This window comes from Achromobacter veterisilvae (assembly GCF_900496975.1).
Taxonomy (GTDB): domain Bacteria; phylum Pseudomonadota; class Gammaproteobacteria; order Burkholderiales; family Burkholderiaceae_B; genus Achromobacter; species Achromobacter veterisilvae.
This window is the reverse complement of sequence record NZ_UFQC01000029.1, coordinates 1-56,995: the sequence shown is the minus strand read 5'-3', so window position 1 is coordinate 56,995 and position 56,995 is coordinate 1. Positions and strand designations below refer to the sequence as shown.

The following is a 56,995-nucleotide window of genomic DNA, read 5'->3' as shown; positions in this document are numbered from 1 at the left end:
GTCCTGGCCGACTTCGCCGGCTACCGCGCCCTGCCTGCGCTGACCTCGGTGCTGCTGTGGGTGGCATACTGGGCGATCGTCTGGGCGCTGCTGCGCTGGGTGGGCGGCAAAGCCGCCCCGGCGGCGGCCGCGGCCCGCGGCGCGTCCTGATCCGCACTTTTGCCGGACTGAATATTTGAAGGTTTGACCATGGCTGCTGTACTCGGGAGGGCAACCTCCCGTATCGCCGACTTCCTCCGTGACCATGCCCCGCTGTTGCGCAAGCTGCAGTGGGGCATTGTCGCGATGTACGCGTTTCTTCTGATCGTGCCCGCGGTCCTGCCCCTGCCGGACAACGCGTCCTCGGTGTTCAACAACCTGACGATCGTCGCGCAGTTCGCGTTCTGGGGTGTGTGGTGGCCGTTCGTGCTGATTTCCATGCCGATCCTGGGCCGCGCCTGGTGCGGCTGGCTATGCCCCGAGGGCATGCTGACGGAATGGGCCAGCGAACGCGGCAAGGGGCTGGCGATCCCGAAATGGATGCGCTGGGGCGGCTGGCCTTTCGTGGCGTTCGCGCTGACGACCGTCTACGGGCAGCTCGTCAGCGTGTACCAGTACCCGCTGGCGGTGCTGGCGGTGCTGGGCGGGTCCACGGTGGCGGCCATGATCGTCGGCTGGCGCTATGGCCGCAGCAAGCGGGTGTGGTGCAAGTACCTGTGCCCGGTCAACGGCGTGTTCAACCTGCTGGCCAAGCTGGCGCCCTGGCACTTCAAGGTCGACGAAGAAAAGTGGCGCCATCCCGTCATCCGCATCGAACCCATCAACTGTGCGCCGCTGGTGCCGCTGCGCCACATGAAAGGCGCCGGCGATTGCCACGTCTGTGGACGCTGCAGCGGCTACCGCGGCGCGATCGCGCTGACGCCGCGTTCGCCCGAAGAGGAAATCGTCCGCGTCGCGCAGGGCGATCCCTGGCAGACGGCGCTGCTGTGCTTCGGCCTGATGGGCATCGCGATCGGCGCCTTCCTCTGGAGCGCCAGCCCCTGGTACGTGACCGCCAAGCAGTGGGCCGCGACGTGGCTGGTGGAGCACGACATCCTGTGGCCGCTGATGGACAACGCGCCCTGGTTCATCCTGACGCATTACCCGGAAGTGAACGACAGCTTTTCCTGGCTGGACGGCGCCGGCATCCTGATGTTCGTCGTCGGCGCCACGGTCTGCGTCGGGGGCGCGAGCTTCCTGTCGCTGTGGATCGCCGACCGCCTGGCGCCGGCCGCGGCCGTGCCGGGGACGGCCGCCGGACGCTGGGGCCGGCCGGGCCTGCACAAGCTGGCCCAGGCCCTGATCCCGTCCGCCGGCATCGGCGTGTTCCTGGGCCTCTCGGCCACCACGGTCAACCTGCTCAAGCACGAAGGCGTGCAGGCCGCGTGGGCCGCGCCCGTGCGCTTCACCCTGCTCAGTCTGGCGGTGCTGTGGACGCTGCGCCTGTATGCGCGCCTGCTGAAGCCGCGCGAAGCCAGCGCCCTGCGCAAAGGCCTGGCATGGCTGGTGCTGCTGGCGGGCCTGGCGCCGTTCTGTCTGGCCTGGGTGCTGTTCTTCGCGGTCTGGTAGCCCCATGGCCTCTTACGCGTTCCGCCTGCTCAACGTTTTCGCTTCCGGGCCCTTCAGCGGCAACCAGCTCTGCGTGTTCGAAGACGCGCGCGGCATGGACGACGCCACCATGCTGAATCTGGCGGTGCAATTCAATCTGTCCGAAACCACTTTCATCCTGCCTTCGGACCGGGCGGACGCGCGGGTGCGCATCTTCACGCCCGGCTACGAGATGAAGTTCGCGGGCCATCCCACCATCGGCACCGCGCAGGTCGTGCGCGACCTGCTCAAGTCCGGTGATGCGCTGGCGCTGGAATTCGCGGCCGGCATCGTGCCGGTCACGGCCCGGGGCGATGCCTGGACCTTCACCGCGCCCTGTCCGGACGGCGTGCGCACCGCGCAGCCCGCGCTGGGCCGGGCGGAGATCGCCAGCCTGGCGGGCCTGGACCCTGCTGACCTGCTGGACGATCCGGTGTGGGTGGACACGGGCGCCGACCAACTGCTGGTGCCGCTTGCCAGCGTGGACGCCGTGCGCCGCGCCGCGCCCGACGCGGCCCGGCTGGATCGTTGGCAGGCCAACAGCCTGGGCCGCAAGATCCTGTATGTCTTTGCGTTCGACGACGGCAGGACGCAGGACGGGCGGCAGGTCGCGGTGGCCCGGTACTTCTATGCCAAGGCGGGCGGCGGGGTGAACGAGGACGCCGGCACGGGGTCGGCCTGCGCCAACCTGGGCGGGTGGTTGCGGCACCGGGGCCACGCCTTGCCCGCCAGCATCCTGGTCGAGCAGGGCGACCTGATCGGCAGGCCATGCCGGCTGCTGCTGGACGTCCTGGCCGACGGGCGGATCCAGGTGGGCGGGCGGGCGCTGGAGATCGGCCGGGGCGCGGTGGACGTCTGAGGACGCGCGGCCTCTCCAGACAAAGCCCCGCAAAAAAAAAGACGGCGCCCGCGTATGCGGGCGCCGTTTCTGCTTCGGGGCCGGCCCGAAGCGGTACAAGCTTTATTGCTTGTTCTTGGCGGGGTCGACCTTGATGTTGTTCATCACCTGCTTCACGCCTTCGACGCCTCGCGTCACGGTAGCCGCATGATCGGCCTCGGCGGCGGTGCCCACGGTGCCGGTCAGCGTCGTGATGCCCTCATTGGTTTCCACGGCGATATCGAGGGCGCTCAGTTGCTTGTCGGCCACGAAGGCGGCCTTGACCTTGGTGGTCACGGTGGCGTCGGACGCGTATTCACCCACGGACTGTTTCGGCTTGCCGTCATCGGCGGCAAAGGCGATGGAAGTGAAGGCAGCGCCCGTGCCCAGTGCGGCGGCGGCGATCAGCTTGCGAAATTCCATAGTCATGCTCCTTGTTGGTGTGGTTCAGCGCGTTCGGGACGCAGCGGTTGTCGGGAGATCTTGGGGTACGGGTTCTATTTCTTGCGGAATGCGCCGCCCAGAATGGACAGCAGCGCCAGTACCAGGAAGACGAAGAACAGGATCTTGGCGATGCCCGCGGCGCCGGCGGCGATGCCGCCGAAACCCAGGACGGCCGCGATGATGGCAATGACGAAGAAAACTACGGCGTAGTGCAGCATGTCAGCTTCTCCTGGTGGTTGGCGGGGTCAGGGATTGCCGTCGAAGAAGTCGCGGACTTCTTTCTCCGCCTGTTCCCTGGTCTTGCCATAGCGCTCCTGGATCAGGCCCGCCAGGCGTTCGGCGTTGCCTTCCGTGCGGGTCAGCTCGTCGTCGGTGAGTTCGCCCCAGGCCGCCTTGGCCTTGCCTGCCAGTTGCTTCCATTTGCCAGCGATAACGTCGTTGTTCATGGTGACCTCTCCGTTTGCGTGCGGCGGTGGGTTCGTGGCCTGCGAACCTTGCCCCCGCGGTTTTGAGTGGGACACTGATCAGCCGGGCCTGCCTGCGTTGCGGCTGCTTTCGCGCCAGGCCCAGGTCTTCAACGTACGAGCCCCCGGCGAGGCCTGTCAAACCTTGCTGTGGGCAAATGTAACGGTGCTTCCCGGGCGGAAAAGCGCGTTTTCAGGCGGGCAGGGGTTGCAGGCGCACTAAGGGCGGACGTTACATTCCAGCAACGTCTTGTCCGCTTTTGCGGGGGGCTGGTAACGGGATCTGCGGGCGGGCGCGGGCAGGGCGCGCGCCGCGGCGGTATAGTCGTGGCGGAACCCGCAGGGCGGTTCGATCACCAGGAACGGGAGAGAGGCACGCATGACGCAACGACTTTGCAGCGCGATCTTGTTGACGCTGGCCGCGCTGGCGGCGGTGGGATGCACGCACGTGACGGACAGGTACCAGGCCGCGGCGCCCGCCGTGGCGGCCAGTAGCTGAGCCGGCGGACGCCGCGCAAACATGGAAACGGGGCGCCCAGGGGCGCCCCGTTTCCTATTGGGCCGCCGCCGGGGCGGCTCAGGCCTGCGCGATGCGGCTTGCGATGTGCGCCAGCGCTTCTTCCACCTGGTCCACCAGGATCAGGCACAGGTCGCCGGGAGCAAGCCGGGCCAGGGCGGTGTCGATCGCCAGGAACTCGCCGTGGATTTCCTCGACGTGCTTGCTGCGGGTGGCGTTGGCCAGGCCCAACTGAAGCAGCGCCAGCACCTCGCCGTCGGCGCGGCCGCGCTGGCACTGGTCCTGGTAGAGCACCACGTCGTCGAAGGCTTCGCCGAGAATCTCGGTCTGCATGCGGATGTCTTCGTCGCGCCGGTCGCCCGCGCCGCTGATGACGACGGAGCGGCGCCTGGCGGGCATGGCGTCCACCGCGCGGACCAGCGCGAGGATCGCGTCGGGATTGTGGCCGTAGTCCGCGATCACCGTGGCGCCGCGGTAATCGAACACGTTGAAGCGCCCGGGTGCGGTCTGCGCATCGTTGACGAAGGTGGCCAGGCCGCGGCGGATGACGTCCTGGTCCAGGCCCAGCGCCCAGGCCGCGGCGATCGAGGCCATGGCGTTCTCGACCTGGAAGGTGATCGCGCCGTCGCGGGTGAGGGGAATGCCGGCCAGCGGGTAGCGGATTTCTTCGGCGCCCTGCGCGGCCACGATCGCGTCGCCGTCGCGGTACACGGCGCGCAGGCCCTGGGCGCGATGCGTCGCCATCACGGGATGGTTGCGGTCCTCGGCGAAATACGTGATCGAGCCCGGGCAACTGGCGGCCATTTCGGCCACGATGGGATCGGCCGCGTTCAGGACCGCGGTGCCCGTGGGATGCACGTGCTGCACGATCACGCGCTTGACCACGGCCAGGTCTTCCACCGTGCTGATGTAGCCCAGGCCCAGGTGGTCGCCCATGCCGATGTTCGTGACGATGGCCACGTTGCAGCGGTCGAACGCCAGCCCTTCGCGCAGGATGCCGCCGCGCGCGGTCTCGAACACGGCCGCGTCCACGTCCGGATGCATGAGCACGCTGCGGGCGCTGCGCGGGCCGCTGCAGTCGCCCGTATCGATGCGCAGGCCGTTCACGTAGACGCCGTCGGAATTCGTCATGCCGACGCGGTTGCCGGCCGCGCCCAGCAGATGGGCGGTCAGCCGCACCGTGGTCGTCTTGCCGTTGGTGCCAGCCACCGCCACCACCGGAATGCGGCCGTCGTCGCCGTCGGCGTACATGTTGGCGATGATGGCCTCGCCCACCGGGCGGCCCTTGCCGAACGACGGGTTCAGGTGCATGCGCAGGCCGGGCGCGGCATTCACTTCCACCACGCCGCCATGCTGGTCCTCGAGCGGATACAGCACGCTTTCGGCCACCACGTCCACGCCGCAGATGTCCAGTCCGATCATGCGGGCCGCGGACACCGCGCGCGCCGCCATCTCGGGATGCACCTCGTCGGTCACGTCGGTGGCCGATCCGCCGGTGCTCAGGTTGGCGTTGTTGCGCAGGAAGATCAGCGTGCCGGCGGGCGGCACGGAGTCGGCGTCGAAGCCCTGCTTCTTGAGCGTGGCCAGGGCGATGTCGTCGAAGCGGATCTTGGTCAGCGAGGTCGCGTGGCCGTCGCCGCGCAGCGGGTCGGCGTTGACCTGCTCCACCAATTGGCGGATGGTCTGCTGCCCGTCGCCCGTGACCTGCGGCGGATCGCGGCGCGACGCCGCCACCAGCGCGCCGCCCACCACCAGCAGGCGGAAATCGTGGCCGGGGATATAGCGCTCAACGATGACTTCCGAGCTGATTTCCTCGGCGGCTTCGAAGGCCTGGATCACGCGTTCGCGCGTTTCGATGTTGACGGCGACGCCGCGCCCCTGGCTGCCGTCGCGCGGCTTGACGACCACCGGGCCGCCCAGTTCCTGGGCCGCGGCCCAGGCTTCCTCGGCGGTGGTGACCGAACGCCCCATCGGCACCGGCACGCCGGCGGCGTCCAGCAGCATTTTCGTCAGGTCCTTGTCCTGCGCGATGGACTCGGAGATGGCGCTGGTCAGGTCCGTTTCGGCGGCCTGGATGCGGCGCTGCCTGCTGCCCCAGCCGAACTGCACCATGCTGCCTTGCGTCAGGCGGCGGTAGGGGATGTTGCGCGCGACGGCGGCGTTCACGATGGAGCCGGTGCTGGGCCCCAGGCGCACGTCTTCGTCCAGGTCGCGCAGGCGCTTCAGCGCGTCGGCCAGGTCGAACGGCGCGTCGTCCAGCGCGGCGCGCACCAGCACCTGGGCCAGTTCCATCGCCAGCCTGCCGACCTCTTCCTCGCTGTATTCCACCACCACCTGGAACACGCCCGGCTCGATGGTGGAGGCGGTGCGGCCGAACGTGACGGGGCAGCCGGCGTGCGCCTGCATCGTCAGCGCGGCGATCTGCAGCACGTGCGCGATGGACACCGCGTCCTGGTGGCCTTCGGGGCGCAGCAGCCCGGTCTGCGGCAGCCGCGCGCGCAGGCGCGCTTCGAATTCCGGCAGGTTGTCGATGGAGCATTCGGCGTCGGCGCAAGAGACGATGGCCTCGATCGCCGTGTTCTTGCTCCACAGGTTGGGGCCGCGCAGTGCTCGGATACGGGAAACTTCCATGGCAGGTATTCCTGTCTAGCTCACGGCGCGCCCGCGCTCTGGCGGGGCGCGCGGATATTGTCAGTATTGCTGAATCCAGCGGCGGACCAGGTCGATGGTGGGGCCGGAGAACGCCTCGTCCGATTGCAGCAGGACGAAGTCGCCCGCCGCGATGCCGTTGAGCTGGCTTTCGATGGCCTTGCCGTGGTCGGGCTCTTCCTGGACTTCCTTCACGCGGGCGCCTTGCGCCAGGCCCTGGCGCAGCAGCGCGCGCGCCTGGCCCGCCGGGCGCTTGCTGCGCACGGTGAGGTCGTCGTAGAGCACGACGCGGTCGAACGCGTCGCCCAGCAGCTTGCCCTGCTCGATCAGGTCCTGGTCGCGCCGGTCGGCGCCGCCCGAATAGACGGCGGCGCGCAAGGTCGCCGGGAACTGGTCGATCGCGGCGATCAGCGGACGCAGCGCCGAGGCGTTGTGCACGTCGTCCACCACCACGGTGCTGCCGTTGCGTTCGAACAGCGTGAATTGCCACGGCGCGTCGGCCTGGTCGATATCGAAGGTTTCGATGCCGGCGCGGATCAGTTCGACCGGGATGTCCAGCGCCCAGGCCGCGCCCACCGCGGCCAGCACGTTCTCGACCTGGAAGGCCACGCGCCCGCCATGGGTCAGCGGAATGGCGGCCACGGCGGCGAGCCTTTCCTCGCGGGTTCCCTGCGCCAGCACGATGCCGCCGTCGCGCACGAACACCGCGCGGCCGTCCTGCAGCAGGTGTTCGGCGATGGCGGGCAGGGCGGGGTCGATGCCGAAGAAGATCACGGCGCCGTCGCACAGCTCGGCCATCTCCACCACGCGCGGATCGCGCGCGTTCAGCACGGCCGCGCCGGTCGGCAGCACCACGTCGACCTGGGTGCGGAACACATTGAACATGCGGTCCGTTTCGTTGATGTCGAAATCGCCCAGATGGTCGGCGTCGTCGATATTGGTGACCACGCCCACCTGGCAGCGGTCGTAGGACAGGCCCTGGCCCAGGATCACGCCGCTGTCGTTTTCGATGACGGCGGCGTCCAGGTTGCGGTTCATCAGCAGGCGCGTGCCCGAGTCGAAATCGGCGCGGTCGCCTTTCTGCACCAGGCGGCGGTCGAGGTAGAGGCCTTCGCTGCAAGCCAGGCCGGTGCGCTTGCCCGACAGGTACAGCAGGCGGGCCACCAGGCGCGCCACGACGGTCTTGCCGTTGGTGCCGGCCACGCCCACGATGGGGATGCGGCCGGTGTCGCCGTCGGGGAACAGGTGGTCGACGATGGCGCGGCCCACGGGGCGCGGCGCGCCGTCGGCCGGCTTCAAGTGCATCAGCAGGCCGGGGCCGGCATTGACCTCGACGATGGCGCCGCGCTGCTCGTCCAGCGGGCGGGAGATGTCCTCGGCCACCAGGTCCACGCCGGCGATGTCCAGGCCCACGATGCGCGCGGCCAGGGTCACGGTGGCCGCGACGCTGGGATGCACGCGGTCGGTCACGTCGAAGGCGACGTTGCCGCTGCGCTGCACCAGCACGCGCTGGCCCTCGGGCGGAATGCCGTCTTCGGACAGGCCCTGGCGCGCGATCTCCAGCCGGGCGGCCGAATCCAGGCGAACCGGGTTCAGCGGGTGGTTCTCGGTGCGGCCGCGTCGCGGATCGGTGTTGATCTGGCTGTCGATCAGTTCGATGATGGTGGACTTGCCGTCGCCCGTCACCCAGGCGGGCTCGCCGGCGGCGGCGGCCACCATGCGGTCGCCCACGACCAGCAGGCGGTGCTCGTTGCCCAGCACGAAGCGCTCGACGATCACGCCGCTGCCTTCGTCGACGGCCACGCGGTAGGCCGACACCACTTCCTCGCGGGTGGTCAGGTTGGTGAACACGCCGCGGCCGTGGTTGCCGTCATAGGGCTTCACGACCACGGGCAGGCCGATGTCCTCGGCCGCTTCCCAGGCGTCTTCCTCGCTCTCGACCAGGCGGCCTTCGGGCACGGGCACGCCGCAGGTCGACAGCAGTTCCTTGGTCAGGTCCTTGTCGCGCGAGATGCCCTCGGCGATGGCGCTGGTGCGGTCGGTTTCGGCGGTCCAGATGCGGCGCTGGGCCGACCCGTAGCCGAACTGCACGAGGTTGCCCTCGAACAGCCGGATATAGGGGATGTCGCGGTCGTCGGCCGCGTCCACGATGCAGGCGGTGCTGGGGCCCAGGCAGTGCCTGTCGATCAGGCCGCGCAGCTTCGAGACGGTGGCGGGGACGTCGAAAGGACGGTCTTCGATGGCGGCCATGACCAGGTCGCGGGCTTCGTTCAGGGCGGCGCGGGTGACCTGTTCCTGCCAGGCGCGCACGACGACCTTGTAGACGCCGCGGGTGGAGGTCTCGCGGGCCTTGCCGAAGCCGCCGCGCAGCCCGGCCAGGTTCTGCAGTTCCAGCGTGACGTGTTCGAGAATGTGGCCCGGCCAGGTGCCTTCCTTCACGCGGGACAGGAACCCGCCCCGCACCCCCGGACTGCAGCGGTGCTCGATCAGCGTGGGCAGCCATGCGGTCAGGCGTTCGTAGAAGCCCGGGATGGTGTTGGAGGGGTAGTCTTCCAGCTCACCGATATCCACCCATGCTTCCAGGACCGGGCGATACGTCCAAATGTTCGGGCCGCGCAAAGCCACGACATCGAGAAATTCAATGTCTTTCTTTTTCATGTTTTAATTTGCTGAAGAAGCAGGTTGGCACGCGCGGACGCCCCTATGCAAGACCGCGAATTTATTGGGGTTGCGACTTTAGAATAATGCCAACGAGTGGGGGATCCCAGATATTCCTAATTAGAAAAATCGGCTGATACTATACGACGCCTTCAAGGCGTGAACTCGTTGTGTTGTAAGGAAGGGACACGTTTCCCGCCTCCCGGTGGCGAACCGGTTGCCTAGTAGGGCAGAGTCCTGGCCCGGTATGCGTACCAATGAAAAAACCACACCTGCTTTCCGGCCTTGCCGAAGCCTTTCCTGCCCGCTGGCGGGATGAAATCCGCGCCGAACTGGCCGATGGCGAAACACTGCTGGCCTGGGTTGAAATAGACCTGGATCAGCGGTTGAAGTTCCAACCGGGCCTGGTCGCCGCCACCGACCGCCGCTTGCTCGCCCGCCGCCCCGACGATGCCGGCTGGGAATCCTGGGTATATGGCCCCCAATTAAAGCTCAGCCTGACCGACCACGCCGGCGCCGCGCTGCTGGAATTGCACGACGACGCCGCCCGCCTGGGCGTGTGGCGTTTCACCCTGGCCCGCAACCCGGCCGCGCTGCGCCTGCTGGCCCAGTTCGAAACCCAGCAGGCCATCCGCCTGTCCGGCCTGCGGGCCGAGGAACCGGCGGAACGCCACTGCACGATTTGCAATAACGTTATTCCGGCGGGCGCGGAAGAGTGCCCCGCCTGCAACCAGGAACAGGCGGCGCCCTCGACCACCTGGGCGCTGCTGCGCCTGTGGCGCTTCGCGCGGCCCTACCGCGGCCCCCTGCTGGCCGGGTTCCTGCTGACCCTGATGGGCACGGCGGCCACCCTGGTGCCGCCGTACCTGACCATGCCGCTGATGGACGACGTGCTGATCCCGTTCCAGAACGGCGCGCCCATCGACTACGACAAGGTCCGCCTCTACCTGGGCGGCCTGCTGGCGTCGGCGTTCCTGGCCTGGGGGCTGGGCTGGGCCCGGACCTACATCCTGGCCTGGGTCAGCGAGCGCATCGGCGCAGACCTGCGCACCACCACGTACGAACACTTGCAGCAGTTGTCGCTGGAGTATTTCGGCGGCAAGCGCACCGGCGACCTGATCTCGCGCATCGGCAGCGAAACCGACCGCATCTGCGTATTCCTGTCGCTGCACCTGCTGGATTTCGCCACCGACATCCTGATGATCGCGATGACGGCGATCATCCTGATATCCATCAACCCATGGCTGGCGCTGGTCACGCTGGTGCCGCTGCCCTTCATCATCTGGATGATCCACGCCGTGCGCGACCGGCTGCGCCACGGGTTCGAAAAGGTCGATCGCATCTGGTCCGAGATCACCAATGTGCTGGCCGACACGATTCCCGGCATCCGGGTGGTCAAGGCGTTCGCGCAGGAAAAGCGCGAGGTCGCGCGCTTTCGCGAGGCCAACAACCGCAACCTGGAAGTCAACGATCGCGTCAACACCACCTGGTCGCTGTTCTCGCCCACCGTCACGCTGCTGACCGAAGTCGGCCTGCTGGTGGTGTGGATCTTCGGCATCTGGCAGGTGTCGCAGAAGCAGATCACCGTCGGCGTGCTGGCCGCCTTCCTGGCCTATATCGGGCGCTTCTACATGCGCCTGGATTCGATGAGCCGCATCGTGTCGGTCACGCAAAAAGCGGCCGCCGGCGCCAAGCGCATCTTCGACATCCTCGACCACGTGTCCAGCGTGCCGGAGCCGCAGAATCCCGCCAGGCTGCCGCAAGTCAACGGCCGCATCGAACTGCGCGACGTGGGTTTCCGCTACGGCAACCGCCAGGTCATCCGCGGCCTGAACCTGAACATCGCCCCGGGCGAGATGATCGGCCTGGTGGGCCACAGCGGCTCGGGCAAGAGCACCCTGATTAACCTGATCTGCCGTTTCTACGACGTGTCCGAAGGCGCGGTGCTGGTGGACGGCGCCGACATCCGTTCGGTGCGCGTGGCCGACTACCGGCGCAACATCGGGCTGGTGCTGCAAGAGCCGTTCCTGTTCTTCGGCACCATTGCCGAGAACATCGCCTACGGCAAGCCCGAAGCCACGCGCGACGAGATCGTGGCGGCGGCGCGCGCCGCGCACGCCCACGAATTCATCCTGCGGCTGCCCCACGGCTACGACTCGCTGGTCGGCGAACGCGGCCAGGCGCTGTCCGGCGGCGAACGCCAGCGCATCTCGATCGCGCGCGCGCTGCTGATCGATCCGCGCATCCTGATCCTGGACGAGGCCACCTCGTCGGTGGACACCACGACCGAAAAGGAAATCCAGAAGGCGCTGGACAACCTGGTGCGCGGACGCACCACGATCGCCATCGCCCACCGCCTGAGTACGCTGCGCAAGGCGGACCGCCTAGTGGTGCTGGATCGCGGCCAGATCGTCGAGCAGGGGCCGCACGAAGCGCTCATGGCCCGGGAAGGCGCCTACTATCGGCTCTACCAGGCGCAGGCGCGCCAGGCCGAGGCCGACGCGCAAGCGTCGGGCAGCGAAGACATGGCCGCCGTGGCCTGACGCGGAACCCGGATTATCGTCATGACCTTGCCGTCCTTTCAGTTGCGCCGCAACGCCTTCGGGCGTCTGGAATTCCAATCCGCCGACGGCGATATTCACGAGGGGGTCATCCCCGTGCGCGCATTCCCGATCAGCGAGGCGGGCCGAGGCCTGTCGCTGGTGACCGGCGACGGGCGCGAACTGGCCTGGATCGAGCACCTGTCCGACGTGCCGGCGCCGCAGCGGGCGCTGATCGAGGAAGAGCTGGCGAGCCGGGAATTCATGCCCGAGATCCGCAGGCTGGCCAGCGTGTCCACGTTCGCCACGCCCAGCACCTGGAAGGTCGATACCGACCGGGGCCCCACGTCGTTCACGCTGCGCGGCGAAGAAGATATCCGCCGCCTCAGCCCGCAGACGCTGCTGATCGCGGACAGCCACGGCATTTTCTATCTGGTGCGCGACATCCAGTCGCTGGACAAGCACAGCCGCAGGCTGCTCGACCACTTTCTGTAGGCCTGCGCCGCTAGCCTTCGGCGGGCCGCTTGAACGGGGTGTGCGCCTCCAGTTCGTCCAGGTAGTCCGCCACCGCCGCCGTTTCCTCGTCCAGGAACGTCCGGATCGCGTCCGCGAATCCGGGGTGGGCGACCCAGTGCGCGGACCAGGTGGGCGTGGGCAGGAGCCCGCGCGCCATTTTGTGCTCGCCCTGGGCGCCGCCTTCGAAGCGCGCGATGCCGTGCGCGATGCAATAGGCGATGGCCTGCATGTAGCAGGTCTCGAAATGCAGCCCCGGCACGTATTCGGTCGCGCCCCAGTAGCGGCCGTAGAGCGCATCGCCTCCCGCCAGGTTCAGCGCCGCCGCCACCGGCCGGCCGTCGCGCTCGGCCAGGATCAGCACGAAGGCCTCGGCCTGTTCGCGGTGCGCCCGCTGGAAGAAATCGCGGCTCAGATAGGGCGGGTTGCCGTGGCTGAAATAGGTGCGGCAATAGCATTCATAGAAGAAACCGAGTTCGGCCTCGCCGATCTCCACGCCGCGCAGCCAGCGGTACGACAGCCCGGCCGCGGCGACCTTCTTGCGGTCCTGCCGGATCTTCTTGCGCTTGTCGTGGCTCATGGCGGCGAGAAAGGCGTCGAAGTCGGCGTAGCCCGGGTTGGTCCAGTGGAACTGCACGCTTTCCCGGATCATGAAGCCGGCCTCGCGCAGGGCGCGCATATCGGCATCCGCGGGAAACAGCAGGTGCAGCGACGACACCTGGATCTGTTCCGCGAAGGCGACCAGCCCGCGCACCAGCGTGTCGCGGTCTTCGTCGGTGCGCGCCAGAAGCCGGGGGCCGGTCACGGGGGTGAACGGGATGGCCGACAGCAGCTTGGGGTAATAGCGCAGCCCGTGGCGCTGGAAGGCGTCGGCCCAGGCGTAATCGAACACGTATTCGCCGCGCGAATGCGACTTCAGGTAGAGCGGGGCCGCGGCGGCCAGCGTCTCGTCCCGCCAGAGCGCCAGATAGTGCGGCGCCCATCCGGTTTCCGGCGTGGCGCAGCCGGTTTCGTGCAGCGCGCGCAGGAATGCATGGCGCAAGAAGGGCTGGTCGCCCGCCAGCGCGTCCCATTGCAGGGCGTCGATGCGGGACAGGTCGGTTTCTACGGTCAGGCTCAGGGAATCCATCCGCGAATGATAAAGTCTCCGTGATTGCGCGGCGCTGAAACCGCCGCGGTTTTTCCTCGGGGCGCGCCCCGGCACGGGATCGAGTATGGATATCAAGACGGTCCCGCCTGCGGGCGGGGATGGGCGGGATTGCCTGCGCGGACTGGCGCTGGCGGCGTTGGCCGCCACGGCGTGGCGGGACAAGCTGGCCGGGGTGCGGGCCATCACCGACGCCGCCGCGCTGGATTGCGGGCGGACCTTCACGCCGCCCCCCGGGCTGCCGGGCCGTCCGCCGCTGCCGGAACTGGTGGCGCCTTCCCAGGTCCCGCAGCGGTCCATGGCCACGCAGGAAGGGCGCGCGGCGCTGCTGCACGCGCTGGCCCATATCGAATTCAACGCGGTGAACCTGGCGCTGGACATCATGTGGCGCTTCGCGGGCATGCCCGAAGCCTTCTACCGCGACTGGCTGCGCGTCGCGCGCGAGGAAGCGCACCACTTCGACCTGCTGCGGCGGCGGCTGGAGGCCCTGGGCCACGCCTATGGCGACTTTCCCGCCCACAACGGCCTGTGGGAAATGGCCGAGCGGACGCAGGACGACCTGCTGGCGCGCCTGGCGCTGGTGCCCCGCACGCTGGAGGCGCGCGGCCTGGATGCCTCGCCCATGATCCGGAACAAGCTGGCGGGCGCCGCGGACAAGGAAAGCGCCGCCATCGTCGACATCATCCTGGCCGACGAGATCGGCCACGTCGCCATCGGCAACTTCTGGTACAAGCGCCTGTGCGGGCAGGCGGGCAAGGACCCCGTCGCCTGCTATGCGGAACTGGCGCGGCGCCACGGCGCGCCCCGCCTGCGCGGCCCGTTCAACCTGGAGGCGCGCCGCGCCGCCGGCTTCGACGACGCCGAACTCGCCGCGTTGCAGGAGGGGTGAGGACATGGCCATACGACTTCGCATCGACGCGCTGCTGGCCGGCGCCGCCCTGGCCTTGCTGGCGCCGGCGGCCCAGGCTGCCGAGCCGTTCGCCGCCTGCCTGGCGCAATTGCGCGGGCCGGGGCTGAAGGCGGGCGTATCGGGCGCCACGTTCGACACCCATACCGCGGGCCTGGCGCCGGACATGGCGGTGATCGGCCTGCTGGACGCGCAACCGGAATTCAAGACGCCCATCTGGGACTACATGGCCGGCCTGGTCGACGACGAACGGGTGGCCGACGGCCAGGCCGGCATGGCGCGCTGGCAGGCCGAACTGGACCGGGCCGCGTCGCGCTACGGCGTGGATCCGGCCACGGTCGCGGCCGTCTGGGGCGTGGAAAGCAACTATGGCCGCACGCTGGGCGGCAGGCCGCTGCTGACCTCGCTGTCGACCCTGTCCTGCTTCGGCCGCCGCCAGGCCTATTTCCGGGGCGAGTTCTACGCCACCCTGAAGATCATCCAGGACGAACACCTGGCGCCCGAACGCCTGACGGGATCCTGGGCCGGCGCGTTCGGCCAGACCCAGTTCATGCCGTCGACCTATCTGCGGCTGGCGGTGGATTTCGACGGCGACGGCCGCCGCGACCTGGTCGACAGCGTGCCGGACGCGCTCGCGTCGACCGCCAACTTCCTCAAGCGCGCGGGATGGAACGGCGCGCTGGACTGGGGCTACGAAGTCCGGCTGCCCGCCGGCCTGGACACGTCCGGGGCCGGCCGCAAGAACAAGCGCCCGATGTCGTCCTGGGCCAGGCAGGGAGTGGCGCGCGCCGACGGCCGGCCCCTGCCGGCGGGCGACACGCCCGCCGGCCTGCTGCTGCCCGCGGGCAGGGGCGGCCCCGCCTTCCTGGTCACGCGCAATTTCGACGCCCTGTATTCCTACAACGCGGCGGAAATCTATGCCCTGGCCATTGCCCACCTGTCGGACCGGCTGAGGGGCGCCGGGCCGCTGGTCCAGGCCTGGCCGACGGACGACCCGGGCCTGTCGCGGGCGCAGCGGCGCGAACTACAGCGCCTGCTGATTGCCCGGGGCTATGACGTGGGCGAACCCGATGGCATGATCGGCGCCCGCACCCGGACCGCCCTGCAGGCGGCGCAGCGCGAACTGGGCCTGCCGCCGGACGGCCGCGCCGGCCTGAAATCGCTGCGGGCGCTGCAGGCGGGCAGGGCGGACTGAACCGGTAGCGAAAGACAATCTTTGCAAAGCGCCGCCGCCGGGGCCGCCGGAGGGCGCGCGCGGCTCCGGACATGGGCCTATACTGGTTTTCCGACTTTTCAGGAGCACGATGATGAGCCTATTGGATACCTTGGCCTCGATGGCCGGCGGCGGTCAGCAAGGGGGTTCGGCGTCGCTGTTGCCCGCGCTGATCGAGCAATTGAACAAATATCCGGGCGGCCTTTCCGGCCTGATCGCCAGCTTCCAGAAGGGCGGCTTGAGCGAGATCGTGGCGTCGTGGGTGGGCACGGGCCAGAACCTGCCCGTCAGCGCCGACCAGCTCGGTTCCGTGCTGGACCCGGGCGTCGTGAGCGAGCTGGCCGCCAAGACCGGCCAGGACACGGATTCCGTGCTCGGCTCGCTGTCCTCGCTGCTGCCGCAGTTGGTGGACAAGGTCACGCCCGACGGCGCGGTCCCGGCCAACCCGCAGTTCAATCCGGCTGACCTGCTGGCTTCGTTGTCGGGCCTGTTCGGCAACCGCGCCGGGTAGCAAACCGCGTCGCGGCGGCGGCGCGCGCCTACGCGTCTTGCGCCGCCGGCCATTGGAATTGCTGCGGCGCCTTGTCCAGATAGCGGCGAGCCGCGATGCGATGGTAGTCGGTGGAGCGCGCCACGCCCTGGCCGGCGGCTTCCAGATCCAGCATTGTGTTCAGGTCGCTATTGAGCGATGCGTTCAGGCCGCGCTTGGTCAGCGATAGCGCGACGGCCGGAAGCTCGGCCATGGACAGCGCGAGTTGTCGCGCGCGCTCGTCGATCCGGTCCTGCGCCTGGATCTCGAACACGATGCCCATATCCTTTGCCTCCCGGGCCTGGAATTCCCGCGTGGAAAAGGCGAGCTCCTTGGCCCGCTGCACGCCCACGATGCGCGGCAGGGTGTAGAGGGTGGCGCAGTCGGGAATGGCGCCCAGCCGCAGGAACGACAGGCAGAACCGCGCCCGCGGCGACGCCAGGATCAGGTCGGCGGTCAAGGCCAGGCCCAACCCGGCGCCATAGGCCGGACCGTCGACCTTGGCGATCACCGGCCGATCCAGCGTGATCAGTTCCTCTATCGTCAGGAGGAGGGCGGCCATGCGCTCCCGCGCCGCTTCGGCCGAGGCGCCGGAATCCATTGTGGCGATGTCGCCGCCCGCGCAGAACGCGCCGCCGGCGCCGCCCAGGATCAGGACTTTCACGCCGCGGTCGCGCCGGATTGCGCCGACGGCCTGGGCCAGCTCTTCGCGCATTTCCATGTCGAGCGCGTTTTTCCGGGCAGGCCGGTTCAGGGTGAGGGTGGCGACGCCGCCTTCCACGGAATAGAGCAGGGTCTTGAACTCGCTTGGGCTGGATTGCATCGGATTCGTCTCCATGTCTTCGTTCCCATGATGACCCGGCCGCGGGACCCGAGGCCGGGCTGAAGCTGGCGCCATGGCCTCAGGCGATGGCGCCGCGTTCGCGCAAGGCCCGGATGTCGGCGTCCGCGAACCCCAGTTCGGCCAGCAGCGTTTCCGTGTGCTCGCCGGGCGCGGGAACCGGGCGGGCCTGTCCCGGCGTGCGCGAAAACCGCGGCGCGGGCGCCGGATGGACGACGCCGCCGGTTTCGATGAAGCCGCCGCGGGCCTGGTTGTGCGGATGCCGCGGCGCTTCCTCGAAGTCGAGCACGGGCGCGAAGCAGGCATCCGTGCCCTCCAGCAGCGCGCACCATTGGTCCCGGGTGCGGCTGGCGATGAGCCGCTCGAGCTTGCCGCGCAGCAGGGGCCACTGCGCGCGGTCCCATTGCCGCTCGAAGTCAGGGTCTTCGATACCGCACAGTTCCAGCAACTGGCGGTAGAACTGCGGCTCGATCGCGCCGATCGAGACGTACCTGCCGTCGGCGCAGGTGTAGCAGCCATAGAAATGGGCGCCGCCGTCCAGCATGTTGGACTGGCGCCGGTTGATCCAGTCGCCGCTGCGCAGCTTGCCGTGGTAGGCGCTGGCCAGGAGCGAGGCGCCGTCGCAGATCGCCGCGTCCACCACCTGTCCCTTGCCGGTGCGGCCGGCTTCGAGCAGGCCGCAAAGCACGCCGAAGGCCAGCATCATGGCGCCGCCGCCCATGTCGCCGACCAGGTGCAGGGGCGGCGCGGGCGGATGGCCGGCCTGCCCCATCGCATGCAGCGCGCCGGTGAGGGCGATGTAGTTCAGGTCGTGGCCGGCCGCCTGGGCCAGCGGGCCATCCTGGCCCCAGCCGGTCATGCGCCCGTACACCAGGCGCGGATTGCGCGCCAGGCAGGCCTCGGGCCCCAGGCCCAGCCTTTCCATCACGCCCGGCCGGAATCCCTCCAGCAGCGCATCGGCCTTGTCCAGCAACCGCAGCACGACGTCGGCTGCGCCGGGCTTCTTGATGTCCAGCGCGATCGTGCGGCGGCCGCGATCGATGATGGTGGCTCCGCCGCCAAGGAAACCGGGCGTGAGGCGGTCAATGCGGATCACGTCCGCGCCCATGTCCGCCAGCATCATGGCGCAGAATGGGCTGGGGCCTATCCCGGCCATTTCCACCACGGTAAATCCGTTCAAAGGGCCTGCCATGTCTGTCGCCGCTCCGTGTGCCGGGTTGCTCAGGAATCGAAGAATTCGGTCCGCGCGTCCAGGATGATCTGGATGTACTTCTCCATGTTGGCGTCCATGCGGTGGGTCGGGCCGACGATGGACAAGGCCGTCAACTGGGCCCCCACGCGGCCCGCGATACCGATGGCCGATACGCCTTCATTGCCTTCGTCGCGGCTGTGGAAGTATTTCTTTTCCAGTTGGGACTCGATCTGCGCGCGCAGGGCGGCGGGGTCGGTGATGCTGCTTGCCGTGACGTGCCCGAACGGAAGCGTGTCGATCACCGCGTCGCGTTCAGCCGCGTCCATCTCGCCCAGCAGCGCCTTGCCCAGCGCCGCGACCTGCAGGTCGAAGGTGGTGCCGGGCTGCACGACATAGCGCAGCGCGCGCGGGCTTTCCTGGCTGGCGTAGATCTTGACCTTGTTCCCGTCCAGCAGCCCGCACATCGAGGATTCTCCCGATTGGCGGGTCAGGATTTCGAGTGCCTCCGAGGCGAAGGCCTGCAGCGGATCGGCCGCCGAAATACCCTGCGCCACGTCGAGCAGCCTGCCGGTCGGATGAAAATAGCGCGACTTCGGCGTGCGCAGCAGGTATCCGGCCTGGCGCAGCGTGTACAGCAGGTCGGAGCAACTGCTGTCGGCCAGGTCCAGGAAGCGCGCCATTTCGGAATTCGTCAGGGGGCGGCGCTCCCGCGCGTAGACTTCGAAGACTTGCAGTACGCGCTGGGCGGTGGGGAGGATTTGCGGCATAGAGTGTCGGAGTGAGAAGTGATGAACCGGCCCGGATCTTCGCGTGGCCGGTCATTTCAACGCGGATATGCCTAAGACGCTTTGCGCCATGAGCAGGGCCTGAATCTGGTTGGTGCCTTCGGCGATGCTCAGGTGGCGGGCATCGCGGTAATGGCGTTCGACGGGGAACAGGCTGGTATAGCCGGCGCCGCCGTGCACCTGCATCGACATCTCCGCCACGCGCAGCACGGCGTCGGTGGCGTGGCGCTTGGCCATCGAACATAGCATCTGGCTGTCGGGGGCGCCACGATCCAGCGCATCGGCGGCGCGCCAGCACAGCAGGCGAGAGGTCTCGACCAGCGTCATCATGTCGGCGACCAACTGCTGCACGAGCTGGAATCCGCCTATCGGCCGGCCGAACTGAACTCGATCGCCCGCGTATTTTACCGCCGCCTCATAGGCCGCCTCGGCGATGCCCAGGGCGGAGAAGGCGACCACGCAGCGGCCGATGTTGAGGTATTTCTTGGCCAGCGCGAAGCCCTTTCCTTCGGTTCCGATCAGGTTGGCCGCCGGGATCTCGACGTCCTCGAACAGCAGCTCGCCCAGCGGGCAGCTCAGCATGCCCATCTTGGAGATGGGGCTGGACGAGAAGCCGGCCATGGCGCGTTCGAACAGCAGGCAGGACACGCCGCGCTCGCCGCTCTTGCGCTGGGTTTGCACGAATACCACGCCCAGTTCGCACACGGTTCCCAGGCTGATGTAAAGCTTGCGGCCGTTGACCCGCCAGCCCGTTTCCGTTTCGACCGCGCGGGTTTCGATATTCGCCGCGTCGGAGCCGATGTTGGGCTCGCTCAGCGCGAAGCTGGCGATCGCCTCGCCGGACAGCACGCGCGGCAGGTATTTTTCCTTCAGGTAGGGCGAGCCGCCGTCGCTGAGCACCGACGCCGCCAGGTTGCTGGTGCTGACGATGCTGCGCAGCGAAGGCCACACGCGCGCCAGTTCGGCGATCAGCATGCCGTACGTCATCATGGGCAGGCCATAGCCGCCGTCCTTTTCCTGCAGCATGCCGCCCAGCAGGCCGAAATCGCGCATGGCCTCGACCATTTCCTGCGGCACCATGCGGGCTTCGGCTTCGTAGCGGTTGACGATGGGCGCCACTTCCGCCGCCAGGTAGCGGCGCAGCGAGTCGCGCAGTTCGGTCTGGGTAGAGTCCAGTGAGAAATCCATGGCGTATCCTGGGTTGGGGCCTGTGCGAGGCTGCTTCGAGAGTTGACGGGCCCTAGCCGGCGTAGCCGATCAGCGCGTCCAGCGGCATTGCGCCCTGTCCCGCCGCGCCGACCCATACCGGGTTGAGTTCCATCTCGTGCAGGACTTCGCGATGTTGCCAGGCGAAGTCCGAGACCCGCACGATCAGGTCTTCCAGGGCGTCGAAATCGGCCGGCGCCTGCCCGCGCACGCCTTCCAGTATTTCGACGTATTCGATCTCCCGCACGAGCGCGCGGGCATCGTCCCGCGACAAGGGAATCATGCGGTGCGCCACGTCGCGGATGGTCTCGACGAAGATACCGCCCAGGCCGAACGTCAGCACGAGGCCGAACGCCGCGTCCCGGTGCACGCCGACCAGCACCTCGCGGCCTCCGGGCGGCAGCATGCGCTCGACCAGAATGCCGTCGACCTTCGCTTCGGGGCAGCGGCGCGCCACCGAGTCCAGGATCGCCGCGTGGGCCTCGCGGGCCGCGCCGGCGCTGGCGATGTTCAGCCTGACGCCACCGGCCTCGGTCTTGTGCGCGATCTGCGCGCTGACCACTTTCATTACCACGGGAAAGCCCAGGCGGGCGGCCTGCTCGGCCGCTTCTTCCGCGTTTGCGACCACCACGCCCTGCGGAACCGGCAGGCCGGCTTCGCGCAGCAGGGACTTGGCGGCCGCTTCGCTGAGCATGCGGCCTCCGCTGGCCGCTGCGGCCGCTGGAGGACTGGAGGGCGCGGGCTGGACCGCCGGCGTTTTCCAGGGGACGGCCTTGGCCAGGACCGCGATCGCGTCCGACAGCGCCAGGAAGGGCAGCAGGCCTTCCGTTTCCAGCAGTTGGAAGCCGCCGCCCAGGCGCCGGCTCATCCAGACCGGGACGATCAGCGTGTCGGTCTCGGCCGCCACGGTGGCGATGGCCTGGGCCATGCCGTCGGTGATGGCGCCGTAGTCCATCGGGATCGGGAACAGGACCGTGCCGACCCCCGGGTCGGCGCACAGGATCCGCAGGCATTCGACCGAGGCCTGTTGGTTGCGCAGGATATCGGCGGTGGTGTCGACCGGATTGTCGATGCTCGCGAAGTCCGGAAGCAGCTTGCGCAGGGCCGCCTTGGTGGCGGGGGCGAACGCCGCCATCGGCAGGCCGGCTCCGCCCGCGATATCGGCTGCAAGCGCGGCGGTTCCGCCCGAGAAGGTGTAGATGCACAACCCATTGCCGCTCTTGGGCGTGATCCGGGTCAGCAGGCGGGCCGTCGCCAGCAGTTGGTCCAGATCGTCCACCTCGATCGCGCCGAACTGGCGGAACACGGCGCTGTTGACGGCGGCCGAGCCGGCCACCGACGCGGTATGCGACTGGGCGGCGCGCACGCCGGCTTCCGAATGGCCGATCTTCAGCACGACCACCGGCTTGTTCCGCGCGCGGGCCAGTTCCAGCGCCGAGGTCAGGCGGCGGCCGTTCTTGACGCCTTCCATCAGCAGGGCGATCACGCGGATTTGCGGATCGTTGGCCATGTGCGCGATGAAATCGGGAATCTCCAGGTCGACCTCGTTGCCGGCGGAGAACCACAGCCCCACGCCCTGGCCATGGGACAGGCCCTGCAGCAGATTGCGCCCCAGCCCGCCGCCCTGCGTCGCCAGGCCGATGGCGCCCGCGTTCAAATCGTCTTTGAAGGCCGGCGAGAACGTCATGCCGAGCCGGTCGCGCACGTTGACGAAGCCGGGACAGTTCGGCCCGTAGACGTGCAGGCCGGTGGCGCGGCACAGCTCGGCGATTTCGCGTTCGAGGCGCTGGCCTTCCTCGCCTGCTTCGGAGAAGCCGGAAGTCATGACGACGGCGAACGGAATGCCGCGCGCCGCGCATTGCTTCAGGGCGTCGAGCACCAGCGAGGCGTTGATCATGATCAGGGCCACGTCGATGTCGGCCTCGGGCAGCGCGCTGATCGAAGGCCAGCAGGGCCGCCCGCCGATTTCCTCGTAGGCGGGGTTGACGGCGAAGACCTCGCCCGGCACGGCCGAGTGCAGAACCAGGTTGTCGTACAGGCGGCGTCCCTGGCTAGCCTCGCGGGCGGACGCCCCCACCACGGCCACGTTGCGCGGGTTGGTGAAGCGGGTCAAGTCTGCGAAGGGCTTCATGCGTTTGCCTCCATTGGCCGCATCAGCATTGCGAAGTTGGCCTGGACCACCACTTCGCCGCGTTGGTTGATGGCTTCGCGCCGGAACACCACCTTGTCCTTGCCGGGCCGGTATTGCGCGGTTTTATCCACCACGCTCACCCGGACGACGATGGTATCGCCGATGAACGTGGGCTTGGGGAACCGGCAATTGATGTCGATCAGCGCCAGCACATAGGGTTCCAGGCGGCGGTAGCCGTCGGACTGGGTGGTCAGGCCCGAAAGGATGGACAGGACCAGAAGGCCGTGCGCGATCCGCTGGCCGAACGGCGTGCCGCTGGCGTACTCCCGGTCGACGTGCAGGCGGTTGAAATCGCCCGACAGGCAGGCGAAGTTGACGATGTCGCTCTCGGTGACGGTGCGCCCGGCCGATAGGAAAGTGTGGCCGACTTCCAGCGCTTGCGGGGCGGAGCCGGCCGGAAGCGCTGGCGGGCCGGCGGAGGGAAGGCTTTGCATGATGGCGTATCGGATTCCGGGGAGGGGGGTTACGAAGCGTAGCGGCCGCCGGTCACGTGCAGCAGTTCGCCGGTAATGAAGGAGGCCCGGCCGGAAGCCAGGAACGCCACCGCGTCGGCGATGTCCTCGACCGCGCCCAGCCGTCCCACCGGCTGGCGCGCCAAGGCGTTGGCGCGCAGCGTTTCATACGTGGACAGGCCACGCACCAGGGGGGTCTCGATCAGGCCCGGCGCGATCGCATTGGCCGTGATGTTGAACTTGCCCTGCTCCAGCGCGAGCGAGCGCGTGAAGCCGATCAGGCCTGCCTTGGCGGCGGAATAGTTGGTCTGGCCGGGGTTGCCCCAATGCGCCCGCGAGGCGATGTTGATGACGCGGCCCCAGCGGTTTTCCATCATCGAGGGCAGGGCTGCCCGGGTGCAGTAGTACGCGCCCTTGAGAATGGTGTCCACCACCGAATCCCAGTCCTCGACGGGCATCTTGAGCAAGTACTTGTCGCGGGTGAATCCGGCGTTGTTGACCAGGATGTCGATGCTGCCGAATTCACGGACCGCCTGTTCGGCCATCGCCTGCACCTGCCCGGGATCGCAGACGTCGAGCACGGCGCCGATGGCGGCGTGGCCGGCCTCTTTCAGGCTGCCGACCGCCTGCTGCACCGATTCAGCGTTGATGTCGGTGATGACGATGCGCGCGCCTTCCCGGGCCAGGGCCAGCGCCGATGCATAGCCGATTCCGCGGCCGGAACCCGTGATGACGGCGACTTTGCCGGTGAGTTGCAGGTCCATGTCGATTCCCCTCCTGTAGCGAATGGTGTCCAGCGTGCCCGGGCCCGGAATCCGATCTTCCGAGCTACGGCGGTGCCGGAATAGTATGGAATTTATTCCGAGATTCCGAACAAATATACACACCACCGGAAAAATTGACAATTAATATCGACATGTCGTTATACTCTTCGGCATGTCGGAATAAGTTGGCCCGACATTCCCATCTCTCTATAAAAAATGAAGGAGACGACTCATGACTACGTTGAAGGGATTGTTGGCCGCCGTACTGAGCCTGGCCGTCGTCGGGACGGCCAGCGGCGCCGACGCCTATCCCGACAAGCCGGTGCGCCTGTACGTGGGCTTCGCGCCCGGCGGCGCCACCGACCTGCTCGCCCGCCTGTACGCCAGGAAACTCGGTGAACGGTTCAACCAGACGTTCATCGTGGAGAACCGTCCCGGCGCCGGCGGCAACATCGCGATCCAGGCTCTGACGCAGGCCCCGGCCGACGGCTACACGATCGCAATGGCCGCCAATTACGTGGCGGCCAACGCCGCCATGAAGCGCAACCCCTACGACTGGGAGCGCGACCTCATGCCGATCGGCATGGTGGCTTCCACCCCCAACATCCTGGTCGTGCCGCCGGGCTCCAGCCTCAACAGCGTCGACGACCTGATCCGGCAGGCCAAGCGGCCCGGCAACAAGCTGACCTTCAGCTCGGCCGGCATGGGATCGTCCATCCACCTGGCGGGCGAACTGTTCAAAGTCATGGCCGGCGTCGACATGACCCATGTTCCCTACAAGGGCGTGTCGCCCGCGGAAGTCGACCTGATGGCCGGCACGGTCGACATGATGTTCGGCAGCGTCTCCACGGCGATTCCGCTGGTGCAGACCAAGAAGCTCAAGGCGCTGGCCGTGACCGGCCGCGAGCGCATGAAGGCAATGCCGGACCTGCCGACCATCGAGGAAGCCGGCCTCAAGGGTTACGACGTGGAGGCGGTCTACTTCATGGCGGCGCCGGCCAGGATCCCGGCGCCCGTCCTCGAACGGCTGGCCGACGCGGTCGCCGATATCAACAAGCAGCCCGACGTGCAGGAATTCATGGACCGCATCTATGCCCGTCCGCTGACGGGCGGCCCGGAAGAGGCCAGGGCGTTCCTGAAAGCCGAAGTGCGGAAGTGGCAAGGCGTGGTCGACGCCACCGGCATGAAAGTGGATTGACACAGGAGACTCCCATGAAGACTCGCAGGCAAGTTGCGCTGGCGCTGCTGGCCGGCCTGACGGCATTTTTAGTCCCGACGCTGGCTTCCCACGCGGCCGAGGGCTACCCCAACAAACCGCTCCGGCTGATCGCGCCCAGTTCCCCGGGGGGAATCCTCGACATCACCAGCCGAGTGGTCGGGAAAAAACTGTCCGAGCGGCTCGGGCAGCCGGTCGTGGTCGAGAACGTACCCGGCGCGGCGGGCATCCTCGGCATGCAGGCCATGCTGCGAGCGGAGCCGGACGGCTACACCATGGTCATGGGCAGCAGCGGGCCGAACGCGGTGAACTACACCCTGTACAGCAAGCTGCCCTACGGCATGTCCGACTTCGCGCCGGTGGTCCGCATCATCACCATGCCGAACGCCCTGGTGGTCAACGCCGATTCGCCGCTCAAGACGCTGGCCGAGTTCCGCGCCTACGCCAGGAAAAAGCAGGGGAACCTGTCGATGGCGGTGTCCATGCTCGGGACGTCCGGGCACCTTGGCGGGGAACTGCTGAAGAACCGCCTGGATTTCACCGCCGTCACGGTGCCGTACAAGGGCGCGGCGCCCGCGACCAACGACCTGGTGGCGGGCCAGGTGGATTTCACGGTCGAAAACGTGATCACGGTCGCGCCCCTTGTAAAGGCAGGCCGGCTGCGGGCATTGGCGGTCACCACGCGGGAGCGCAGCCAGATCCTGCCGGACGTGCCGACGCTGGCCGAGCAAGGCTATCCGGACATCGACGTCGGCGCCTGGCTGGGCGTGCTCGTGTCGGCCCGCACGCCGCCGGCCATCGTCGCGCGGCTGAATGCCGAACTGAACGCGGTGCTGGGCGACGAGGAAGTGAAGAAACAGTTGGCCCAGCAGGGCGGAATCACGCTCGGCGGCACGCCGGCGGAATTCGACGGTTTTATCAGGTCCGAGAAGGATCGCTGGGAAAAAATCATCAAGGCCGCCGGCATCAAGGTGGAGTGACCAGAATGCCGGCGGCGCGCAGGCGCCGCCGGCACCCAAGGAGGCATGAGCGATGGCAATCGACTATCACAATCTGCGCAACTGGAAATTCGAGGATCGCGTCGACCGCTATACGGCGCGCGATTGCATGATCTACGCCCTGGGCCTGGGCTATGGCGGCGATCCGGCCGACGACGACGAATTTCGCTACGTGCATGAAGAGGGGACGGCAGTGGTGCCTACCTTCCTGGCCACCCTCGGCGCGCCCAACGGCTGGGCCGCGGACCCGGCCACCGGCATCGACTGGGTAAAGATCCTGCACGGCGAGCATCGCATGACTTTCCACGCCCCGCTGGCCGCGGCCGGCGCCGTGCGCAGCCAGACCCGGGTCACGCGCGTGGTGGACAAGGGCGCGGGCAAGGGCGCGCTGGTGGTGACGGTGCGGGACATTTCGGACGCCGGCAGCGGCAGGCCCCTGGCCACGGTGGAGCACGTGTCGTTCTGCCGGGCCGACGGCGGCTTCGGCCAGGGCGATGAGCCGCCGCAGGCCCTTCCGCCCGTTCCGGACCGCGAGCCCGACTGCGCGGTGCTTTTGCCGACGCTTGCCCAGCAAGCCTTGCTGTACCGGCTGAACGGCGACCTCAACCCGGTCCATGCCTTGCCGCACATGGCGCGCGCCGCCGGTTTCGACCGGCCCATCCTGCACGGCCTGTGCACCTATGGCATGGCGGCGCGCGCCTTGCTGCGGGCCTGCGCGCCGGCGGGGACCCAACGGCTCGCCGGCATCTCCGCCCGATTTTCCGCTCCGGTCTTTCCGGGCGAAACGCTGCGCGCGGAGATCTGGCGCGACGGCGCCCACCTGCAATTTCGCGTCCTGGCCCACGAGCGCAATACGGTGGTGCTGAGCAACGGGGTCGCCGGCCTGGCGCAGTAACCGACAACGAGGTCAACCATGTCACCACTCGAAGCCCATGCCCGGGAAATGCCGGAGCGCATTGCCTACCGCATGATCCCCTCCGGAAAGACCGTCACCTGGCGCGAACTGGAGTTGCGCAGCCGCAAGTGCGCGGCGGCCCTGCTGGAAGCCGGGCTGCAACCCGGCGACGTGATCGCGGTCTTCCTGGAAAACCATCCCTGCTATTTTGAACTGCTCTGGGCCGCCCATCGCATCGGCCTGTACTACACCACCATCAGCCGCCATCTGAAGCGCGAAGAGGCGGGCTACCTCATCGAGAACAGCGATGCGCGGGCGCTGTTCTATTCGGAATGCACCCGCGGCGAAACGGATGCGCGCGGCCTGGACGCGCGCGGCGTGCTGCGTATCTGCGTGGACGGCGCCGATGCCGGCGCGGTGGAATACGAAGCCTGGGCCGGCCGCCATGCCGACGACGTCCGCTTGCCGCAGACCCCTGAAGGCACGGATTTCCTGTATTCCTCGGGCACCACTGGCCTGCCCAAGGGAATCAAGCGGCCGCTATCGGTCGCGAACCGGTACTTCCGGGTCGGCGACGCGCCCAGCAGTGCCTGGAAGGCGTTCGACCGCAATACGGTCTATCTTTCCACCGCGCCGTTCTACCACGCGGCGCCGGTGCGCTGGAACATGGCCGCGCTGCGGGCCGGCGGCACTTGCGTCATGATGGAAAAATTCGACCCCGCCGGGGCGCTGGCGGCCATCGCCGCCCACGGCGTCACCCATTCCCAATGGGTGCCGACCATGTTCATCCGCCTGCTGCGCCTGCCCGAGGCGGAGCGCGCGCGCCACGATCTGTCTTCGCTGCGCTACGCGGTGCATGCCGCCGCGCCGTGCCCGGCCGAGGTCAAGGAGGCCATGATCGGATGGTGGGGCCCGATCCTGTACGAGTACTACAGCGGCACCGAACTGGTCGGCCGGACCTCGCTCGGTTCCGAGGAATGGCTTGCGCACCGCGGTTCGGTCGGCCGGCCGGAATTCGGCCAGGTGCACATCATGAGCGAGGACGGCCTGCGCGAATTGCCGCCGGGGCAGCCGGGAGTCATCTACTTTTCCGGCGGCGGCACCTTCGAATACCACAAGGATCCGGAAAAGACGCGCGGCGCCCACAACGCGCGCGGCTGGGCGACTTATGGCGACATCGGGCACCTGGACGCGGACGGCTACCTGTACCTGACCGACCGCCTGTCCAACATGATCGTGTCGGGCGGCGTCAACATCTATCCCCAGGAAGCGGAGAACCTGCTGTGCCTGCATCCGGCGGTGGCCGACGTCGCGGTGGTCGGCGTGCCGAACGACGAATTCGGCGAAGAGGTCAAGGCGGTGGTGCAGCTTCGCGATCCTGCCTCCGCCGGCCCGGACCTGGCGCAGCAGTTGATCGCCTATTGCCGCGAGCGGATCTCGCCCATCAAGTGCCCCAAGAGCGTGGATTTCTCCACCGACATGCCGCGCACCGAGACGGGCAAGCTGCTCAAGCGCCTGGTCAAGCAACGCTACTGGCCGTCCCCGAAGGGCGGCGCCCGATGACGCGCCAGGAGGCACGATGAATCCGCAACGAAAGTTCTTCTCGCCCGAGCATGACATGCTCCGCGATACGGCCGCGCGCTTCATCGCGGACGAAATCACACCCCACCACTATCGGTGGGAGCAGGAGGGAATGGTGCCGCGCGAGCTGTGGCGCAGCGCGGGCCGCGCGGGCATCCTGCTGCCCAGCACGCCGGAAGAGTACGGGGGCGGGGGCGGGGACTTCCTCCACACCATCATCGTGGTGGAGGAAATCGCCCGCGCGCTGGCCACAGGCGTCACGGGGTTCACGACCCACTCCGACATCGTCGCGCCGTACCTGCTCAATTTCGGGTCCGAGCGCCAGAAACTGCGCGACCTGCCCGCCATGGCGCGCGGCGACGTGGTCGCGTCCATCGCGATGACCGAGCCCGGCGCCGGCAGCGACGTCAAGGCGATCCGCACGGTGGCGGCCAGGGCGCAGGGCGGCTACGTCGTCAATGGCCAGAAGACCTTCATCACCAACGGGTTCCACGCCGACCGGGTGCTGGTGGTGGCCAAGACCGATCCCGGCGCGGGCGCGCGCGGCATCAGCCTGTTCTGGGTCGACGCGGCGACGCCGGGCTTCTCCCGGGGGCGCCTGCTGGACAAGGTCGGGCAGAAGGCGCAGGACACGGCCGAACTGTTTTTCCAGGACATGTTCGTCCCCGAGGAAGACCTGCTGGGGGAACCCGGCCAGGGCTTCGGCTACCTGATGAAGGAGCTGGTGCGTGAACGCCTGATGATCGCCGTGCGCTGCGCGACGGCGCTGGAAAGCGCGCTGCAATGGACGGTGGACTACACCAAGGAAAGGCGCGCTTTCGACAAGGCGCTGATCGACAACCAGTACATCCGCTTCAAGCTGGCCGACATCAAGACCCTGGCCGCCGCGACCCGCGCTTTCGTCGACGGCTGCGTGCGGCAATACCTGGATGGCGAACTGGACGCCGGCGGCGCGGCCATGGCCAAGCTGTGGGCGGCGGAGGCCACGCGCGCCATCGACGACCTGCTCCAGTTCCACGGGGGCTACGGCTACATGCGCGAATACCCGATCGGCCGCGCCTATACGGACGTGCGGCCGAACCGCATCTATGGCGGCGCCTCGGAGGTCATGCGCGAGCTGATCGCCAGGACGCTGTGAACCCGCTTTCTCAAGCTTCGACAGGAAACGATCCATCCATGACCAAACATCTTTCGAAATCGGTCGCCATCGTCGGCGCCGCCGAATCCGAGCTGGGGAAAGTCCCCGGCATGACCGCGCTGGACCTGCAGGCACAGGCGGCCGGACGGGCGTTGCGCGACGCCGGCCTGTCGCTGAAGGACGTCGACGGCGTATTTGCCCACGTGGACGACAGGTTTGCCGGCCTTCAACTGGCGGAATACCTGGGCATCCAGCCGCGCTACGTCGATTCGACCAGCGTCGGCGGCATGTCCAACGTCATGCATATCCGGCACGCGATGGCCGCCATCGAGGCCGGCATGTGCGAAGTGGCGCTGGTCGCTTACGGCAGCACCCAATTGTCGGACGGAACGCGCAAGGTCGGCGGCACCCCCGAGGACATGCGCATGCCGCGCGGGCAGTTCATCACCCCCTACGGGCAATTGAGCCCCATCGGCTACTACGCGATGGTGGCGCAACTGCACATGCACCGCTACGGCACGACGCCCAGGGACCTGGCAGAGGTGGCGGTGGCGGCGCGCAAGTGGGCGCAGCTCAATCCCAAGGCGTACCGGCGCGAAGAAACCTCGATCGAGGAAGTGATGGCATCCAGGATGATCGCCGATCCCCTGCGCCAGCGCGACTGCTGCCTGGTGACCGACGCGGGCGGCGCGTTCATCGTCACCACCGCCGCCCGGGCCCGCGCGCTGAAGCGGCCGCCGGTCTATGTGATGGGCATCGCCGAATCCTTCTCGCATCATTACACCCCCTTCGGCACCGCGGACTGGCTGGACACCAATGTGGCGCAGACGGCAGAGCAAGCGCTGGCGATGGCGGGCGTCACGCGCCAGGACATCGACGTGGTGCAGATCTACGACCATTTCACGATCGGCGTGATCCAGTCGCTGGAGGAACTGGGTTTCTGCAAGCGCGGCGAGGGCGGCGCTTTCGTGGCGGGGGGGCGGCTTGCTCCCGGCGGCGATTTTCCCATCAATACCTCGGGCGGCGGCCTCTCATACAACCACCCCGGCCAGTTCGGCATGCTGCTCCTGCTCGAAGCCGTGCATCAGTTGCGCAAAGAGTGCGGAGAGCGCCAACTGCCCAAGGCGGAACTGGCCCTGGTGCACGCGCCGGGCCTGGTCTTCTCGTGCAACACCACCCTGATTCTCGGAGTCTGACCATGGACCACATTCAACGCCCGCTGCCGCAACCCACCCTGATCACCCAGCCATACTGGGACGCGGCGAGAGCGCATCGACTGGTGATCCAGGAGTGCGCCCACTGCAAGACGCGGCAGTTCTATCCGCGCGAATTCTGCACCGCCTGCCTGTCCGAGGATATCGAGTGGATCGAATGCGGCGGCAAGGGCGCCGTCTACACTTACACCATCAACCGCCGCGCCAGCAACGCGGCGCTGAGCGACAAGGTTCCTTATGTGGTGGCCTCGATCGACCTGGACGAAGGTGTGCGGATGATGGCCAACATCGTCGGCTGCCCGCCCGAGGCGGTCCGGATCGGCAGCCGGGTGCGGGTCTGCTTCGAGCAAGTGTCCGACGAGATCACTTTGCCGCAGTTCACCCTGGAAGCCTGAACATGGCGCTGTTCAAAAGCTCACCGCCAGTCCGACCGAGAACCCCGAGACGTTGGTGCCGAAAACGTACCGTCCCACCACGCGGGTGCGCGTGATGAACACGTCGTAGGCACTCGAGTCCAGCTCCAGGCCCGCGCCGATGGAGGTCAGCCGGTCAAAGCCCAGGATGCCGCGCTGGTCGCCCAGGAACTCCGAATGGGTCAGTTCCAGCACGTAGCGCAGCGGCCGCTGCAGCAGGATCGCGCCCGTGGGCGCGCGGTAGCGGGCCCACAGGTTCGCGGACTGCGCGGTGGCGCGGCCGCGGACCGCCGCGGAACTGTCGAAACTCTGCAGGCGCATGTCGGAATAGCGCAGTTCCACGTCCACTTCATAGCCGGGCCGGTAGTGCTCGTAGTCCAGCATCAGCGAGCCGCCCAGCCCGTAGGCGTTGAGCGAGCCTTTGTCGAGGAAGTCGACGTCCGAGTCGGTCTTGCGCCCGACATACCAACTGGCCGCGCGCAGGTCGCTGGTGACGTTGCCCAGCGCGAAGTTGAAGATGGGGCGCAGCTTCAGTTCGTCGGTCAGCTTGAAGTCCCAGCCGATGCCGCCGGTGGCCGACAGGCTGTTCCACTTCGTGGGGATGCGGCGGGACTCCGCGCCCTGCGTGGCGATGAAGGTCGGATCGTAGCGGCTGGCCGCCAGCACGCCTTCCAGATAGATGGGCACGGAGTCGGAAATGGTGTCCCCGCCTCCCAGTTGCGTCATGAAGAACTCGGTCGAGCCGCTGGTCGATCCGCCGCCGCTGCCGATGTTCAGCGAACTGGTCGTGATGTCGGGCACGATGGAAAACGACATCAGGGCAAGCACGCCGTTGGCGCGCTTTTGCAGGTCGTCCTGGGTCAGCCGCAGGCCCTGCTGTGCCTGCGCCGCGCCGGCGCAGCAGGACAGCACGCCGAGCAGGCCGAAAAGACGCCGCTTCACCCTGCAAACGGAATCTCGCATGCGAATCTCCGAATGAACGCGTTGCCAATGCGATGCGGCCAGGCTTGCGGCCCGGACGGCCGGGGGCCCGCTTGGGCAGATTACACGGATGTCCGCAAGGGCTCAAGAATCGCGCGCGCTTCCGTGTGCGGTTCCCGCCCGCTCAGCCCAGCGAATCGAGCGCCTCGTCGTTCTCTTCGCCCAGGAAACCGCCGCTCTGGTGCCGCCACAGCCGCGCGTAGATGCCGTTCTTCGCCAGCAATTCGGCATGGGTTCCCTGTTCGACGATGCGTCCCTGGTCCATGACGATGAGCCGGTCCATGGCGGCGATGGTGGAGAGGCGGTGGGCGATCGCGATGACGGTCTTGTCTTCCATCATTTCGTCGAGGCTGTCCTGGATGGCGACCTCCACTTCCGAGTCGAGCGCGCTGGTGGCCTCGTCCAGCAGCAGGATGGGGGCGTTCTTGAGCATGACGCGGGCAATGGCGATGCGCTGGCGCTGTCCGCCCGACAGCTTGACGCCGCGTTCGCCCACCAGGGTGTCGTAGCCGGTATGGCCTTGCGGGTCGCTGAGTTCGCGGATGAAGCCGTCCGCCTGGGCGTGCGCGGCGGCCTCGCGGATTTCCGCGTCGGTGGCGTCCGGGCGGCCGTAGGCGATGTTGTCGCGGATCGAACGGTGCAGCAAGGAGGTGTCCTGGGTGACCATGCCGATCGCGCCGCGCAGGCTGTCCTGCGCCACGCGCGAGATGTCCTGCCCGTCGATGCGTATCTGGCCGCTGTCCAGGTCGTAGAAGCGCAGCAGCAAATTGATCAGCGTGGACTTGCCGGCGCCGGAGCGGCCCACCAGGCCGATTTTCTCGCCGGGGCGCACCGTGAGGTCCAGGCCGTCGAGCACCTGGCGTTCGCCGTTGTAGTTGAAGCGGACGTCGCGGAATTCGACTTCGCCGCGGGTGATCTCCAGCGCGGGCGCGCCGGGCGCGTCCTGGACCTTGGCCGCGCGCGTCAGGGTGGCGATGCCGTCCTGCACCGTGCCGATGCTCTCGAACAGCGAAGCCATTTGCCACATGATCCAGTGCGACATGCCGTTGATGCGCAGGGCCATGGCCGTGACCGCGGCCACGGCGCCGGTGCCCACTTCGGCGGCCTCCCACAGCCACAGCGCATATCCGCCCGCCGCGAGGATAAGCGCCACCACCAGCGTCTGGTTGACGATCTCGAATTGGCTCACGAGGCGCATTTGGCGAAAGCCGGTTTCCTTGAAATCCTCCATCGCCGCGCGGGCGAAGTGGGCCTCGCGCCTGGTGTGCGAGAACAGCTTGACGGTGGTGATGTTGGTGTAGGCGTCGGTGATGCGCCCCGTCATGGACGAGCGGGCATGGGCCTGTTCCTGCCCGACCTTGCCCAGGCGCGGAACGAAATACAGCATGGCAAGCCCGAACAGCAGGATCCAGGCGATGAAGGGCAGCATCAGGCGCGGGTCGAAGCCGCCCGCCAGCGCGATGATGGTGATGAAGTACACCCCGATGCCGAGCACGATCTCGACGAAGGTCAGCAGGACTTCCCGCACGGCCAGCGCCGTCTGCATGACCTTGGTGGTGACGCGCCCGGCGAACTCGTCGGAAAAGAACGACAGGCTCTGCCTCAGCATGAGGCGATGGAAATCCCAGCGCAGGCGCAGCGGAAGGTTGATGGCCAGCACCTGGTGCTGCACCATGGTGCGCAGCGTGACCAGGACGATGCTCGCCAGCAGCACGATGGCGATGCCCCACAGCACGCCGCGCTCCTGCCCGGCGGCGTCCTGGCCGGCGCGCCAGGCCGTGAGCAGGTCCACTATCTGCCCAAGAAAGGAGAACAGCCAGGCTTCGTACACGGAAACGCAGGCGCTGAGTACCGCCAGCGCGGCGATATAGCGGCGCGCCCCGCGCGTGCAGGCCCACAGGAAGGAAGCCAGCCCCTTGGGCGGCAGCGGCGCTTCGTCCGGGGGGAAAGGGTCGAGAAGGCGTTCAAACGAACGGAGCAAGGTGGCCTCCGAAACGGCAAAAAGAAGGAAGAACCGCCGTCGTCGAACGGCAGGAAGGCGGCTGACGGTTGCCGCCAGCCTGGATAGTAAAGGCAGAGGCCGGAAAACGCCGCGAGCCGGTACGCCGGCATCGGAATTGCCTCCGAGGGAGCCCCGGCAAGGCCGACTTTTGTCGGAGATCATGCGCGGGCGCAAATCGCCGTCGCGGCGCCGCGTTGCGCGGGGTGTTCGCCCCATTGCGCGTGATACCATCTGCGGCGACCAAGGGATGCAAATGTACACAGGTGCCAACGCCAGGAGACGATGTGTCGCGCTAGCCGCGGCGCTTCTGTTCGTCTTTCAGGCCCTGATCGCATCCTCCGCCCTGGCCGCATCCGGCATGGCGCCGGGCAGGGCGGGCGCCACCACCATCATCTGCACGGCCAGCGGCCCGCGCGTCGTCACCCTGGACGTCCAGAGTCCCGCGCAGGACACTCAGCAGCACAGCGGCGCCTTGCCGCATTGCTGCGTGGCGGGCTGCGCCATGCTTGGCGGCGCGACGCTTCCGGAACTCTTCGTCCTTGCCTGGCTGCTGCCCGCGGCGGCGCCTGCCGTCGTGTCGCGGCCGGACATCGAGGTCCATTTCTCCAGCGCGGTGGCCCGGCTGCCGCAGAAATCGCGCGCGCCGCCCCTGCTGGGCTGATCCGCTCCCGACGTTATCGGCGCCTATCGCGCGCGGCCTGCGGCCGGGCACGGAATGACGCGCGTCTGCCCGCTTTCCGCCGTTCCCGGGCGGCGCCGGCGCCAGCCGATCACGCATTCTTCGCACTCGCTCTGGATTTCGGCCCCGCCTGCGCCGCAGGCCCCGGGGGCCGCTCGCGGGTGCCGGTCCAAGACTTCCCTATAGAACCCAGACATGCACAAGAAAGACGAATTCCTGCGGATGAGCTGCCTCGCGGCCGCGCTGACCGCCACGTTTCCCGCCTGGCCGCAAGCGGCGGACGCGAACGCCGTCGCCACCATGGATCCGGTGGTGATCACGGGCGTGGCGCCCAGCGCGCCGCTGACATTCACGACGGACCCGAAAATTCCCCGCCAACCCTTGCCGGCAAGCGACGGCACGGACTACCTCAAGACCATCCCCGGATTCTCCTCGATCCGCAACGGCGGGACCAACGGCGATCCGGTGCTGCGCGGGATGTTCGGCTCGCGCCTGAACCTCCTGACCAACGGCACCTCCATGCCCGGCGCCTGCCCCGCCCGCATGGACGCGCCCAGCTCCTACATTTCCCCCGAGAACTTCGACCAGCTCACGGTCATCAAGGGGCCGCAGACGGTGTTGTGGGGGCCCGGCGCATCGGCCGGCACGATCAAGTTCGATCGCGACACGCCCCGCTTCACCGAGGCGGGCGTCCGCTTCGACGGCAGCCTGCTGGGCGGTTCTTTCGGCCGCAACGATCAGGCGGCCGACCTGACCATCGGCAATGAAAAGGTGTACACCCGCATCACGGCCAACCACTCCCATTCCCAGGACTACAAAGACGGCGACGGCAATAAGGTGCCGTCGCGCTGGGACAAATGGAACGCGGACGTCACGCTGGGCTTCACCCCGGACGCCGATACCGTCTACGAACTGACGGCCGGCACCGGCGACGGCGAGGCGCGCTACGCGGGGCGCGGCATGGACGGCTCGCAGTTCAAGCGCGAGAGCTTCGGCCTGCGCTTCGAGAAGCGCAACATCGGGACGGTCTTGAACAAGGTCGAGGCGCAGATGTACTACAACTACGCCGACCACGTCATGGATAACTTCACGCTGCGCGCGCCCGACCCGATGAGCGCCATGCCCATGGGCATGGCTTCCGACGTCGACCGGGCCACCTGGGGAGGGCGCTTCGCCGGCACCTGGAACCTTTCCCCGGATGCCGATCTGGTGACCGGCCTGGACTTCCAGCAGAGCCGCCATCGGTCCCGCAGCGGCTCGGAGGCCGTTTCCTATCGCAGCCAGTCCTGGGTCAAGGACGCGGACTTTTCCAATACCGGGCTGTTCGGCGAGCTGACCTGGCGCGCCGCGCCCGGCAGCCGCGTCATCGGCGGCGCGCGCGTGGACTGGGCGTCCGCAAAGGACTTCCGCCAGGACGATGGGGGAATGATGATGCCCATGCCCAACCCGACGGCCGGCGAGCGCCGCAGCGACACGCTGCCCAGCGGCTTCCTGCGGTACGAGAGGGACCTGGAGGCCGTCCCCGCTACCGTCTACATCGGCCTGGGGCACGTAGAGCGCTTCCCGGACTACTGGGAGCTGTTTTCACCGGACCGCGGCCCGGCGGGTTCCGTCAATGCCTTCAAGGGCGTGAAACCCGAGAAGACGACCCAATTGGATTTCGGGGCGCAGTACAGGACGGAAACGCTGGACGCCTGGTTCTCGGGCTATGCGGGCTACGTCGACGACTTCATCCTGTTCAACTACACCTCGGGCGGCATGATGGGGGCCTCGTCCCGGGCCACCAATGTGGACGCCAGGATCGCCGGCGGCGAACTCGGGGCGTCGTACAAGGTCGCGCCGAGCTGGAAGCTCGGCGCCACGCTGGCCTACGCCTGGGGGCAGAACCGCAGCGACGGCAAGGCCCTGCCGCAGATGCCGCCGCTGGAAGCCAAGCTCAGCGTGGCCTACGACGACGGCACCTGGTCGGCCGGCGCCCTGTGGCGCATCGTGGCCGCGCAGAAGCGCTATGCGTTGAACGAAGGCAACGTCGTCGGCAAGGATTTCGGCCCCAGCGCGGGATTCGGCGTCTTTTCCCTCAACGGCGGCTATGCGGTCAACAAGCAGGTCCAGGTGTCGCTGGGCGTGGACAACCTGTTCAACAAGACCTACAGCGAGCACCTGAACCTGGCGGGCAACGCCGGCTTCGGCTACGCCGCCAATACGGCGGTGAACGAGCCGGGCCGCACGGTCTGGGCGCGGGTGAGTTTCAAGTACTGACGGGAAAAGAAAAAGCCGCCAGGCGTAATGCCAGGCGGCTTTTTTAGCGTCGGCAGCCAGCGCAGCGCTGCCATGAGACTTGCCAATTTGGTGGAGCCGGGGGGAATTGAACCCCCGTCCGCAAGCCCTCCGCAACCAGTTCTACATGCGTAGTCGATTTATTTGGATTTAACCCTGGACTTAGCCAACCGACAGGCCGGAACAGAGCGATTCACGTAATTTAAATTTGAACCGTGTGACCCCAGTTCAAACCGATTCCTTGTGAATGTCGCTGCTGCGGTTCGAGGGTTGCCCCCCTAGGAAGTTGCCTTCCTCCGCCTGACCCAAGGACAGATCAGTGCAGCGGCTCACCGCTTAAGCGGCGAGAGCGAAACGCTCGTCGTTGGCGTTTGTAGTGTTTCCAGTGGTTTAACGAGCGAACTGGTGCTCGGCATGCCCTGAGTTGTTTTGCGACCCACGTCGAATCCGGATCGGCCCCAAGAACTTCTATTGTACTGGTAAATGCCATAGCCTGCTGTGTTCCTGGCGCCCGCCTGCCGTGGCGTGGCGCCGGGGACACAGCAGGGGTCAGGCGGCGTTGGCGCAGGCCGCCTTGGACTGCGGGCGGGACCGCGACGCGGCCATCAGCAGGAAGGCCAGGCCCACGGAAACCGCGACGATGGCGGCGGCCGCCCAGCCCAGGGAAGCCAGGCCGTACTGGTCGATGACGTTCCCGCCGACCACCGCGCCCAGGCCGATGCCGATGTTGGCGCCCGAGATATTCAGGGACGCTGCGAACGCCGGCGCCTCCGGCGCGGACTTCATCAGGCGCACGTGGCAGACGATGAACAGCGCCGCCTGCGCGACGCCCCAGACGCCCAGGGCCACGGCCAGCAGTCCGTGCGACTGCATGACGGGGGCGACGAAGGCCAGTCCCGCCGCCATCAGCGAGGAAAACAGGGCGGTCGCGCCCAGCGGGCTGCGGTCCACCATGCGTCCGCCCAGCGTGTTGCCGATCAGGCCGACGGCACCGAACGCCATCATCGTCCAGCCGACGATCTGGCCGTTGAAGCCCGCCAGCCGTTCCAGCATGTCCGCCAGGTAGGTGTAGGCGGTGAACATGCCGGTGAAGACCAGCAGCGACAGCAGCACGTGGCCGACCACGATGGGATTGCGCAGGATGCGCAACTGCGTGACCAGCTTGACGCTGTCGGCCCGCAGGCGGGTGCTGGGAAAGGCGAACAGCAGCAGCAGGGCCTTGGCGAAGGCCACCGCCGACAGCACGGCGAAGGCGGCGCGCCAGCCGAAGGCGTCGGAAATCAGCACCCCGATGGGAATGCCGAACACGGTGGCGGCCACGATGCCGAACGCGACCGTGGAGATGGCGCGGCCGGCGCGGGCGGGCCCCACGAGTTCCACCGCCGTGGCGCTGGCCAGCGACCAGAACACGGGCAGGGCCAGGGCCGGAACGAAACGGGCGACGGCCATGACCCAGATGTTGGGCGCGGTGGCGGCCAACGCGTTGGACAGGCCGAACAGCACCAGCACGCCGATGAACAGCCGCTTGCGTTCGACGTTGGCCATGAGAGCGGTCAGGAGGGGGCCGGTCGCCGCCACCGTGAAGGCGAACAGCGATACCAGCAGGCCGGCCTGGGAGACGGTGACGTCCAGGTCGCGGGCCAGGCCCGGCAGCAATCCGACGATCAGGAACTCGGTGGTCAGGATGGTGAAGCCGGCGGCGGAAAGCAGCAGGATGGGCAATAGCATAGGCATTCCTCTGGCGCGGCGCTGGGCGGCGGCGCGCGGGCAGGCGTTATCGATGAATAAAAGGTCTGGTGTGCGCGGGGCCTGGGCGCCCGGCACTGCGCCTGGGCCGCGGGGCATAGGCGCGGAAGATCTGTGGCCGCGGGCGGCGTCGCCCGCGACCCCGGCCTGGGCCGGGAAGGCATCGGGGAAACCCCGAGTGCCGTGCATGGGTCACACTTTAGGTGACTTCGGTTTCAGGATAAAGGCGCCGATTCCGGAAAGATTATTCGGCCTGGCCAACTAATTCTTGTGGAAAGGCGCCGGAAACCGAGCGGGCCGCGCGGCGGCCCCTCCAGCCTAGCGCAGGTCGCGGGGCAGCAGCGGTTCGATGGCGGGCCAGAGTTCGGCCGGAGAGTTGGCGCAGGTTTCCGCTTCCCAGGTCGTGATGTTGTCGTCTTCGCCGACGTAGCCGTATGCGGCGGCGACGGCGGGCATGCCCGCCGCGTGCGCGGCCTGGATGTCGCGCAGGTCGTCGCCGACGTAGACGCAGCGGTCGACGGAGAAACCGGCTTCGCTCGCGGCGTGCTGCAGCGGCAGGGGGTGGGGCTTGGAATGCGCCGTCGTATCGCCGCAGACCAGCACGGCGCTGTCGCGCGTCAGGTCCAGGAACTCGACGATGGGCAGGGTCAGGTAGGTGACCTTGTTGGTCACGATGCCCCAGGACAGGCCGCGGCGCCCGATGTCGGCCAGGAGCGCCTCGATGCCGGGGAACAGCTTGCTGTGCACGGTGGAGCCGGCCGCGTAGTCCTCCAGGAACTGCAGGCGGGTGGGCTCGTAGTCGCGGTCGCCAGGCGCAAGGCCGAGCGCGACGCGCAGCAGGCCGCGGGCGCCCTGCGAGGCCACCGGGCGCAGCGCCTCGTACGCCATCGGTTCCAGGCCCTTGCGGGTGCGTTGGCGATTGGCCGCGGCGGCCAGGTCGGGGGCCGTATCGGCCAGCGTGCCGTCGAAGTCGAACAGGATCAGGGCGCTCATTTGCGGGTAGCCATCAGGTAGTTGACCGAGGTGTCGGACGACAGGGTGTAGATCTGGGTGATGGGGTTGTATTCCATGCCGCGCATGCTGGTGGGTTCCAGGCCGGCGCCGCGCGCCGCCGCGGACAGTTCGCTGGGCTTGATGAACTGTTCGTAGCTGTGGGTGCCGCGAGGCAGCAGCCGCAGGACGTATTCCGCGCCGACGATGGCGAACAGGAAGGACTTGGCGTTGCGGTTCAGAGTGGAAAAGAACACCCAGCCGCCCGGCTTGGTCAGGGCCGAGCAAGCGCGCACGATGGAGGCGGGATCCGGCACGTGTTCCAGCATTTCCATGCAGGTCACCACGTCGTAATGGCCCGGCCGTTCGGCCGCCAGTTCTTCGACGGGGACCTTGCGGTATTCCACTTTCACGCCGGACTCCAGGCCGTGCAGGCGCGCCACCTTCAGGGATTTGTCGGCCAGGTCGATGCCGGTCACTTCCGCGCCGCTGCGCGCCATGGCTTCCGACAGGATGCCGCCGCCGCAGCCCACGTCCAGCACGGCCTTGCCCGCCAGGTTGCCCGCGCATTCCTGGATCCATTCCAGGCGCAGCGGATTGATGGCGTGCAGGGGCTTGAACTCGCTTTCAGGGTCCCACCAGCGGCTGGCCAGGGCGCCGAACTTGTCCAGTTCGGCCTGGTCGGCGTTGACGGCGGGGCGGGCGGTGTCGTGAGTTTGCGTGGTCATGGGCGGTCCAGCGAAAAGCGGCTCTATATATAGAGGGGTCCGTCGCGCTAGGCGAGGAGGGGCACGCGGTTGCACCAAATGGGTGCGGCGGCGGCGAAAAAAAGGGCCTCGCTATGCGAGGCCCCTTTATTGTAGCTAGTCCGGCAATTACTTGCGGCTACCCACGATTTCGATTTCAACGCGACGGTTCTGGGCGCGGCCCTCTTTCGTCTTGTTGGAAGCGATCGGGTTCAGCTCGCCCTTGCCTTCCGTGTAGATACGGTTGGGGTCGATACCCTTGCTGACCAGGTAGCTCTTGACCGAAGCAGCACGGCGCTCGGACAGCTTCTGGTTGTAGGCTTCAGTGCCGATCGAGTCGGTGTGGCCAACAGCAATGATGGTTTCCAGATCGATGCCACGGGCTTGCTGGGCGACTTGATCCAGCAGTTGGCGGCCTTCGGGCTTCAGGGTCGACTTGTCGAAGTCGAAGAACGTGTCAGCGTTGAACACGACCTTTGCCGCCATCGGGGCCGGCTTCGCCTTCTGTTGTGCAACCGGAACGCCGTCGCAGCCGGGGATGCCGGTGGCCGGGGTCCAGAAAGCATCGCGCCAGCACAGTTCGTTCGTGCCGTTCTTCCAAACGTCACCGAACGGATTGCGCCAGTTGTCCACCGTGTCGGGATAGGTCTGGGCCGAGGCTACACCCGAGGCCGTGACAGCGGCGAAGGCGAGCGCCAGAGCGAATTTGGAGGGTTTGTTCATGTTTCTCCTCGTTGAGCTTGAAGCTGGATAAGTGACTCGCAGCGAACCCCCGCCGCATATCAGGAAAACGGGGCCAGTATAGCAACGCCAAGAGCTGGTTCAAAGGAATAGCTACTGGGTTTCCTGCGTGCTGGAAACAATCTTAAGGCATTTGGGGGGCTTTGGCTTCCCTGGACAGGCGCATTAACGCTGGATATGACGTTTTCGGCACTCCATCGGTTTTCCATGTTGGTTTTTGGCAACAGGCCCGTCGGGCGCTGGTGGAGGCGCCGACGGCCGCGTTCCGATGTCGCCCGGTCCGGCCCGCCGTGGCGGCTCTTCGGACGGCCCTTCTGACCGCTCCGTGAATCGAATGATAGAATTTCCTGTTTACCCGGCCCGGGTTCCTCCTTACACGATTCTGTCGTTATATATATGGATTCCTTTGCCAAGGAGACGCTTCCGGTATCGCTGGAAGAAGAGATGCGCCGCAGTTACCTCGATTACGCGATGAGCGTGATCGTCGGGCGGGCGCTACCGGATGTGCGGGACGGCCTCAAGCCCGTCCACCGGCGCGTGCTCTACGCGATGCACGAACTGAACAACGACTGGAACCGCGCCTACAAGAAATCGGCGCGTATCGTCGGGGACGTCATCGGTAAGTACCACCCCCACGGCGACCAGTCCGTCTACGACACCATCGTCCGCATGGCGCAGGATTTCTCCATGCGCTACATGCTGGTCGACGGCCAGGGCAACTTCGGCTCGATCGACGGCGACAACGCCGCGGCGATGCGCTACACCGAAATCCGCCTGGCCAAGATCGCCCACGAACTGCTGGCCGACATCGACCAGGAAACGGTGGACTTCGGCCCCAATTACGACGGCAGCGAACAGGAACCGCTGCTGTTGCCGTCGCGCCTGCCCAACCTGCTGGTCAACGGCAGCTCGGGCATCGCCGTGGGCATGGCCACCAACATTCCGCCCCACAACCTCCAGGAAGTCGTCGACGGCTGCCTGTACTGCCTGCGCAATCCGGCGTGCTCGGTCGATGAACTCATGGAGCTCATCCCGGCGCCCGATTTCCCGACCGGCGGCGTCATCTACGGCATGTCCGGGGTGCGCGAAGGCTACCGCACGGGCCGCGGCCGCGTCATCATGCGCGCCAAGACCCACTTCGAAGACATGGAGAAGGGCAACCGCCAGGCCATCGTGGTCGACGCGATCCCCTACCAGGTCAACAAGAAGACGCTGCAGGAACGCATCGCCGAACTCGTCAACGACAAGAAGATCGAAGGCATCTCCGACATCCGCGACGAGTCCGACAAGGACGGCATGCGCCTGGTCATCGAGCTCAAGCGCGGCGAGGTGCCCGAGGTCGTCCTCAACAATCTGTACAAGAACACCCAGCTTCAGGACACCTTCGGGATGAACCTGGTGGCGCTGGTCGACGGCCAGCCCCGCCTGCTCAACCTGAAGCAGATGATCGACTACTTCCTGCAGCACCGCCGGGAAGTGGTCACGCGCCGCACGGTGTTCCAGTTGCGCAAGGCCCGCGAACGCGGCCACGTGCTGGAAGGCCTGGCCGTGGCGCTGGCCAACATCGACGACTTCATCGCCATCATCAAGGCGGCGCCGACCCCCCCGGTCGCCCGCCAGGAACTGATGGCGAAGTCGTGGGATTCGTCCCTGGTCCGCGAGATGCTGTCGCGCGCCGACGGCGATACGCCGGGAGGCCGCGCGGCCTTCCGCCCGGACGACCTGGGCGCCGAATTCGGCCTCCAGGGCGACGGCATGTACCGCCTGAGCGACACGCAGGCCCAGGAAATCCTGAACATGCGCCTGCAGCGCCTGACCGGGCTGGAGCAGGACAAGATCGTCGGCGAATACAAGGACATCATGTCCACCATCGCCGACCTGCTGGACATCCTGGCGCGCCCCGAGCGCATCACCACGATCATCAGCGAAGAGCTGCAGGCCATCAAGGCCGAATTCTCGACCAGCGCGAAGGACACGCGCCGCTCGGAAATCGAGCTGAACGCGACCGAGCTCGACACCGAAGACCTGATCACGCCGACCGACATGGTCGTGACCCTGTCGCACGGCGGCTACATCAAGAGCCAGCCGCTGTCCGAGTACCGCTCGCAGAAGCGCGGCGGGCGCGGCAAGCAGGCCACGGCAATGAAGGAAAACGACTGGATCGACCAGTTGTTCATCGCCAATACGCACGACTTCCTGCTGTGCTTCTCCAACCGCGGCCGCGTGTACTGGCTGAAGGTCTGGGAAGTGCCGCAGGGCACGCGCAATTCGCGCGGCAAGCCCATCGTGAACATGTTCCCGCTGGCCGACGGCGAGAAGATCACCGTGGTGCTGCCGGTCAAGGAATTCAGCGAAGACCACTACGTGTTCATGGCGACTTCGCGCGGCACGGTCAAGAAGACCCCGCTGTCCGACTTCTCCAATCCGCGCAAGGCCGGCATCATCGCCGTGGATCTCGACGACGGCGACTACCTGATCGGCGCCGACCTGACCGACGGCAAGCACGACGTCATGCTGTTCTCCGACTCCGGCAAGGCTGTGCGCTTCGACGAGAACGACGTGCGTCCGATGGGCCGCAACGCCCGCGGCGTGCGCGGCATGATGCTGGAAGAAACCCAGACCGTGATCGCGCTGCTGGTCGCCGGCGACGAAACGCAAAGCGTGCTGACCGCCACCGAAAACGGCTACGGCAAGCGCACGCCGATCACCGAGTACACGCGCCATGGCCGCGGCACCAAGGGCATGATCGCCATCCAGACCAGCTCGCGCAACGGCAAGGTGGTGGGGGCGGTGCTGGTCATGCCTTCGGACGAGATCATGCTGATCACCACCGGCGGCGTCCTGGTGCGCACCCGCGTCTCTGAAATCCGTGAAATGGGCCGCGCGACGCAGGGCGTCACGCTCATCAACGTCGACGACGGCAGCACGCTGTCGGGCGTGCGCCGGGTCGTGGAAAGCGACGCGGACGATGACGGCGACCTGGACGAAGACGGCCAGGACGCGGACGGCGGCGACGGCGCGGCGGATACGACGGATTCGACGGAACCTACGGAGCAATAATGGCCCGCCCCTGGAACTTCTCGGCAGGCCCCTCGGCCTTGCCCGAGGTGGTGCTGCAGCAAGCCGCTGCGGAAATGCTGGACTGGCACGGCAGCGGCATGTCCGTGATGGAAATGAGCCATCGCGGCAAGCACTTCGTGCAGATCTGCGATGAAGCGGAAGCGGATCTCCGCGACCTGCTGGGACTGCCGGCCGACTACGCCGTCATGTTCATGCAGGGCGGGGGTTCCGGGGAGAACGCCATCGTTCCCATGAACCTCATGGGGCGCCGCGGCGCGCCGGCGGCCGACTTCGTCGTGACGGGCCATTGGTCCAAGCGTTCATACAAGGAAGCCGGGCGCTACGGCAGCGCGCAGGTCGCGGCAAGCAGCGAGCAGGCCATCCAGTTGGACGGCCGCGAGCAGGCGCCGCTGACCTGGGTGCCGCCGGTCGACACCTGGCAGGTGCGCAAGGAATCCGCCTATCTGCACCTGTGCAGCAACGAAACCATCGGCGGCGTCGAATTCATGGACTGGCCGGACACCGCCGCCCTGGGCGCGCCCGACGTGCCGCTGGTCGTCGACGCGTCCTCGCACTTCCTGTCGCGTCCCATGGACGTGGCGCGCTGCGGCCTGCTGTACGCCGGCGCGCAGAAGAACGCCGGCCCGGCGGGCGTGACGGTCGTCATCGCGCGCCGCGACCTGATCGGCAACGCCTTGCCGATCTGCCCGTCCGCCTTCGACTACGCCAACGTGGCCGCCGAGCACTCGCGCTACAACACGCCGCCCACGTTCGCGATCTACGTTGCCGGCCTGGTGTTCAAGTGGGTCAAGGCCAACGGCGGCGTGGCGGGCATGGAAGCCGCCAACAAGGCCAAGGCCGACCTGCTGTACGGTTACCTGGACAGCTCCTCGTTCTACCGCAATCCCATCCACGCGCCCGTGCGCTCGCGCATGAACGTGCCGTTCGTGCTGCACGACGATTCGCTCAACGACGCCTTCCTGCAGGGCGCGGACGCCGCCGGCCTGACGCAGTTGAAGGGCCACAAGAGCGTGGGCGGCATGCGCGCCTCCATCTACAACGCCGTGCCCCTGGCGGGGGTGGCGGCGCTGGTCGAGTACCTGAAGGAATTCGAGCGTCGCTATGGCTGATGATCTGCAGCGCAAGCTGCTCCCCTTGCGTCAACGCATCGACGCGCTGGACGCGCAGATCCTCGAACTGCTGACGCAGCGCGCGCGCGCCGCGCTGGAAGTGGGCGAGGTCAAGCATGCCGCGCACGCCGACGGCCCGGTGCTGCGCCCCGAGCGCGAAGCCGAGGTCATCCGCCGCCTGCAGCAGACCAACCCCGGCCCGTTCCCGAACGCGGGCGTGGCGGCGGTCTGGACCGAGATCATCTCGGCCTGCCGCGGCCTGGAGCGCGGCATGACGGTCGCCTTCCTGGGGCCGCAGGGCTCGTTCTCGGAACAGGCGGCGATGGAGCATTTCGGCCACGCCGTGCAGAAGCTCCCGTGCGCGTCCTTCGACGAGGTCTTCCGGGCCGTCGAGGCCGGCCAGGCCGACGTGGGCATGGTGCCGGTGGAGAACTCCACCGAGGGCGCCGTCAACCGCAGCCTGGACCTGCTGCTGAACACCCCGCTGAAGATCCTGGGCGAACGCTCGCTCGTCATCCGCCATTGCCTGATGTCGCAGTCCGGCAGCATGGACGGCATCAAGACCATTTCCGCGCACCCGCAGGCGCTGGCCCAGTGCCAGGGCTGGCTGACGCGCAACTATCCCGACGTGGCCCGCGTGGCCGCGTCCAGCAATTCCGAGGCCGCGCGCGCGGCGGCGTCCGACCCCGGCATTGCGGCCATCGCGGGCGAGGTGGCCGCGCCCGCCTGGAACCTGCAGGTCGTCGCCACGGGCATCCAGGACGACCCCCACAACCGCACGCGCTTCCTGGCCATCGGCAGCATCGAGCCGCTGGCCAGCGGGCAGGACAAGACCAGCCTGATCCTGGCGGTGCCGAACCGCGCGGGCGCCGTCTACGAAATGCTGGCCCCGCTGGCGGCCAACGGCGTGTCGATGACGCGCTTCGAGTCCCGGCCCGCCCGCACCGGCCAGTGGGAATACTATTTCTACGTCGATGTGCTGGGCCACCGCAATGACCCGAACGTCGACCGCGCGCTTGCCGCCTTGCAGGCGCAGGTCGCCTACCTGAAAGTGCTGGGTTCCTACCCGGCGTCGTGAGCCCCTCCAACATGACCACCGCATCCAAGCCCCTCGTCGCTCCCGCGCACGTCAGCGCCATCGCGCCTTACCAGGCAGGCAAGCCCATCGAAGAACTGGCCCGCGAGTTCGGGCTGGATCCGGCCGGCATCGTCAAGCTGGCGTCCAACGAAAACCCGCTGGGCATGCCCAAGTCGGCGCGCGAGGCCATGCTGGCCGCCGCCGAGTCGCTGGCGCGCTACCCCGATCCCAACGGCTTCGACCTGAAGGCCGCGCTGGCCGAGCGCTACGGCGTGCCGATGAACTGGATCACGCTGGGCAACGGCTCCAACGACATCCTGGAAATCGCCGCGCTGGCGCTGCTGGAGCCCGGCGCCTCGGCCGTCTACGCACAGCACTCGTTCGCCGTGTACCGCCTGGCCACCCAGGCGCGCGGCGCGCGCCACATCGTGGTGCCGGCCAAAGACTACGGCCACGACCTGGACGCGATGTTCGACGCCATCGCCGACGACACGCGCCTGGTGTTCATCGCCAACCCCAACAACCCGACCGGCACTTTCGTGCCGGGCGACAGCGTCGCCGCGTTCCTGGAACGCGTGCACGCCGCCCACGGCGACCGCGTCACGGTGGTGCTGGACGAGGCCTATAACGAATACCTCGATCCCGAGTTCCGCTTCGACAGCACCGCGCTGGCGCGCCGCTATCCGAACCTGATCGTGTCGCGCACCTTCTCCAAGGCCTACGGCCTGGCCGGCCTGCGCGTGGGCTTCGCGGTGGCGCAGCCCGCCCTGACCGACCTGCTGAACCGCGTGCGCCAGCCGTTCAACGTCAACACGCTGGCGCAGGCCGCCGCCGTGGCCGCGCTGGGCGACGCCGCCTACCTGGAAGAGGCCTATGCCTCGAACAAGTCGGGCAAGGCGCAGCTCTGCGCCGCGTTCGACGCGCTCAAGCTGCGCTACGTGCCCAGCTATGGCAACTTCGTGCTGGTCCACGTGGGCGATGCGCCGCGCATCAACCTGGAACTGCTCAAGCGCGGCGTGATCGTGCGCCCGGTTGCCGGCGACGGCCTGCCCGAGTGGCTGCGCGTGTCCATCGGGCTGCCGGAAGAGAACCGGCGTTTCATCGACGCCCTGACCGCCATTCTGTCGTAATGAACGGCTCGCCACTGTCTTCCGATCAGGGGGCCGCTGGCCCCCTGATTCCTGTATTGGCCGTCGTCGGCGTGGGCCTGATCGGCGGATCCTTCGCCGCCGCGCTGCGCCGGGCCGGGCAGGCGGGCAGGGTGCTGGGGGCGGGGCGCAATGCGCAGTCCCTGGCGCGCGCGCTCGAACTGGGCCTGATCGACGAGGCCGTGTCCCTGGAAGAGGCGGCCGCGCGCGCCGACCTGATCCTGCTGGCGACGCCGGTGGGCGGGCTGGTGAACGTCCTGTCGCGCATGCTTCCGCACCTGGGCGCCGGCACCGTGCTGACCGACGCCGGCAGCACCAAGGCCGAAGTGGTCGCCGCGGCGCGCGCCGCCCTGGGCGGCCGGATCGCGCAATTCGTGCCCGGCCATCCCATCGCGGGCGCCGAACGCACGGGGCCTGAAGCGGCCGACGCCGATCTCTACCGCAAGCGCACCGTCGTCCTGACCCCCCTGCCCGAAAACGGGGAGGCCGCCCTGGACCTGGCGCGCCGCGCCTGGCTGGCGTGCGGCGCCGAGGTGATCGACATGGACGCCGATGCCCACGACCGGGTGCTCGCATCGGTCAGCCACCTGCCGCACCTGCTGTCGGCGGCCTACATGGAACAGGTGGCCACGGCCGCCGACGCCGCCACCCGCCTGGACCTGGCCGGCAGCGGTTTTCGCGACTTCACGCGCATCGCGGCGGGTTCGCCGGAGATGTGGCGGGATATTTTTCTGTCCAACCGCGACGCGATGCTGGCCGAGCTTGCCGACGTCCGCGCGGTGCTGGACCGTGCCGAACGCGCCATCGCCGATGGCGACGGCGCGGCTTTGCTGACGCTGCTGGAGACGGCGGCCCGCGCGCGCCGCAACTGGCGCAAGGAGTAGCTGACATGGGCGCTTTGCCTTATCTCGATCTGCCGCGGGTGCGGCAAGCGCGGGGCGTGATGGCCCTGCCCGGCTCCAAGAGCATTTCCAACCGCGTGCTGCTGCTGGCCGCGATCGCCGAGGGCGCCACGGTCATCACCGGCCTGCTGGATTCGGACGATACGCGCGTGATGCTGGCCGCCTTGCGCCAACTGGGCGTGCAGGTGTCCGAGCTGGAGGCGGGCCGCGTCACGGTGCAGGGCGTGCGCCGCTTCCCGGTGGAAAGCGCGGACCTGTTCATGGGCAACGCCGGCACCGCCATCCGGCCGCTGACCGCCGCCCTGGCGCTGATGGGCGGCGACTATCGCCTGTCGGGCGTGCCGCGCATGCACGAGCGTCCCATCGGCGACCTGGTCGACGCGCTGAACGCCCTGGGCGCGCGCATCGATTACCTGGGCCAGCCGGGCTATCCGCCCCTGCATATCGGCCGCGGCGCCATCGCCGAGGACGCGGTGACGCGGGTGCAGGGATCCGTGTCCAGCCAGTTCCTGACGGCCTTGCTGCTGGCCGCGCCGCTGCAGGCGCGCGGCAGCGGCAAGCCGGTGACGATCGAGGTCGCGGGCGAACTCATTTCCAAACCGTACATCGAGATCACGCTGAACCTGATGGCGCGCTTCGGCGTGCAGGTGCGCCGCGACGGCTGGAGCCGCTTCGTCATCGACGGCGGGGCGGCCTACCGCAGTCCGGGGCAGATCGCGGTCGAGGGCGACGCGTCCACGGCGTCCTACTTCCTTGCGCTGGGCGCGATCGGTGGCGGTCCGCTGCGCGTGACCGGCGTGGGCGCCGACAGCATCCAGGGCGACGTCGCCTTCGCCGGCACGCTGGCCGACATGGGCGCCGCGGTCAGCTACGGCCCCGACTGGATCGAGGTGTCGGGCGCGCGCGTCGCCCAGGGCGAGCGCCTGAAGGCCTTCGACACGGATTTCAACCTGATTCCCGACGCCGCCATGACCGCGGCCGCTCTAGCCCTGTTTGCCGACGGGCCGTGCCGCCTGCGCAACATCGGAAGCTGGCGCGTCAAGGAAACCGACCGCATCCACGCCATGCAGACCGAGCTAGAGAAGCTGGGCGCGCGGGTGGAATCGGGGCCGGATTGGCTGCGGGTGACCCCCCCGGCCCAGGACGGCTGGCGCGACGCGCACATCGGCACCTGGGACGACCATCGCATGGCGATGTGCTTCTCGCTGGCGGCTTTCGGCCCGTCGGCGGTCCGTATTCTCGATCCGGGTTGCGTCAGCAAGACGTTCCCGGGTTACTTTGATGTCTACGCGGGCCTGGTTGCCTAGCGGATGTGCCCATGACTTCGAATTCCTCCGAAATCTCTCCCGCCGTCCCGGTCATCGCGATCGACGGCCCCACCGCGTCCGGCAAGGGCACCGTGGCCCACCGCGTCGCCAAGGCGCTGGGCTGGGCGGTGCTCGACAGCGGCGCGCTCTATCGCCTGACCGCGCTGGCGGCCCTGGACCGCGGCCTGTCCGCCAGCGACGAGCCCGGCGTGGCGCGCGTGGCCGAAACGCTGGACGTGCGCTTCGACGGCCCCCACGTCTACCTGGAGGGCAGGGAGGTCGGCCACGATATCCGCCGCGAGGAAGTCGGCAATTTCGCGTCCTGCGTGGCGGCGTTCCCGAGGGTGCGCCAGGCGCTGCTCGAGCGCCAGCGCGCCTTTCGCCTGCCTCCGGGCCTGGTGGCGGACGGGCGGGACATGGGCACGGTCGTGTTTCCGGACGCCCCCCTGAAGGTGTTCCTGGTCGCCGACGTGGTCGCGCGGGCGCAGCGGCGCTGTAAGCAGTTGATCGAAAAGGGAATTTCTGCTAATCTTGATGACCTTCTTCGGGATATGCGCGAGCGGGATGCTCGCGATATGGGGCGAACTACGGCGCCCTTGGCTCCCGCGGAAGATGCGCACGTGCTGGATTCGTCGGATCTGACGATTGCGGAAACGGTGCAGGCAATACTGGATTTCTGGAAGAACGCCAAAGCGGATTGATTGATCGGTCCGGGATTTCTTCACGAGTCCACCCGCGGGTTTTCTGTTTTTTTTATCGGCCCTGTTCAAGCTAGGCGCAACCCCCACGGGCCACCCCGCAAGGGCGAACCGGCAAACAGGCATTTTGACTCCACTGTGGCGGGCAATCCGCTGCGGTGTGTTTTTAACGGCCATTTCGGCCCAATGGATTTCAACCCCATGTCTTCCGTTTCCACTACCGCCACCGGCGGCGAAAGCTTCGCCGACCTTTTCGCACAAAGCCTCAAGAGCCAGGACATGAAGTCCGGCGAGGTCATCAGCGCCGAAGTCGTGCGCGTCGACCATAATTTCGTCGTCGTCAACGCCGGCCTGAAGTCCGAAGCGCTGATCCCCCTGGAAGAGTTCCTGAACGACCAGGGCGAGCTCGAAGTGCAACCCGGCGATTTCGTCTCGGTGGCCATCGATTCCCTGGAAAACGGCTACGGCGACACCATCCTGTCGCGTGACCGCGCCAAGCGCCTGTCGGCCTGGCTGCAACTGGAAAAGGCCCTGGAAAACGGCGAGCTGGTCACCGGCACCATCACCGGCAAGGTGAAGGGCGGCCTGACCGTCATGACCAACGGCATCCGCGCGTTCCTGCCGGGTTCGCTGGTGGATCTGCGTCCGGTCAAGGACACCACCCCGTACGAAGGCAAGACCCTCGAATTCAAGGTCATCAAGCTCGACCGCAAGCGCAACAACGTCGTGCTGTCGCGTCGCCAGGTGCTGGAAGCCAGCATGGGCGAAGAGCGCCAGAAGCTGCTCGAAACCCTGCACGAAGGCGCAGTGGTCAAGGGCGTGGTCAAGAACATCACCGACTACGGCGCGTTCGTGGACCTGGGCGGCATCGACGGCCTGCTGCACATCACCGACATGGCCTGGCGCCGTGTGCGTCACCCCTCCGAAGTCCTGCAAGTGGGTCAGGAAGTCGAAGCCAAGGTCCTCAAGTTCGACCAGGAAAAGAGCCGCGTCTCGCTGGGCGTCAAGCAACTGGGCGAAGATCCGTGGGTGGGCCTGGCTCGCCGCTACCCGCAAGGCACCCGCCTGTTCGGCAAGGTCACGAACCTGACCGACTACGGCGCGTTCGTTGAAGTCGAAGCCGGCATCGAAGGCCTGGTCCACGTGTCCGAAATGGACTGGACCAACAAGAACGTCGATCCGCGCAAGGTCGTGACCCTGGGCGAAGAAGTCGAAGTCATGGTCCTGGAAATCGACGAAGACCGCCGCCGTATCTCGCTGGGCATGAAGCAGTGCCGCCAGAACCCGTGGGAAGAGTTCGCCACCAACTTCAAGCGTGGCGACAAGGTCCGCGGCGCCATCAAGTCGATCACCGACTTCGGCGTGTTCGTCGGCCTGCCCGGCGGCATCGACGGCCTGGTCCACCTGTCCGACCTGTCGTGGACGGAAGCTGGCGAAGAAGCCGTGCGCAACTTCAAGAAGGGCGACGAGATCGAAGCCGTGGTTCTGGGCATCGATACCGACAAGGAACGCATCTCGCTGGGCATCAAGCAGTTGGAAGGCGACCCCTTCAACAACTTCGTGGCCACCTTCGACAAGGGCGCCGTCGTTCCGGGCACCATCAAGTCGGTCGAAGCCAAGGGCGCCGTCGTGACGCTGTCCGTGGACGTCGAAGGCTACCTGCGCGCTTCCGAGATCTCCTCGGGCCGCGTCGAAGATGCCACCACCGTCCTGACCGCCGGCGAGAACATCGAAGCCATGATCGTCAACATCGACCGCAAGACGCGTTCGATCCAACTGTCGATCAAGGCCCGCGACAACGCCGAGACCGCCGAAACGATCCAGCGCATGTCCGATGCCAGCGCTTCGTCCGGCACCACCAACCTCGGCGCGCTGCTGAAGGCCAAGCTGGACCAACAGCGCAACGACGGTTAATTCGTGACCAAGTCGGAGCTGATCGCCGCCTTGGCGGCCCGCTATCCTCAGTTGGCCGCCCGCGACACCGATTACGCGGTCAAGACCGTGCTCGATGCAATGACCCAGGCCCTGGCCTCGGGCCAGCGCATCGAGATCCGCGGTTTTGGCAGCTTCTCGTTGTCGCAGCGGTCTCCCCGCATCGGTCGCAATCCGAAATCCGGCGAACAAGTGCTGGTGCCTGGCAAACAGGTGCCGCACTTCAAGGCGGGCAAGGAATTGCGCGAGCGGGTGGACTTGGCCGGCGGCAATGACGAGGACGCTCAATCCTCTGGATCGAGTGAACCGATGCCGTCGATGGTGGGTCTGCACGCCATGCATTGACGGCACGGCTGGAAGGCTGCCTTCGGGCGGATCGGACCGCGAACCAAGCCCCTTGAGAAATCAAGGGGCTTTGTTTTTTTTGGCCTGGGCCGTTCCGGGGCAAAGCGTCCCCTCGGGGGCCTCGCCGCGGCCGGCTGCCCGGGGCGGGGTTTTTTCTCGCGGGAGGCGGGAGACGTCGCTTACAATTGAAAGTCTCGAATTCTTAGGAGCACGCGTCATGCGCTACCTAGTCTGGGCCCTGCGATTGCTCGTATTTGTCGCGGTATTGATGTTCGCCTTGAAGAACACCGATCCCGTCGCCGTGAAGTTCTACGCCGATTACGTCGTGCAGGACGTCCCCCTCATCGTCGTGATGCTGGTCGTTTTCGTGCTGGGCGCCTTGTTCGGTCTCTTGCTGACCGTGCCCGCCGCCATGCGCCGCCGCCGCGAGGCCGTGCGCCTGCGCCGCGAACTGGACCGCGTCCAGGCCGCGGTGAACGGCACCACGCCCGTCGTGCCGCCCGAGGCCGTCGCTCCGATGTCGCCGCTGTAATGCCGTTGCGCACCCCGCAGATCGCCTTTTCCGCACCGACTTACCGCAAGAGCCCGAACAGTGGATTTTGAACCTTGGTGGTTGATTTTCGTGCCGGTGCTGTTTGCGCTGGGCTGGCTGGCCGCGCGCTTCGACATCCGGCAAATGCTGCGGGAAACCCGCAGCCTGCCCGATTCCTATTTCCGGGGCTTGAACTTCCTGCTCAATGAAGAGCCGGACCGCGCCATCGACGCCTTCGTCGAAGTGGCCAAGCTGGACCCCGAGACCACCGAGCTGCACTTCGCGCTGGGAAGCCTCTTCCGCCGCCGCGGCGAGATGGAGCGCGCCATCCGCGTGCACCAGAGCCTGCTGAACCGGTCGGACCTGCCCTCCGCCGAGCGCGAGCACGCCCAGCATGAACTGGCGCAGGATTTCCTGAAGGCCGGCATGCTGGACCGCGCCGAAAACGGTTTCGAGCAGCTCAAGGACACCCGCTACGCGCTGCCGGCGCTGCGCTCGCTGATCCGCATCTTCGAATCGGAACACGACTGGCCGCGCGCCATCGAGGCCGTGAAGACGCTGCAAGGCCTGGTCGACGAACCGGTGCCGCAGATCGTGCACTATTACTGCGAGCAGGCGCAGTCCGCGCTGGGCGCCAAGCCGGCCGACATCGAGGCCGCCCACAAGGCGCTGGACGCCGCCGACCACGCCCTGTCGGCCACCCATGGCGCGTCGAGCCGCGGCGCCATGGTGCGCACCGCGATGCTGCGCGCCCGGCTGGCCCTGATCGAACAGGATCCGAAGCGCGAAAGGCTGTACCTGGAATCGGTCATGACCGACGCCCCGGAATACGCGGGCCTCGTGGCCGAACAGGTGCTGGCGAACTATCGCGGCGCCAACCAGGCGGAAGCCGGGCTGGAACTGCTGCAAAAGCAGTACGCGCGCCATGCTTCGCTGGACTTGTTCAACGTGCTGTTCCGCGAACTGCGCGTCCAGCAGGGGGCCGCGCTGGCGTGGGCCTTCGCCCGCACGGCCTTGCGCAGCCATCCGTCCCTGCTGGGCCTGGACCGCCTGCTGGAAGCCGAGCTGGCCAACTCCGAAGGCAGCACCGACCACGGCCCGGTGCCGGGCGCCGACCTGACGCTGCTGCGCAGCCTGATCCACAAGCATACGCAGCGGCTGGACCGCTACGCATGCCGCAGTTGCGGTTTTCAAGCGCGCCGCTTTTACTGGCAGTGTCCCGGCTGCAACGCCTGGGAAACCTACGCGCCGCGCCGTCTGGAAGAACTTGAATGAAATCTTTTCCCGCCGAAGCCATTTCGCATAGCCGCGTTCTCGTGGTGGGCGACGTGATGCTGGACCGGTATTGGTTCGGCGAGGTCGAACGCATTTCGCCGGAAGCGCCGGTTCCCGTGGTGCGCGTGGCGCGCCGCGAGGACCGCCTGGGCGGCGCGGCCAACGTCGCCCGCAACGTGGCGGCGCTGGGCGGGTACGTGACCCTGGTGGGCGTGCTGGGCGAGGACGAGGCGGGCGACAGCGTCCGCCGCCTGTCCGCCGACGCCGGCATCCAGGCCGACCTGATCGCCGACCCGTCCTTGCACACCACCCTGAAAATGCGCGTGCTGGGCAGGCAGCAGCAACTGCTGCGCGTGGACTTCGAGCAGCATCCGGCGCAGGCGTCGCTGGACAGCGTGGACGCCGCGCTGGCCCGCCACCTGGCCAACCACGACGTCGTGGTGCTGTCCGACTACGCCAAGGGCGTGCTGACCCGGGTCGAATCCCTCATCGTCCTGGCGCGCGCCGCGGGCATCCCGGTGCTGGTGGACCCCAAGGGCGACGACTACGCCCGCTATCGCGGCGCGACCCTGGTCACGCCCAACCGGGCGGAAATGCAGCAGGCCGTGGGCCGCTGGAATTCCGAGGCCGAACTGACCGACCGGGCGCAGCGCCTGCGCGCCGACCTCGACCTGGAGGCCTTGCTCGTGACGCGTTCCGAGCAGGGCATGACTTTGTTTACCGACGCGGGGCGCGACCACATCGATGCGCAGGCGCACGAAGTGTTCGACGTGTCCGGCGCGGGCGACACCGTGCTGGCCACGCTGGCGGTATCGCGCGCCATCGACCTGCCCTGGGCCGAAGCCATGGGCTGGGCCAACAAGGCCGGCGGCATCGCCGTGGGCAAGCTGGGCACGTCCGTCGTCACCGCCGCCGAACTGGCAGGAGAATCCTCATGATCGTCGTTACCGGAGCCGCGGGCTTCATAGGCAGCAACCTGGTGCGCGGGCTCAACCGCCGCCGCATCGAGGACATCATCGCGGTCGACGACCTGACCGAAGGCGACAAGTTCGTCAACCTGGTCGACTGCAAGATCGCCGACTACCTGGACAAGGACGATTTTCGCCGGCGCATCGCCGACGGCAGCATCGGCGACGTCCGCGCCGTGCTGCACCAGGGCGCATGCTCGGACACGACAGAGCGCAACGGCCGCTACATGCTCGACAACAACTACCGGGTCACGCTCGAACTCTTCGAATTCTGCCAGGCGCGCCGCATTCCCTTCCTGTACGCCTCGTCGGCCGCGGTCTACGGCGGCTCGTCGGTCTATGTGGAAGACCCCGCCAACGAAGGGCCGCTGAACGTCTACGGCTATTCCAAGCTGCTGTTCGACCAGGTCCTGCGCAGGCGTTTGGACAGCCTGACCGCCCAGGTGGTGGGCCTGCGCTATTTCAACGTCTACGGTCCGCACGAACAGCACAAAGGCCGCATGGCCTCGGTGGCGTTCCACAACATGAACCAGTTCCTGGAGCATGGGCACGTGCGCCTGTTCGCGGGCTGGGACGGCTATGTGGACGGCGGCCAGAGCCGCGACTTCATTTCGGTCGAGGACGTGGTCGCCGTGAACCTGCATTTCCTGGACCACCCCGAGCAGTCGGGCGTCTTCAACTGCGGCACGGGCCGGGCGCAGCCCTTCAACGACGTGGCCGCCAGCGTGGTGAACGCGCTGCGGGCCGAACGCGGCGAAGCCGAACTGACGCTGGCGCAACTGGTCGAGCAGGGCCTCATCCGCTACATCCCGTTCCCGGACGACCTGAAAGGCCGCTACCAGAGCTACACCCAGGCCGACGTCACGCGCCTGCGCGCGGCGGGTTTCCAGGCGCCGATGCGCGACGTGCGGACCGGCGTGTCCGAGTACGTGCGCTACTGGCGCGCCCGCAAGTAAGGCAGGCGCGCCGCCTGGCGGCTTGCCGAGGTGGATGTTTCCGTTCACCGCTTCGTCCAGAAGGCGGGGCGGCGGGCACGATGGAAGCGTGGCCCAACACTCGTTGCGCCCGGTCCTTCAGGAGACTTCCATGAACCCGTTTCTTCAACCCGCCGCGGCGCGGCCGTCCCCATTCGCCCAGTGGCGCAGCGCGCGCCGGCCGCGCCGGCTCCGCCTGGCCGGCGGCCCCGGCTCTCCGGCGAAGCCGCGCGCCTTGCGGCGGGCGCTGGGCATGCTGCTGGTGACGGCGGGCCTGGGCTTCGCGGCGCCGCCGGCGCATGCGGTGGACGTGAACCAGGCCAGCGCGCAGCAGTTGGAAGGCGTCCGGGGCATCGGCCCGCGCACCGCCGAGATCATCGTGCGGGAACGCGAGCGCGGCGGCAAGTTCGAGTCGCTGGACGACCTGGCCGAGCGCGTGCGCGGCATCGGCACGAAAAAGGCGCAAGCCTTGCAGGCCGCGGGCCTGCAGGTGGGCGGCGCGGCCGCGCCCGCGGGTGCAGCCGCCGCCCTGGCG

49 protein-coding genes, 1 other RNA gene and 1 pseudogene (1 of these 51 cut by a window edge) are annotated in these 56,995 nt (G+C 67.6%); 31 read left to right on the top strand and 20 right to left on the bottom strand.

The window, feature by feature from the left end; all coding sequences use genetic code 11:
* The 3 genes in view from AVE30378_RS23125 to AVE30378_RS23115 are tightly spaced (at most 39 nt apart) and all read left to right on the top strand, a layout consistent with a single transcriptional unit that may run on beyond the window.
* Positions 1-150, top strand: partial view of an FTR1 family iron permease gene (locus tag AVE30378_RS23125; RefSeq protein WP_129243846.1) — the 3' end only. Its footprint begins 702 nt before the window's first position; only the last 150 of its 852 coding nucleotides appear in the window; its start codon lies off the left edge, out of view; the stop codon is at positions 148-150.
* 39 nt (positions 151-189) lie between these two features.
* Positions 190-1,587, top strand: a complete 1,398-nt coding sequence (locus AVE30378_RS23120) for a 4Fe-4S binding protein (protein ID WP_129243843.1) — start codon at positions 190-192, stop codon at positions 1,585-1,587.
* Positions 1,588-1,591: 4 nt separating this feature from the next.
* Positions 1,592-2,464: a PhzF family phenazine biosynthesis protein gene (locus tag AVE30378_RS23115; protein ID WP_129243840.1), complete on the top strand. Its 873-nt coding sequence runs from the start codon at positions 1,592-1,594 to the stop codon at positions 2,462-2,464.
* A 102-nt stretch (positions 2,465-2,566) separates the two neighbouring features.
* Here the strand turns inward: AVE30378_RS23115 and AVE30378_RS23110 are convergent, their stop codons facing one another.
* From AVE30378_RS23110 to cphA (AVE30378_RS23090), 5 genes are all read right to left on the bottom strand, one after another.
* Positions 2,567-2,905 (bottom strand): BON domain-containing protein, encoded by a 339-nt coding sequence (locus AVE30378_RS23110; protein WP_129243837.1) that lies wholly within the window; start codon positions 2,903-2,905, stop codon positions 2,567-2,569.
* A 74-nt stretch (positions 2,906-2,979) separates the two neighbouring features.
* Positions 2,980-3,144 (bottom strand): DUF1328 domain-containing protein, encoded by a 165-nt coding sequence (locus AVE30378_RS23105; protein ID WP_006389411.1) that lies wholly within the window; start codon positions 3,142-3,144, stop codon positions 2,980-2,982.
* Between the two features lie 27 nt (positions 3,145-3,171).
* On the bottom strand, positions 3,172-3,372 hold the full coding sequence (locus AVE30378_RS23100) for a CsbD family protein (protein ID WP_129243834.1): 201 nt from the start codon (positions 3,370-3,372) through the stop codon (positions 3,172-3,174).
* 595 nt (positions 3,373-3,967) lie between these two features.
* Complete coding sequence (gene cphA, locus AVE30378_RS23095) at positions 3,968-6,538, bottom strand: cyanophycin synthetase (protein ID WP_129243831.1); 2,571 nt, start codon at positions 6,536-6,538, stop codon at positions 3,968-3,970.
* 60 nt (positions 6,539-6,598) lie between these two features.
* A complete protein-coding gene (gene cphA, locus AVE30378_RS23090; protein WP_129243828.1) occupies positions 6,599-9,214 on the bottom strand; it encodes a cyanophycin synthetase in 2,616 nt (871 codons plus the stop codon).
* Positions 9,215-9,471: 257 nt separating this feature from the next.
* Here cphA (AVE30378_RS23090) and AVE30378_RS23085 point away from each other — a divergent pair, with 257 nt between their 5' ends.
* Positions 9,472-11,757: a cyanophycin metabolism-associated ABC transporter gene (locus AVE30378_RS23085; RefSeq protein WP_129243825.1), complete on the top strand. Its 2,286-nt coding sequence runs from the start codon at positions 9,472-9,474 to the stop codon at positions 11,755-11,757.
* A gap of 21 nt (positions 11,758-11,778) precedes the next feature.
* Complete coding sequence (locus AVE30378_RS23080) at positions 11,779-12,249, top strand: cyanophycin metabolism-associated DUF1854 family protein (protein ID WP_129243822.1); 471 nt, start codon at positions 11,779-11,781, stop codon at positions 12,247-12,249.
* A gap of 10 nt (positions 12,250-12,259) precedes the next feature.
* Here AVE30378_RS23080 and AVE30378_RS23075 read toward each other — a convergent pair whose 3' ends face one another.
* A complete protein-coding gene (locus AVE30378_RS23075) occupies positions 12,260-13,396 on the bottom strand; it encodes a GNAT family N-acetyltransferase (RefSeq protein ID WP_129243819.1) in 1,137 nt (378 codons plus the stop codon).
* Between the two features lie 85 nt (positions 13,397-13,481).
* Here AVE30378_RS23075 and AVE30378_RS23070 point away from each other — a divergent pair, with 85 nt between their 5' ends.
* From AVE30378_RS23070 to AVE30378_RS23060, 3 genes and pseudogenes are all read left to right on the top strand, one after another.
* Positions 13,482-14,303 (top strand): ferritin-like domain-containing protein, encoded by an 822-nt coding sequence (locus AVE30378_RS23070; RefSeq protein ID WP_129243816.1) that lies wholly within the window; start codon positions 13,482-13,484, stop codon positions 14,301-14,303.
* A 4-nt stretch (positions 14,304-14,307) separates the two neighbouring features.
* Positions 14,308-15,516: a lytic murein transglycosylase gene (locus AVE30378_RS23065; RefSeq protein WP_129243813.1), complete on the top strand. Its 1,209-nt coding sequence runs from the start codon at positions 14,308-14,310 to the stop codon at positions 15,514-15,516.
* A 40-nt stretch (positions 15,517-15,556) separates the two neighbouring features.
* Positions 15,557-16,045, top strand: a pseudogene (locus AVE30378_RS23060) (YidB family protein); the annotation flags it as partial.
* Between the two features lie 28 nt (positions 16,046-16,073).
* Here the strand turns inward: AVE30378_RS23060 and AVE30378_RS23055 are convergent.
* The 7 genes from AVE30378_RS23055 to AVE30378_RS23025 form a co-directional block, all read right to left on the bottom strand.
* Entirely contained in the window at positions 16,074-16,886 is an 813-nt protein-coding gene (locus AVE30378_RS23055) for an enoyl-CoA hydratase/isomerase family protein (protein WP_244235122.1), read from the bottom strand.
* 79 nt (positions 16,887-16,965) lie between these two features.
* Positions 16,966-18,096 (bottom strand): CaiB/BaiF CoA transferase family protein, encoded by a 1,131-nt coding sequence (locus AVE30378_RS23050; protein WP_129243804.1) that lies wholly within the window; start codon positions 18,094-18,096, stop codon positions 16,966-16,968.
* Between the two features lie 29 nt (positions 18,097-18,125).
* Positions 18,126-18,863: an IclR family transcriptional regulator gene (locus AVE30378_RS23045; RefSeq protein ID WP_129243801.1), complete on the bottom strand. Its 738-nt coding sequence runs from the start codon at positions 18,861-18,863 to the stop codon at positions 18,126-18,128.
* 51 nt (positions 18,864-18,914) lie between these two features.
* The gene (locus tag AVE30378_RS23040; RefSeq protein WP_129243798.1) at positions 18,915-20,069 is read right to left on the bottom strand and encodes an acyl-CoA dehydrogenase family protein; all 1,155 of its coding nucleotides are present in this window, start codon (positions 20,067-20,069) and stop codon (positions 18,915-18,917) included.
* Between the two features lie 52 nt (positions 20,070-20,121).
* Positions 20,122-22,218 (bottom strand): acetate--CoA ligase family protein, encoded by a 2,097-nt coding sequence (locus AVE30378_RS23035; protein ID WP_129243795.1) that lies wholly within the window; start codon positions 22,216-22,218, stop codon positions 20,122-20,124.
* Positions 22,215-22,712 (bottom strand): MaoC/PaaZ C-terminal domain-containing protein, encoded by a 498-nt coding sequence (locus tag AVE30378_RS23030; protein ID WP_129243792.1) that lies wholly within the window; start codon positions 22,710-22,712, stop codon positions 22,215-22,217. The genes AVE30378_RS23035 and AVE30378_RS23030 overlap by 4 nt, the downstream gene beginning before the upstream one ends.
* Positions 22,713-22,741: 29 nt before the next feature.
* Entirely contained in the window at positions 22,742-23,494 is a 753-nt protein-coding gene (locus tag AVE30378_RS23025; protein WP_129243789.1) for a beta-ketoacyl-ACP reductase, read from the bottom strand.
* A 232-nt stretch (positions 23,495-23,726) separates the two neighbouring features.
* On the opposite strand from AVE30378_RS23025, the gene AVE30378_RS23020 reads away from it, so the two are divergent.
* The 7 genes from AVE30378_RS23020 to AVE30378_RS22990 are packed head-to-tail and all read left to right on the top strand — an operon-like array spanning position 23,727 to position 30,931.
* Positions 23,727-24,692, top strand: coding sequence for a Bug family tripartite tricarboxylate transporter substrate binding protein (locus tag AVE30378_RS23020; protein ID WP_129243786.1), 966 nt, complete (start codon positions 23,727-23,729; stop codon positions 24,690-24,692).
* A gap of 14 nt (positions 24,693-24,706) precedes the next feature.
* Complete coding sequence (locus AVE30378_RS23015; RefSeq protein WP_129243784.1) at positions 24,707-25,690, top strand: Bug family tripartite tricarboxylate transporter substrate binding protein; 984 nt, start codon at positions 24,707-24,709, stop codon at positions 25,688-25,690.
* A gap of 52 nt (positions 25,691-25,742) precedes the next feature.
* The gene (locus AVE30378_RS23010) at positions 25,743-26,603 is read left to right on the top strand and encodes a MaoC/PaaZ C-terminal domain-containing protein (RefSeq protein ID WP_129243781.1); all 861 of its coding nucleotides are present in this window, start codon (positions 25,743-25,745) and stop codon (positions 26,601-26,603) included.
* An 18-nt stretch (positions 26,604-26,621) separates the two neighbouring features.
* On the top strand, positions 26,622-28,166 hold the full coding sequence (locus AVE30378_RS23005) for an AMP-binding protein (protein WP_129243778.1): 1,545 nt from the start codon (positions 26,622-26,624) through the stop codon (positions 28,164-28,166).
* A 16-nt stretch (positions 28,167-28,182) separates the two neighbouring features.
* Positions 28,183-29,322 (top strand): acyl-CoA dehydrogenase family protein, encoded by a 1,140-nt coding sequence (locus tag AVE30378_RS23000; RefSeq protein ID WP_129243775.1) that lies wholly within the window; start codon positions 28,183-28,185, stop codon positions 29,320-29,322.
* Between the two features lie 38 nt (positions 29,323-29,360).
* On the top strand, positions 29,361-30,518 hold the full coding sequence (locus AVE30378_RS22995) for an acetyl-CoA acetyltransferase (protein WP_129243773.1): 1,158 nt from the start codon (positions 29,361-29,363) through the stop codon (positions 30,516-30,518).
* Between the two features lie 2 nt (positions 30,519-30,520).
* Positions 30,521-30,931 (top strand): Zn-ribbon domain-containing OB-fold protein, encoded by a 411-nt coding sequence (locus AVE30378_RS22990; RefSeq protein WP_129243770.1) that lies wholly within the window; start codon positions 30,521-30,523, stop codon positions 30,929-30,931.
* Between the two features lie 12 nt (positions 30,932-30,943).
* On the opposite strand, the gene AVE30378_RS22985 is transcribed toward AVE30378_RS22990, so the two are convergent.
* Both AVE30378_RS22985 and AVE30378_RS22980 read right to left on the bottom strand, forming a co-directional pair.
* The gene (locus AVE30378_RS22985) at positions 30,944-31,912 is read right to left on the bottom strand and encodes a hypothetical protein (RefSeq protein ID WP_129243767.1); all 969 of its coding nucleotides are present in this window, start codon (positions 31,910-31,912) and stop codon (positions 30,944-30,946) included.
* A gap of 142 nt (positions 31,913-32,054) precedes the next feature.
* Positions 32,055-33,911, bottom strand: coding sequence for an ABC transporter ATP-binding protein (locus AVE30378_RS22980; protein ID WP_129243764.1), 1,857 nt, complete (start codon positions 33,909-33,911; stop codon positions 32,055-32,057).
* Positions 33,912-34,185: 274 nt separating this feature from the next.
* Between AVE30378_RS22980 and AVE30378_RS22975 the strand changes: the two genes are divergently transcribed.
* Together AVE30378_RS22975 and AVE30378_RS22970 are read left to right on the top strand one after the other, a co-directional pair.
* Positions 34,186-34,593, top strand: a complete 408-nt coding sequence (locus tag AVE30378_RS22975) for a DUF2946 family protein (RefSeq protein WP_129243761.1) — start codon at positions 34,186-34,188, stop codon at positions 34,591-34,593.
* Positions 34,594-34,806: 213 nt separating this feature from the next.
* Positions 34,807-36,870 carry a TonB-dependent copper receptor gene (locus tag AVE30378_RS22970; RefSeq protein ID WP_129243758.1) on the top strand — a complete coding sequence of 688 codons (2,064 nt, stop codon included), beginning with the start codon at positions 34,807-34,809 and terminating at the stop codon, positions 36,868-36,870.
* An 88-nt stretch (positions 36,871-36,958) separates the two neighbouring features.
* On the opposite strand, the gene ssrA is transcribed toward AVE30378_RS22970, so the two are convergent.
* The 5 genes from ssrA to ompA form a co-directional block, all read right to left on the bottom strand.
* Positions 36,959-37,348: a transfer-messenger RNA gene (ssrA, locus tag AVE30378_RS22965) on the bottom strand.
* An 89-nt stretch (positions 37,349-37,437) separates the two neighbouring features.
* Positions 37,438-38,616, bottom strand: a complete 1,179-nt coding sequence (locus AVE30378_RS22960) for an MFS transporter (protein WP_129243755.1) — start codon at positions 38,614-38,616, stop codon at positions 37,438-37,440.
* Positions 38,617-38,952: 336 nt separating this feature from the next.
* On the bottom strand, positions 38,953-39,627 hold the full coding sequence (locus AVE30378_RS22955; RefSeq protein WP_129243751.1) for an HAD-IA family hydrolase: 675 nt from the start codon (positions 39,625-39,627) through the stop codon (positions 38,953-38,955).
* Positions 39,624-40,352, bottom strand: a complete 729-nt coding sequence (ubiG, locus tag AVE30378_RS22950) for a bifunctional 2-polyprenyl-6-hydroxyphenol methylase/3-demethylubiquinol 3-O-methyltransferase UbiG (protein ID WP_129243748.1) — start codon at positions 40,350-40,352, stop codon at positions 39,624-39,626. The genes AVE30378_RS22955 and ubiG overlap by 4 nt, the downstream gene beginning before the upstream one ends.
* Before the next feature lie 147 nt (positions 40,353-40,499).
* Positions 40,500-41,093: an outer membrane protein OmpA gene (gene ompA, locus AVE30378_RS22945; RefSeq protein ID WP_129243745.1), complete on the bottom strand. Its 594-nt coding sequence runs from the start codon at positions 41,091-41,093 to the stop codon at positions 40,500-40,502.
* A gap of 414 nt (positions 41,094-41,507) precedes the next feature.
* On the opposite strand from ompA, the gene gyrA reads away from it, so the two are divergent.
* From gyrA to AVE30378_RS22875, 14 genes are all read left to right on the top strand, one after another.
* Positions 41,508-44,171 (top strand): DNA gyrase subunit A, encoded by a 2,664-nt coding sequence (gene gyrA / locus AVE30378_RS22940; protein ID WP_129243742.1) that lies wholly within the window; start codon positions 41,508-41,510, stop codon positions 44,169-44,171.
* Complete coding sequence (gene serC, locus AVE30378_RS22935) at positions 44,171-45,301, top strand: 3-phosphoserine/phosphohydroxythreonine transaminase (protein ID WP_165360278.1); 1,131 nt, start codon at positions 44,171-44,173, stop codon at positions 45,299-45,301. Before gyrA ends, serC begins: the two co-directional genes overlap by 1 nt.
* On the top strand, positions 45,294-46,379 hold the full coding sequence (gene pheA / locus AVE30378_RS22930) for a prephenate dehydratase (protein ID WP_129243736.1): 1,086 nt from the start codon (positions 45,294-45,296) through the stop codon (positions 46,377-46,379). The genes serC and pheA overlap by 8 nt, the downstream gene beginning before the upstream one ends.
* Positions 46,380-46,390: 11 nt before the next feature.
* Positions 46,391-47,509 (top strand): histidinol-phosphate transaminase, encoded by a 1,119-nt coding sequence (hisC, locus tag AVE30378_RS22925; protein WP_129243733.1) that lies wholly within the window; start codon positions 46,391-46,393, stop codon positions 47,507-47,509.
* Positions 47,509-48,411 carry a prephenate dehydrogenase gene (locus tag AVE30378_RS22920; RefSeq protein ID WP_129243730.1) on the top strand — a complete coding sequence of 301 codons (903 nt, stop codon included), beginning with the start codon at positions 47,509-47,511 and terminating at the stop codon, positions 48,409-48,411. The genes hisC and AVE30378_RS22920 overlap by 1 nt, the downstream gene beginning before the upstream one ends.
* A 5-nt stretch (positions 48,412-48,416) precedes the next feature.
* Complete coding sequence (gene aroA / locus AVE30378_RS22915; RefSeq protein WP_129243728.1) at positions 48,417-49,736, top strand: 3-phosphoshikimate 1-carboxyvinyltransferase; 1,320 nt, start codon at positions 48,417-48,419, stop codon at positions 49,734-49,736.
* An 11-nt stretch (positions 49,737-49,747) separates the two neighbouring features.
* Entirely contained in the window at positions 49,748-50,437 is a 690-nt protein-coding gene (gene cmk, locus AVE30378_RS22910) for a (d)CMP kinase (protein WP_129243725.1), read from the top strand.
* A 198-nt stretch (positions 50,438-50,635) separates the two neighbouring features.
* The gene (gene rpsA, locus AVE30378_RS22905) at positions 50,636-52,348 is read left to right on the top strand and encodes a 30S ribosomal protein S1 (RefSeq protein ID WP_062682962.1); all 1,713 of its coding nucleotides are present in this window, start codon (positions 50,636-50,638) and stop codon (positions 52,346-52,348) included.
* Between the two features lie 3 nt (positions 52,349-52,351).
* Positions 52,352-52,711, top strand: coding sequence for an integration host factor subunit beta (locus tag AVE30378_RS22900; RefSeq protein ID WP_129243721.1), 360 nt, complete (start codon positions 52,352-52,354; stop codon positions 52,709-52,711).
* 217 nt (positions 52,712-52,928) lie between these two features.
* Complete coding sequence (locus AVE30378_RS22895; protein ID WP_129243717.1) at positions 52,929-53,243, top strand: LapA family protein; 315 nt, start codon at positions 52,929-52,931, stop codon at positions 53,241-53,243.
* A 60-nt stretch (positions 53,244-53,303) separates the two neighbouring features.
* Positions 53,304-54,518 (top strand): lipopolysaccharide assembly protein LapB, encoded by a 1,215-nt coding sequence (gene lapB, locus AVE30378_RS22890; protein ID WP_129243713.1) that lies wholly within the window; start codon positions 53,304-53,306, stop codon positions 54,516-54,518.
* On the top strand, positions 54,515-55,456 hold the full coding sequence (gene rfaE1 / locus AVE30378_RS22885; RefSeq protein ID WP_129243710.1) for a D-glycero-beta-D-manno-heptose-7-phosphate kinase: 942 nt from the start codon (positions 54,515-54,517) through the stop codon (positions 55,454-55,456). The genes lapB and rfaE1 overlap by 4 nt, the downstream gene beginning before the upstream one ends.
* Positions 55,453-56,442, top strand: coding sequence for an ADP-glyceromanno-heptose 6-epimerase (rfaD, locus tag AVE30378_RS22880; RefSeq protein ID WP_129243707.1), 990 nt, complete (start codon positions 55,453-55,455; stop codon positions 56,440-56,442). Before rfaE1 ends, rfaD begins: the two co-directional genes overlap by 4 nt.
* A gap of 130 nt (positions 56,443-56,572) precedes the next feature.
* Positions 56,573-56,995, top strand: a 423-nt coding sequence (locus tag AVE30378_RS22875) for a ComEA family DNA-binding protein (protein ID WP_165360277.1), incomplete at its 3' end; no start/stop codon positions are given.

Coding starts and splice junctions, on each gene's coding strand:
- AVE30378_RS23120 (WP_129243843.1), top strand. CDS start 190: ATGGCTGCTGTACTCGGGAGGGCAACCTCCCGTATCGCCGACTTCCTC.
- AVE30378_RS23115 (WP_129243840.1), top strand. CDS start 1,592: ATGGCCTCTTACGCGTTCCGCCTGCTCAACGTTTTCGCTTCCGGGCCC.
- AVE30378_RS23110 (WP_129243837.1), bottom strand. CDS start 2,905: ATGGAATTTCGCAAGCTGATCGCCGCCGCCGCACTGGGCACGGGCGCT.
- AVE30378_RS23105 (WP_006389411.1), bottom strand. CDS start 3,144: ATGCTGCACTACGCCGTAGTTTTCTTCGTCATTGCCATCATCGCGGCC.
- AVE30378_RS23100 (WP_129243834.1), bottom strand. CDS start 3,372: ATGAACAACGACGTTATCGCTGGCAAATGGAAGCAACTGGCAGGCAAG.
- cphA (WP_129243831.1), bottom strand. CDS start 6,538: ATGGAAGTTTCCCGTATCCGAGCACTGCGCGGCCCCAACCTGTGGAGC.
- cphA (WP_129243828.1), bottom strand. CDS start 9,214: ATGAAAAAGAAAGACATTGAATTTCTCGATGTCGTGGCTTTGCGCGGC.
- AVE30378_RS23085 (WP_129243825.1), top strand. CDS start 9,472: ATGAAAAAACCACACCTGCTTTCCGGCCTTGCCGAAGCCTTTCCTGCC.
- AVE30378_RS23080 (WP_129243822.1), top strand. CDS start 11,779: ATGACCTTGCCGTCCTTTCAGTTGCGCCGCAACGCCTTCGGGCGTCTG.
- AVE30378_RS23075 (WP_129243819.1), bottom strand. CDS start 13,396: ATGGATTCCCTGAGCCTGACCGTAGAAACCGACCTGTCCCGCATCGAC.
- AVE30378_RS23070 (WP_129243816.1), top strand. CDS start 13,482: ATGGATATCAAGACGGTCCCGCCTGCGGGCGGGGATGGGCGGGATTGC.
- AVE30378_RS23065 (WP_129243813.1), top strand. CDS start 14,308: ATGGCCATACGACTTCGCATCGACGCGCTGCTGGCCGGCGCCGCCCTG.
- AVE30378_RS23055 (WP_244235122.1), bottom strand. CDS start 16,886: ATGCAATCCAGCCCAAGCGAGTTCAAGACCCTGCTCTATTCCGTGGAA.
- AVE30378_RS23050 (WP_129243804.1), bottom strand. CDS start 18,096: ATGGCAGGCCCTTTGAACGGATTTACCGTGGTGGAAATGGCCGGGATA.
- AVE30378_RS23045 (WP_129243801.1), bottom strand. CDS start 18,863: ATGCCGCAAATCCTCCCCACCGCCCAGCGCGTACTGCAAGTCTTCGAA.
- AVE30378_RS23040 (WP_129243798.1), bottom strand. CDS start 20,069: ATGGATTTCTCACTGGACTCTACCCAGACCGAACTGCGCGACTCGCTG.
- AVE30378_RS23035 (WP_129243795.1), bottom strand. CDS start 22,218: ATGAAGCCCTTCGCAGACTTGACCCGCTTCACCAACCCGCGCAACGTG.
- AVE30378_RS23030 (WP_129243792.1), bottom strand. CDS start 22,712: ATGCAAAGCCTTCCCTCCGCCGGCCCGCCAGCGCTTCCGGCCGGCTCC.
- AVE30378_RS23025 (WP_129243789.1), bottom strand. CDS start 23,494: ATGGACCTGCAACTCACCGGCAAAGTCGCCGTCATCACGGGTTCCGGC.
- AVE30378_RS23020 (WP_129243786.1), top strand. CDS start 23,727: ATGACTACGTTGAAGGGATTGTTGGCCGCCGTACTGAGCCTGGCCGTC.
- AVE30378_RS23015 (WP_129243784.1), top strand. CDS start 24,707: ATGAAGACTCGCAGGCAAGTTGCGCTGGCGCTGCTGGCCGGCCTGACG.
- AVE30378_RS23010 (WP_129243781.1), top strand. CDS start 25,743: ATGGCAATCGACTATCACAATCTGCGCAACTGGAAATTCGAGGATCGC.
- AVE30378_RS23005 (WP_129243778.1), top strand. CDS start 26,622: ATGTCACCACTCGAAGCCCATGCCCGGGAAATGCCGGAGCGCATTGCC.
- AVE30378_RS23000 (WP_129243775.1), top strand. CDS start 28,183: ATGAATCCGCAACGAAAGTTCTTCTCGCCCGAGCATGACATGCTCCGC.
- AVE30378_RS22995 (WP_129243773.1), top strand. CDS start 29,361: ATGACCAAACATCTTTCGAAATCGGTCGCCATCGTCGGCGCCGCCGAA.
- AVE30378_RS22990 (WP_129243770.1), top strand. CDS start 30,521: ATGGACCACATTCAACGCCCGCTGCCGCAACCCACCCTGATCACCCAG.
- AVE30378_RS22985 (WP_129243767.1), bottom strand. CDS start 31,912: ATGCGAGATTCCGTTTGCAGGGTGAAGCGGCGTCTTTTCGGCCTGCTC.
- AVE30378_RS22975 (WP_129243761.1), top strand. CDS start 34,186: ATGTACACAGGTGCCAACGCCAGGAGACGATGTGTCGCGCTAGCCGCG.
- AVE30378_RS22970 (WP_129243758.1), top strand. CDS start 34,807: ATGCACAAGAAAGACGAATTCCTGCGGATGAGCTGCCTCGCGGCCGCG.
- AVE30378_RS22960 (WP_129243755.1), bottom strand. CDS start 38,616: ATGCTATTGCCCATCCTGCTGCTTTCCGCCGCCGGCTTCACCATCCTG.
- AVE30378_RS22955 (WP_129243751.1), bottom strand. CDS start 39,627: ATGAGCGCCCTGATCCTGTTCGACTTCGACGGCACGCTGGCCGATACG.
- ubiG (WP_129243748.1), bottom strand. CDS start 40,352: ATGACCACGCAAACTCACGACACCGCCCGCCCCGCCGTCAACGCCGAC.
- ompA (WP_129243745.1), bottom strand. CDS start 41,093: ATGAACAAACCCTCCAAATTCGCTCTGGCGCTCGCCTTCGCCGCTGTC.
- gyrA (WP_129243742.1), top strand. CDS start 41,508: ATGGATTCCTTTGCCAAGGAGACGCTTCCGGTATCGCTGGAAGAAGAG.
- serC (WP_165360278.1), top strand. CDS start 44,171: ATGGCCCGCCCCTGGAACTTCTCGGCAGGCCCCTCGGCCTTGCCCGAG.
- pheA (WP_129243736.1), top strand. CDS start 45,294: ATGGCTGATGATCTGCAGCGCAAGCTGCTCCCCTTGCGTCAACGCATC.
- hisC (WP_129243733.1), top strand. CDS start 46,391: ATGACCACCGCATCCAAGCCCCTCGTCGCTCCCGCGCACGTCAGCGCC.
- AVE30378_RS22920 (WP_129243730.1), top strand. CDS start 47,509: ATGAACGGCTCGCCACTGTCTTCCGATCAGGGGGCCGCTGGCCCCCTG.
- aroA (WP_129243728.1), top strand. CDS start 48,417: ATGGGCGCTTTGCCTTATCTCGATCTGCCGCGGGTGCGGCAAGCGCGG.
- cmk (WP_129243725.1), top strand. CDS start 49,748: ATGACTTCGAATTCCTCCGAAATCTCTCCCGCCGTCCCGGTCATCGCG.
- rpsA (WP_062682962.1), top strand. CDS start 50,636: ATGTCTTCCGTTTCCACTACCGCCACCGGCGGCGAAAGCTTCGCCGAC.
- AVE30378_RS22895 (WP_129243717.1), top strand. CDS start 52,929: ATGCGCTACCTAGTCTGGGCCCTGCGATTGCTCGTATTTGTCGCGGTA.
- rfaE1 (WP_129243710.1), top strand. CDS start 54,515: ATGAAATCTTTTCCCGCCGAAGCCATTTCGCATAGCCGCGTTCTCGTG.
- rfaD (WP_129243707.1), top strand. CDS start 55,453: ATGATCGTCGTTACCGGAGCCGCGGGCTTCATAGGCAGCAACCTGGTG.